Source organism: Bradyrhizobium sp. USDA 4516 (assembly GCF_054055915.1).
The window spans coordinates 1,128,682-1,185,055 of record NZ_JBSRXT010000001.1 but is presented as its reverse complement, the minus strand read 5'-3'; the positions used below and the strand labels follow the sequence as shown (position 1 = coordinate 1,185,055).

53 protein-coding genes (2 of these 53 running past the window's edge) are annotated in these 56,374 nt (G+C 65.0%); 38 read left to right on the top strand and 15 right to left on the bottom strand.

The window, feature by feature from the left end:
* Together ACVI1L_RS05595 and ACVI1L_RS05590 are read right to left on the bottom strand one after the other, a co-directional pair.
* Window positions 1–604, bottom strand: partial view of a LysR substrate-binding domain-containing protein gene (locus tag ACVI1L_RS05595; protein WP_141340767.1) — the 5' portion only. It extends 302 nt beyond the left edge of the window; only the first 604 of its 906 coding nucleotides appear in the window; it begins with the start codon at window positions 602–604; its stop codon lies beyond the left edge, outside the window.
* A gap of 174 nt (window positions 605–778) precedes the next feature.
* Window positions 779–2,116, bottom strand: a complete 1,338-nt coding sequence (locus ACVI1L_RS05590) for an MFS transporter (RefSeq protein WP_168857275.1) — start codon at window positions 2,114–2,116, stop codon at window positions 779–781.
* A gap of 214 nt (window positions 2,117–2,330) precedes the next feature.
* Here ACVI1L_RS05590 and ACVI1L_RS05585 point away from each other — a divergent pair, with 214 nt between their 5' ends.
* Both ACVI1L_RS05585 and ACVI1L_RS05580 read left to right on the top strand, forming a co-directional pair.
* Window positions 2,331–3,362 (top strand): alpha/beta fold hydrolase, encoded by a 1,032-nt coding sequence (locus tag ACVI1L_RS05585; RefSeq protein WP_456785513.1) that lies wholly within the window; start codon window positions 2,331–2,333, stop codon window positions 3,360–3,362.
* Between the two features lie 14 nt (window positions 3,363–3,376).
* A complete protein-coding gene (locus ACVI1L_RS05580; RefSeq protein WP_253589255.1) occupies window positions 3,377–4,327 on the top strand; it encodes a fatty acid desaturase in 951 nt (316 codons plus the stop codon).
* Window positions 4,328–4,330: 3 nt separating this feature from the next.
* On the opposite strand, the gene ACVI1L_RS05575 is transcribed toward ACVI1L_RS05580, so the two are convergent.
* On the bottom strand, window positions 4,331–4,942 hold the full coding sequence (locus ACVI1L_RS05575) for a TetR/AcrR family transcriptional regulator (RefSeq protein WP_253589256.1): 612 nt from the start codon (window positions 4,940–4,942) through the stop codon (window positions 4,331–4,333).
* Between the two features lie 178 nt (window positions 4,943–5,120).
* On the opposite strand from ACVI1L_RS05575, the gene ACVI1L_RS05570 reads away from it, so the two are divergent.
* From ACVI1L_RS05570 to ACVI1L_RS05535, 8 genes are all read left to right on the top strand, one after another.
* Complete coding sequence (locus ACVI1L_RS05570; protein ID WP_456782466.1) at window positions 5,121–6,146, top strand: histone deacetylase family protein; 1,026 nt, start codon at window positions 5,121–5,123, stop codon at window positions 6,144–6,146.
* A gap of 237 nt (window positions 6,147–6,383) precedes the next feature.
* Window positions 6,384–7,313 carry a Gfo/Idh/MocA family protein gene (locus tag ACVI1L_RS05565; RefSeq protein ID WP_456782465.1) on the top strand — a complete coding sequence of 310 codons (930 nt, stop codon included), beginning with the start codon at window positions 6,384–6,386 and terminating at the stop codon, window positions 7,311–7,313.
* Between the two features lie 2 nt (window positions 7,314–7,315).
* Complete coding sequence (locus ACVI1L_RS05560; protein WP_456782464.1) at window positions 7,316–8,386, top strand: aldose epimerase family protein; 1,071 nt, start codon at window positions 7,316–7,318, stop codon at window positions 8,384–8,386.
* Between the two features lie 35 nt (window positions 8,387–8,421).
* Entirely contained in the window at window positions 8,422–9,300 is an 879-nt protein-coding gene (locus ACVI1L_RS05555) for an SMP-30/gluconolactonase/LRE family protein (RefSeq protein ID WP_456785512.1), read from the top strand.
* A gap of 59 nt (window positions 9,301–9,359) precedes the next feature.
* A complete protein-coding gene (locus ACVI1L_RS05550; protein WP_456782463.1) occupies window positions 9,360–10,088 on the top strand; it encodes a TetR/AcrR family transcriptional regulator in 729 nt (242 codons plus the stop codon).
* 19 nt (window positions 10,089–10,107) lie between these two features.
* Window positions 10,108–10,977: an ABC transporter substrate-binding protein gene (locus ACVI1L_RS05545; RefSeq protein WP_456782462.1), complete on the top strand. Its 870-nt coding sequence runs from the start codon at window positions 10,108–10,110 to the stop codon at window positions 10,975–10,977.
* 5 nt (window positions 10,978–10,982) lie between these two features.
* Window positions 10,983–11,900 carry a DUF1932 domain-containing protein gene (locus ACVI1L_RS05540; RefSeq protein ID WP_456785511.1) on the top strand — a complete coding sequence of 306 codons (918 nt, stop codon included), beginning with the start codon at window positions 10,983–10,985 and terminating at the stop codon, window positions 11,898–11,900.
* Window positions 11,901–11,985: 85 nt separating this feature from the next.
* Complete coding sequence (locus ACVI1L_RS05535; RefSeq protein WP_028333266.1) at window positions 11,986–12,768, top strand: SDR family NAD(P)-dependent oxidoreductase; 783 nt, start codon at window positions 11,986–11,988, stop codon at window positions 12,766–12,768.
* A gap of 284 nt (window positions 12,769–13,052) precedes the next feature.
* Here ACVI1L_RS05535 and ACVI1L_RS05530 read toward each other — a convergent pair whose 3' ends face one another.
* Window positions 13,053–13,856, bottom strand: coding sequence for an enoyl-CoA hydratase (locus ACVI1L_RS05530; RefSeq protein WP_229189569.1), 804 nt, complete (start codon window positions 13,854–13,856; stop codon window positions 13,053–13,055).
* A 352-nt stretch (window positions 13,857–14,208) separates the two neighbouring features.
* Here ACVI1L_RS05530 and ACVI1L_RS05525 point away from each other — a divergent pair, with 352 nt between their 5' ends.
* Window positions 14,209–14,895: a PilZ domain-containing protein gene (locus ACVI1L_RS05525; protein WP_456782461.1), complete on the top strand. Its 687-nt coding sequence runs from the start codon at window positions 14,209–14,211 to the stop codon at window positions 14,893–14,895.
* A gap of 21 nt (window positions 14,896–14,916) precedes the next feature.
* On the opposite strand, the gene ACVI1L_RS05520 is transcribed toward ACVI1L_RS05525, so the two are convergent.
* On the bottom strand, window positions 14,917–15,621 hold the full coding sequence (locus ACVI1L_RS05520; protein ID WP_076826073.1) for a hypothetical protein: 705 nt from the start codon (window positions 15,619–15,621) through the stop codon (window positions 14,917–14,919).
* A 183-nt stretch (window positions 15,622–15,804) separates the two neighbouring features.
* Here ACVI1L_RS05520 and ACVI1L_RS05515 point away from each other — a divergent pair, with 183 nt between their 5' ends.
* The 7 genes from ACVI1L_RS05515 (at window position 15,805) to ACVI1L_RS05485 (ending at window position 23,729) form a co-directional block, all read left to right on the top strand.
* Window positions 15,805–16,425 carry a class I SAM-dependent methyltransferase gene (locus ACVI1L_RS05515; RefSeq protein WP_456782460.1) on the top strand — a complete coding sequence of 207 codons (621 nt, stop codon included), beginning with the start codon at window positions 15,805–15,807 and terminating at the stop codon, window positions 16,423–16,425.
* 21 nt (window positions 16,426–16,446) lie between these two features.
* Window positions 16,447–16,857 carry a DOPA 4,5-dioxygenase family protein gene (locus ACVI1L_RS05510; protein ID WP_456782459.1) on the top strand — a complete coding sequence of 137 codons (411 nt, stop codon included), beginning with the start codon at window positions 16,447–16,449 and terminating at the stop codon, window positions 16,855–16,857.
* 146 nt (window positions 16,858–17,003) lie between these two features.
* On the top strand, window positions 17,004–19,370 hold the full coding sequence (locus ACVI1L_RS05505; RefSeq protein ID WP_456782458.1) for a putative bifunctional diguanylate cyclase/phosphodiesterase: 2,367 nt from the start codon (window positions 17,004–17,006) through the stop codon (window positions 19,368–19,370).
* Window positions 19,371–19,631: 261 nt separating this feature from the next.
* Window positions 19,632–20,621 carry a DUF2778 domain-containing protein gene (locus tag ACVI1L_RS05500; RefSeq protein WP_057016925.1) on the top strand — a complete coding sequence of 330 codons (990 nt, stop codon included), beginning with the start codon at window positions 19,632–19,634 and terminating at the stop codon, window positions 20,619–20,621.
* Between the two features lie 285 nt (window positions 20,622–20,906).
* Window positions 20,907–21,956, top strand: coding sequence for an aromatic ring-hydroxylating dioxygenase subunit alpha (locus tag ACVI1L_RS05495; RefSeq protein WP_456782457.1), 1,050 nt, complete (start codon window positions 20,907–20,909; stop codon window positions 21,954–21,956).
* A 15-nt stretch (window positions 21,957–21,971) separates the two neighbouring features.
* Window positions 21,972–22,724 carry a GntR family transcriptional regulator gene (locus tag ACVI1L_RS05490; RefSeq protein WP_253589268.1) on the top strand — a complete coding sequence of 251 codons (753 nt, stop codon included), beginning with the start codon at window positions 21,972–21,974 and terminating at the stop codon, window positions 22,722–22,724.
* A 12-nt stretch (window positions 22,725–22,736) separates the two neighbouring features.
* Window positions 22,737–23,729, top strand: coding sequence for a PDR/VanB family oxidoreductase (locus tag ACVI1L_RS05485; RefSeq protein WP_456782456.1), 993 nt, complete (start codon window positions 22,737–22,739; stop codon window positions 23,727–23,729).
* 31 nt (window positions 23,730–23,760) lie between these two features.
* Here ACVI1L_RS05485 and ACVI1L_RS05480 read toward each other — a convergent pair whose 3' ends face one another.
* Window positions 23,761–25,722, bottom strand: coding sequence for a putative bifunctional diguanylate cyclase/phosphodiesterase (locus ACVI1L_RS05480; RefSeq protein WP_456782455.1), 1,962 nt, complete (start codon window positions 25,720–25,722; stop codon window positions 23,761–23,763).
* A gap of 266 nt (window positions 25,723–25,988) precedes the next feature.
* Between ACVI1L_RS05480 and ACVI1L_RS05475 the strand changes: the two genes are divergently transcribed.
* Genes ACVI1L_RS05475 through ACVI1L_RS05465 form a run of 3 tightly spaced genes read left to right on the top strand, consistent with a single transcriptional unit; the run spans window position 25,989 to window position 30,242 of the window.
* Window positions 25,989–26,984 carry a VOC family protein gene (locus tag ACVI1L_RS05475; RefSeq protein WP_456782454.1) on the top strand — a complete coding sequence of 332 codons (996 nt, stop codon included), beginning with the start codon at window positions 25,989–25,991 and terminating at the stop codon, window positions 26,982–26,984.
* A gap of 1 nt (window position 26,985) precedes the next feature.
* Window positions 26,986–28,569 carry a bifunctional 3-(3-hydroxy-phenyl)propionate/3-hydroxycinnamic acid hydroxylase MhpA gene (gene mhpA / locus ACVI1L_RS05470; protein WP_456782453.1) on the top strand — a complete coding sequence of 528 codons (1,584 nt, stop codon included), beginning with the start codon at window positions 26,986–26,988 and terminating at the stop codon, window positions 28,567–28,569.
* A 59-nt stretch (window positions 28,570–28,628) separates the two neighbouring features.
* Window positions 28,629–30,242 carry a GMC family oxidoreductase gene (locus tag ACVI1L_RS05465; RefSeq protein ID WP_057016931.1) on the top strand — a complete coding sequence of 538 codons (1,614 nt, stop codon included), beginning with the start codon at window positions 28,629–28,631 and terminating at the stop codon, window positions 30,240–30,242.
* A gap of 177 nt (window positions 30,243–30,419) precedes the next feature.
* Here the strand turns inward: ACVI1L_RS05465 and hemE are convergent, their stop codons facing one another.
* A complete protein-coding gene (gene hemE, locus ACVI1L_RS05460; RefSeq protein ID WP_057016932.1) occupies window positions 30,420–31,466 on the bottom strand; it encodes a uroporphyrinogen decarboxylase in 1,047 nt (348 codons plus the stop codon).
* 121 nt (window positions 31,467–31,587) lie between these two features.
* Here hemE and ACVI1L_RS05455 point away from each other — a divergent pair, with 121 nt between their 5' ends.
* Entirely contained in the window at window positions 31,588–31,773 is a 186-nt protein-coding gene (locus tag ACVI1L_RS05455; protein ID WP_028333252.1) for a hypothetical protein, read from the top strand.
* A gap of 123 nt (window positions 31,774–31,896) precedes the next feature.
* Here the strand turns inward: ACVI1L_RS05455 and ACVI1L_RS05450 are convergent, their stop codons facing one another.
* From ACVI1L_RS05450 to ACVI1L_RS05440, 3 genes are all read right to left on the bottom strand, one after another.
* The gene (locus ACVI1L_RS05450; protein WP_229189556.1) at window positions 31,897–32,184 is read right to left on the bottom strand and encodes a PilZ domain-containing protein; all 288 of its coding nucleotides are present in this window, start codon (window positions 32,182–32,184) and stop codon (window positions 31,897–31,899) included.
* A 153-nt stretch (window positions 32,185–32,337) separates the two neighbouring features.
* Complete coding sequence (locus ACVI1L_RS05445; RefSeq protein ID WP_076826093.1) at window positions 32,338–34,008, bottom strand: pilus assembly protein TadG-related protein; 1,671 nt, start codon at window positions 34,006–34,008, stop codon at window positions 32,338–32,340.
* Between the two features lies 1 nt (window position 34,009).
* Window positions 34,010–34,423, bottom strand: a complete 414-nt coding sequence (locus ACVI1L_RS05440) for a TadE/TadG family type IV pilus assembly protein (protein WP_057016934.1) — start codon at window positions 34,421–34,423, stop codon at window positions 34,010–34,012.
* A gap of 336 nt (window positions 34,424–34,759) precedes the next feature.
* Between ACVI1L_RS05440 and ACVI1L_RS05435 the strand changes: the two genes are divergently transcribed.
* Entirely contained in the window at window positions 34,760–35,692 is a 933-nt protein-coding gene (locus tag ACVI1L_RS05435; protein WP_456782452.1) for a LysR family transcriptional regulator, read from the top strand.
* 29 nt (window positions 35,693–35,721) lie between these two features.
* On the opposite strand, the gene ACVI1L_RS05430 is transcribed toward ACVI1L_RS05435, so the two are convergent.
* Together ACVI1L_RS05430 and trhO are read right to left on the bottom strand one after the other, a co-directional pair.
* Window positions 35,722–35,937 (bottom strand): SlyX family protein, encoded by a 216-nt coding sequence (locus ACVI1L_RS05430; protein ID WP_057016935.1) that lies wholly within the window; start codon window positions 35,935–35,937, stop codon window positions 35,722–35,724.
* Window positions 35,930–36,721 (bottom strand): oxygen-dependent tRNA uridine(34) hydroxylase TrhO, encoded by a 792-nt coding sequence (trhO, locus tag ACVI1L_RS05425; protein ID WP_456782451.1) that lies wholly within the window; start codon window positions 36,719–36,721, stop codon window positions 35,930–35,932. Before trhO ends, ACVI1L_RS05430 begins: the two co-directional genes overlap by 8 nt.
* Window positions 36,722–36,902: 181 nt before the next feature.
* Here trhO and ggt point away from each other — a divergent pair, with 181 nt between their 5' ends.
* The 3 genes from ggt (at window position 36,903) to ACVI1L_RS05410 (ending at window position 40,265) form a co-directional block, all read left to right on the top strand.
* The gene (gene ggt / locus ACVI1L_RS05420; protein ID WP_076826098.1) at window positions 36,903–38,489 is read left to right on the top strand and encodes a gamma-glutamyltransferase; all 1,587 of its coding nucleotides are present in this window, start codon (window positions 36,903–36,905) and stop codon (window positions 38,487–38,489) included.
* Window positions 38,490–38,752: 263 nt separating this feature from the next.
* Window positions 38,753–39,211 (top strand): FKBP-type peptidyl-prolyl cis-trans isomerase, encoded by a 459-nt coding sequence (locus ACVI1L_RS05415; RefSeq protein ID WP_143270760.1) that lies wholly within the window; start codon window positions 38,753–38,755, stop codon window positions 39,209–39,211.
* Between the two features lie 46 nt (window positions 39,212–39,257).
* Window positions 39,258–40,265 (top strand): D-2-hydroxyacid dehydrogenase family protein, encoded by a 1,008-nt coding sequence (locus ACVI1L_RS05410; protein ID WP_456782450.1) that lies wholly within the window; start codon window positions 39,258–39,260, stop codon window positions 40,263–40,265.
* A 57-nt stretch (window positions 40,266–40,322) separates the two neighbouring features.
* On the opposite strand, the gene ACVI1L_RS05405 is transcribed toward ACVI1L_RS05410, so the two are convergent.
* Complete coding sequence (locus tag ACVI1L_RS05405) at window positions 40,323–40,526, bottom strand: CsbD family protein (RefSeq protein WP_253589280.1); 204 nt, start codon at window positions 40,524–40,526, stop codon at window positions 40,323–40,325.
* Window positions 40,527–40,672: 146 nt separating this feature from the next.
* On the opposite strand from ACVI1L_RS05405, the gene ACVI1L_RS05400 reads away from it, so the two are divergent.
* The gene (locus ACVI1L_RS05400; RefSeq protein WP_028338582.1) at window positions 40,673–41,191 is read left to right on the top strand and encodes a cupin domain-containing protein; all 519 of its coding nucleotides are present in this window, start codon (window positions 40,673–40,675) and stop codon (window positions 41,189–41,191) included.
* A 130-nt stretch (window positions 41,192–41,321) separates the two neighbouring features.
* Window positions 41,322–42,059, top strand: a complete 738-nt coding sequence (locus ACVI1L_RS05395) for an enoyl-CoA hydratase/isomerase family protein (protein WP_456782449.1) — start codon at window positions 41,322–41,324, stop codon at window positions 42,057–42,059.
* Between the two features lie 132 nt (window positions 42,060–42,191).
* Here the strand turns inward: ACVI1L_RS05395 and ACVI1L_RS05390 are convergent, their stop codons facing one another.
* Complete coding sequence (locus ACVI1L_RS05390) at window positions 42,192–43,718, bottom strand: amidohydrolase family protein (protein ID WP_456782448.1); 1,527 nt, start codon at window positions 43,716–43,718, stop codon at window positions 42,192–42,194.
* A gap of 216 nt (window positions 43,719–43,934) precedes the next feature.
* Between ACVI1L_RS05390 and ACVI1L_RS05385 the strand changes: the two genes are divergently transcribed.
* The 4 genes from ACVI1L_RS05385 to ACVI1L_RS05370 all read left to right on the top strand — a co-directional run bounded on the left by ACVI1L_RS05385 (window position 43,935) and on the right by ACVI1L_RS05370 (window position 47,605).
* On the top strand, window positions 43,935–44,951 hold the full coding sequence (locus tag ACVI1L_RS05385; RefSeq protein WP_456782447.1) for an alpha/beta hydrolase: 1,017 nt from the start codon (window positions 43,935–43,937) through the stop codon (window positions 44,949–44,951).
* Between the two features lie 106 nt (window positions 44,952–45,057).
* On the top strand, window positions 45,058–45,495 hold the full coding sequence (locus ACVI1L_RS05380) for a VOC family protein (protein ID WP_168857248.1): 438 nt from the start codon (window positions 45,058–45,060) through the stop codon (window positions 45,493–45,495).
* A gap of 29 nt (window positions 45,496–45,524) precedes the next feature.
* Window positions 45,525–46,013, top strand: a complete 489-nt coding sequence (locus ACVI1L_RS05375; RefSeq protein ID WP_456782446.1) for a VOC family protein — start codon at window positions 45,525–45,527, stop codon at window positions 46,011–46,013.
* A 287-nt stretch (window positions 46,014–46,300) separates the two neighbouring features.
* Window positions 46,301–47,605 (top strand): phospholipid carrier-dependent glycosyltransferase, encoded by a 1,305-nt coding sequence (locus ACVI1L_RS05370; RefSeq protein WP_456782445.1) that lies wholly within the window; start codon window positions 46,301–46,303, stop codon window positions 47,603–47,605.
* A 62-nt stretch (window positions 47,606–47,667) separates the two neighbouring features.
* On the opposite strand, the gene ACVI1L_RS05365 is transcribed toward ACVI1L_RS05370, so the two are convergent.
* Window positions 47,668–48,300 (bottom strand): OmpA family protein, encoded by a 633-nt coding sequence (locus ACVI1L_RS05365; RefSeq protein ID WP_057016944.1) that lies wholly within the window; start codon window positions 48,298–48,300, stop codon window positions 47,668–47,670.
* A 156-nt stretch (window positions 48,301–48,456) separates the two neighbouring features.
* Here ACVI1L_RS05365 and ACVI1L_RS05360 point away from each other — a divergent pair, with 156 nt between their 5' ends.
* The 6 genes from ACVI1L_RS05360 to ACVI1L_RS05335 all read left to right on the top strand — a co-directional run.
* Complete coding sequence (locus ACVI1L_RS05360) at window positions 48,457–48,699, top strand: hypothetical protein (protein WP_057017018.1); 243 nt, start codon at window positions 48,457–48,459, stop codon at window positions 48,697–48,699.
* Window positions 48,700–48,777: 78 nt separating this feature from the next.
* A complete protein-coding gene (locus tag ACVI1L_RS05355) occupies window positions 48,778–49,941 on the top strand; it encodes a winged helix-turn-helix domain-containing protein (protein ID WP_456782444.1) in 1,164 nt (387 codons plus the stop codon).
* A 235-nt stretch (window positions 49,942–50,176) separates the two neighbouring features.
* Entirely contained in the window at window positions 50,177–51,502 is a 1,326-nt protein-coding gene (locus ACVI1L_RS05350; RefSeq protein WP_456782443.1) for an MFS transporter, read from the top strand.
* A 233-nt stretch (window positions 51,503–51,735) separates the two neighbouring features.
* Window positions 51,736–52,842, top strand: a complete 1,107-nt coding sequence (locus tag ACVI1L_RS05345; RefSeq protein ID WP_057016947.1) for an efflux RND transporter periplasmic adaptor subunit — start codon at window positions 51,736–51,738, stop codon at window positions 52,840–52,842.
* A 55-nt stretch (window positions 52,843–52,897) separates the two neighbouring features.
* Window positions 52,898–56,035, top strand: a complete 3,138-nt coding sequence (locus ACVI1L_RS05340) for an efflux RND transporter permease subunit (protein ID WP_456782442.1) — start codon at window positions 52,898–52,900, stop codon at window positions 56,033–56,035.
* A 22-nt stretch (window positions 56,036–56,057) separates the two neighbouring features.
* Window positions 56,058–56,374, top strand: the 5' portion of a protein-coding gene (locus tag ACVI1L_RS05335; RefSeq protein ID WP_456782441.1) for a TetR/AcrR family transcriptional regulator. Its footprint extends 292 nt past the window's final position; 317 of the gene's 609 nt are visible here — the first part of the coding sequence; its start codon is at window positions 56,058–56,060; the stop codon falls past the right edge of the window.

Sequence of the window (56,374 nt, the reverse complement as noted above, 5' to 3'; positions counted from 1 at the left end):
AGCGCGCCTCGTAGGGCGAATACATCACGAAGGGCTGGTCGTCGAAATCCTTAATGCTCACGGTCTCGGCCGCGGCCAGCGGATGCTTCTTCGGGATCGCGGCGAGCAGCGGCTCGGCCACGACGCGCCGGCTGGCGAATTCCGGCCGCGCGATCGGCGGACGCAGCAGGCCGGCATCGATCTGCCCGGTGGTGAGCGCCTCGAACTGATCGCCGGAGACCATCTCCTTCAGCGAAAAATCGACCTCCGGCAGCCGTGAGCGGCAGGCCGCGATCAGGTCGGGCAGGAAGCCGTAGGCGGCCGCCGCGGTGAAGCCGATCTTGAGCGAGCCGGTCTTGCCGAGCGCGATGCGGCGGGCGACCTGCGAGGCGGATTCCGCGAGCTTGAGGATGCGCCGCGCCTCGGGCAGGAAGCTGCGTCCCGCCGGCGTCAGCCGCACCGAGCGGCTGGTGCGTTCCAGCAGCGGCGCGTCGATGATGTGCTCGAGCACCTGGATCTGCCGGCTCAGCGGCGGCTGCGTCATGTTGAGCCGCGTCGCGGCGCGGCCAAAGTGCAATTCTTCGGCCACCGTGACAAAGCAGCGGAGCTGGCTCAGGTCGAACATCGATGCAAGCCCGGAATTGATCGCGCGGGGATTTGTACGTTCTAGCATCGATGCCTCCCACTGGCCAAGAAGACAAACAAGCAGACAAAAAAGCAGACAAAGACGGCGGCCGAAGCCGCTGTTTGGTTTTCTGCTCCCTCTCCCCGCAGAAGGGCGGGGAGAGGTGAAGCGCGTTCACGCAGCCTTCAGCTGCACCCGCTTGATCTCGCCGACGATGAACAGATAGGCGATCGCCGCGACCAGCGCGTTGGCACCGACGAACACCAGCGCGCCGTTGAACGAGCCGGTGGCGGCCAGAATGTAGCCGATGACGATCGGCGTCGTGATCGAGGACAGGTTACCGAAGGTGTTGAACAAGCCGCCGGAGACGCCGCCGGCTTCCTTCGGCGAGGTGTCGGAGACGACCGCCCAGCCGAGCGCGCCGATGCCCTTGCCGAAGAAGGCGAGCGCCATGAAGCCGACCACCAGTGCCTGGCCGTCGACATAGTTGCAGGCGATGATCGACATCGACAGCAGCATGCCGCCGACGATCGGGATCTTGCGCGCTATGGTCAGCGAGCCGGTGCGGCACAGGATATAGTCCGAGATCACGCCGCCGAGCACGCCGCCGATGAAGCCGCACAGCGCCGGCAAGGTCGCGACGAAGCCGGCCTGCAGGATCGAGAGCCCGCGCTCCTTCACCAGATAGACCGGGAACCAGGTCAGGAAGAAATAGGTCAGGGTGTTGATGCAGTATTGGCCAATATAGACGCCGAGCATCATGCGGTTGGCGAGCAATTGGCGGATGTGGTCCCAGCTGGGGCCGCTGTCCTGGGTCTTGCCGGCCTTCGCCGCGTCCATGTCGACCAGCGCGCCGCCCTGCTTGATGTAGTCGAACTCGGCCTCGTTGATCGCGGGGTGCTCCTTCGGCTCGTAGATGGTCTTGATCCAGGCAATGCCCATGACGATGCCGAGCGCACCCATCACGTAGAACACATGGCGCCAGCCATACTCATGGGCGATCCAGCCCATCAGCGGCGCGAAGATCACGGTGGCGAAATACTGCCCCGAATTGAAGAAGGCCGAGGCGGTACCGCGTTCATTGCCGGGGAACCAGGAGGCGACGATGCGGGCATTGGCCGGGAATGACGGCGCCTCGGCGATGCCGACCAGGAAGCGCAGGGCGAACAACAGGACCACGGCCGCGCCCGCGGACAGGAATCCGACCAGGCCCTGCATCGCGGTGAAGATCGACCAGACGATGATGCTGAGCGCATAGACCCATTTGGAGCCGAAGCGGTCGAGCAGCCAGCCGCACGGCACCTGGGCGACCACATAGGACCAGCCGAACGCCGAGAACACGTAGCCCATCGCGACGGGATCGAGATGCAGTTCCTTGGAAAGGGCGGGGCCGGCGATCGAGAGCGTGGCGCGATCGGCATAGTTCACGGTGGTGACGAGAAACAACATCGTCACGATCAAGAGCCGGACGCGGGATCGCCGCGTGTCTGCGGCGGACACAATTGCGCTCATTAGCGCCTCCTCGAAAATTTCCTCAGGGTCTGTCCTAGAGAGATGACGACAATGGGTCCAAGCCGAAACGGGTATTGATCCATACCGATTTTGAATGGATCGGCCCGGTGTCATTCCACCTTCGCCGCTATTGCCAGGGTTTCGCATTTAGTGTACCAATAGTACAGTTATTAAGGGCGCAGCGTTGCGCCCGGCTGCTCGAGGTCGAATGCTGATGACCACGCCGCGCGACTATGAGGTGTTCGAGGCAGGCGATGTGACGCTGCAGGGCGGTGCCGTGTTTCCGCAACTGAGGCTCGCCTACAAGACCTATGGCACGCTGAATGCGGCGCGGGACAACGTCATCCTCTATCCGACGTCGTTCGCCGCACAGCACACCGACATCGAATGGCTGGTACAGCCGGGCGGCGCGCTCGATCCCGAGCGCTACTTCATCGTCATCGCGAATCTGTTCGGCAATGGCCTGTCTTCCTCGCCGTCGAATTCGGTCGAGGTGCTCGGCGGCGCGCCGTTTCCTGCCTTCACCTATCATGACGCGGTCGCGATCCAGCGGCGGCTGCTGGTCGAGCGGTTCGGCGTGACCAGGCTCGCGCTGGTCTATGGTTGGTCGATGGGCGGCATGCAGGCCTATCACTGGGCCGCGCGGTATCCCGACATGGTCGAGCGCGCGGCCGTGGTCTGCGGCAGCGCGCGGTGCTCGCCGTATAATCATTTGTTCCTCGAAGGTGTGAAGGCCGCGCTGACCGCCGACCCGGCCTACCGGGACGGCCGCTTCGTCAGCAAGCCCGCGGCGGGCCTTCGTGCGATGGGGCGCGTCTACGCCGGCTGGGCGATGTCGCATGAGTTCTATCGCGAGGAAGTCTGGCGCGCGGCCGGCTTCAACTCGCTGGAAGACTACCTCGCGGGATCCTGGGACGGTGCCTTCGCGCGGCGCGATGCGAATGATCTGATGGCGCAGATCGCGATCTGGCAGGCCGGCGATATCAGCCGTTGCGATCAATTCGGCGGCGACTTCGACCGGGCGCTGGCCGCGATCAAGGCGCATGTCCTGCTGATGCCGGGGCGTACCGATCGCTATTTCGACCCGCGCGACAACGAGGCTGAACTCGGCCGCCTGGTCAACGCGCGCTCGGCCGCGCTGCATGCGATTCCGTCGATCCACGGGCACCGGGCCGGCAATCCCGCCAACAACGCCGAAGACCGCGCCTTCATCAACGCCGAAATCTCGGCGCTGCTGCAACGCTGACAGGTGAGACGACTATGAGCACCGCAGAGACCAGTGACGCCGGACCCCGCCTGAAGCCGCTCAGCCCGCTGACCTTGCGCGATTTGTCGACCAAGTCGAACCTTGCCGGCGCGGTGCGCGCGGCAAGCCATTACGGGATGATCGTCATCGTCGGCGCGCTGATCTCCCTGGTCTCATCGCGCTACGGTCTGCCATGGGCGCTGCCGCTGATTGTCGTGCAGGGCTACTTCGTCGCATTCCTGTTCATGGTGGTGCATGAGACCGCGCACAAGACGGCGTTCCGCAGTCCAGCGCTCAATCTTGTCGTAGGCAATCTGTCCGCCTTCATGATCGGACTGCCCTACCAGTATTACTGCCTGTTCCACTGGGACCATCATCGCTACACGCAGGATCCGGAGAAAGACCCGGAGCTGATCGTCGGCCCCAAGCCCGCGTCGGACACCCAGCTCGCGATCGCCTATTCGGGACTGCTGCAGGTGTTGGTTCGCATCCGCCTGATGTTTTGGCATGCACTCACCGGAAAGGTGGTCGTGCCGTGGATTCCGGAGCACAAGCGCGCCTCGATCGTGCTGGAGGCGCGGCTCTATCTCGCGGGCTATCTGCTGTTGCTCGCGGCCTCGTTCGCGCTGCACAGTGCGATCCTGCTGTGGGTGTGGATCGTGCCGCTCCTGGCCGGTCAGCTCATCCTGCGCCCCTATCTCTATGCCGAGCACACCGGCTGCGAGCGGACGCGGAGCGCGTTCGAGAACACGCGCACAACGATGACCAGCAGGATCATGAAATGGTTCGCCTGGAACATGCCTTACCATGTCGAGCACCACGCCTATCCCACGGTGCCGTTCCATGCGCTGCCGAAGCTGAACGCTATCGTCGATGGCCACATCGTGTATCGCGGCAGCAGTTACCGGGCCGTCACGCGCGAGACCTGGGTCTGGTTCCGCCGTCAGCGCCAACGCTCTGCTTGATAGTCAAGCGTCCGTGCGCGGCCGCAGCACCAGATTGACGAGATTGCGGGCGTAGGCCGGCGTCAGCGGCTTGATGCCGAAGACGTAGCGGTAGAACAGGCTGCCGTAGATTGCGTCATAAATATCGCCGGGTACGCCCGGTGCGCCGATGCTGCCGTCCTTCTGGCCGGCGGCGATGATCTCCAGCATCCTGCCGCGGCGCAGGCCGAGGTAACGCTCGTAGAACAGCTCCGCTGTGCCGGTCTTCGAGATGCATTCCGAGATCACGGCGAGCTGCACGCGGCCGAACTCGCCCTGCAACGCCTCGACATAGGTTACGACATGGCGGCGGACACGGGCCACCGGATTGCCCGCCTCAGGCAGCGGCACGGCCCGCGAGGCCTGGTCGAGGAAGGCATCGATCAACAACGCTTCGCGCGACGGCCACCATTTGTAGATCGTCATCTTCGAGACGTTGGAATGTTTGGCGATCGCGTCGATGGTGGTCGCGGCGAGGCCGGTCGTCGCCATCAGCTGATAGGCGCCTTCCAGGATCGCGGCCGTGGTCGCGGCGGAGCGCGGCCGCCCGCGCCGCCCCGTTGCCGCTTCCTCTGTCTCCGTCTTGCCGCTGGCCATGGCCGGACTTCGCGTCCTGCTTCTTTCAATCATTGCGCTGCATGCGGGCATAGCATGAAATCGCGCTCGGTTTCAGATCGTCGCCGACGCTGATAGTGTACAACGCGCAAGCCAGAGCTTGTGTGCGGCACATTGCCCTCGCTCTGTCCAGCTCAGCCGATCGAACAGGAGTGTCCCCGTGAAGGCCGTCTACAATGATCTGCACCGCAGCCATGATCCGCAGTTCTTCCTTGTCCGCGGTGTGGTCCAGCGTACCACCGAACAGCCCGAACGCGCCGACCGCCTGCTGGCGGGCCTGAAGGCCGGCAAGCACACGCTGATCGAGCCGACCAGGTTCGGGCAGGGGCCACGGGCGCGCGTGCACAGTCCGGAATATCTGAGCTTTCTCGCGGACGCCTGGGACGAATGGTCGGCGCTCGGCAATGCCGGACCGGAGATGATCGCGAACATCCACCCGGTGCGCAATGCCGGCACGTACCCTGCTCATATCGTCGGCAAGCTCGGCTGGCACACGATGGACACCGCAGCCCCGATCGGTCCCGGCACCTGGGCCGGCGCCTGCGCCGCGAGCGACGTGGCGGTCACCGCCGCGCAGATGGTGCTCGACGGCGAGGACGCCGTCTACGCGCTTTGCCGCCCGCCCGGTCACCACGCCTATCGCGACCTCGCCGGCGGCTTCTGCTTCCTCAACAACAGCGCGATCGCGGCCGAGCATCTGCGCCAGAAGCATGAGCGCGTCGCGATCCTCGACGTCGACGTGCATCACGGCAACGGCACGCAGGGCATCTTCTACGAGCGGCCGGATGTCTTCACCGTCTCGATCCACGCCGATCCGTCGTTCTTCTACCCCTTCGTCTGGGGCTATGCGCATGAGCGCGGCGCCGCAGGTGGCCTCGGCACCAATCTCAACATTCCCCTCGCCAAGGGCACCGGTGACGACGACTACATGAAGGCGCTCGCGGTGGCGGAGAAGGCGATCCGCTCCTTCGCCCCGACCGCGCTCGTGGTCGCGCTCGGTCTCGACGCCTCCGAGAAGGACCCGCTCGCCGGTCTCGCCGTCACCACCGACGGCTTCCGTCGTATCGGCGAGGGACTGGCCCGATTCGGACTGCCGACGGTGCTGGTGCAGGAGGGCGGCTATCTCTCCGACATCCTCGGCGCCAATCTGACGGCAGTGCTCGGCGGGTTTGAGGCCGCGCGCTAGCGCGGCTTCGGGCGAGGTGGCGACCGGTCCGCGCGAAGAAGGCCCGTCAAGGCCGGAATCCGGAGCATCGGCCTTGATTGGTCAAAGCCGATACCCCGGCCGCGAGGCGCGCAACAGAACGTCGTGGACTTGCGTGTCCGCAACCAAAATCACATCATGCCGTTGGTATTCGGCGCTGGCTTATGATTCTGCCTGGCGACTTCAGCCGGCCAGGTGGACAGCAACGCGAGGACGGCCATGAGTGACCTGCTTCGCATCGCCATCGTCGGCTATGGCGAGATCGCGTGCCGGCAGCACGTGCCTGCGATCGCGAAGACGTCAGGCGTGGCTCTCGTTGCGGTGGCCGATCCCGTCAAGACCCCGCCCGGCCTGCCGCATTTCCGTGATTTGCAGGAGTTGTTGCGCGACGGGCCGGAGATCGACGCGGTCGCGCTGTGTACGCCACCGCAGATGCGCCACGTGCAGGCCGCCGCCGCGCTCGCCTCGGGCAAGCACGTGCTGCTGGAGAAGCCGCCGGGCACGACGTTAAGCGAACTCAAGCCGCTGATCGCGGCCGCGCAGGAGGCGGGTCGGACATTGTTTGCCACATGGCATTCACGCTATGCGGCCGCGGTCGGTCCTGCGCGGCAATTGCTCGCGAGACGCACCATCAACAAGGTCACCATCATCTGGAAGGAAGACGTGCGCGTCTGGCATCCGGGTCAGGCCTGGATCTTCGAGGCGGGTGGCTTCGGCGTGTTCGATCCCGGCATCAACGCGCTGTCGATCCTGACCGAGATCCTGCCGCGTGCGGTCTTTGTCAGGAGTGCGGCGTTGGACTTTCCGTCCAATCGGGAGGCGCCGATTGCGGCAGAGATCGAACTCTCCGACGCGAGCGGCTTGCCAATCCACGCCGAATTCGATTTCCGCCAGACCGGATCGCCGAGCTGGGACATCCTGTGCGAAACCGAGGCTGGGCCTGTGACGCTGTCGAAAGGTGGAAGGCAGCTGCGCGATGGCGGCAGGCTGGTGGTCGATGCGCCAGATGAGGAATATCCCGCGCTGTACCGCCGTTTCGTCGCGCTGACCTCGGAAGGAAAATCCGATGTCGACCTCGCGCCCTTGCAGCTTGTCGCCGATAGCTTCATGTTCGGACGACGGCGCCTCGTCGAGGCGTTCGAGGACTGACAATGACATCAGCCAGCATCGGTCGCGCTCCCTTCGGCAAATTGCACGACGGCACCGTGGTCGAGCGCGTGATCTTGCGCGGCGAACACGGTTTTGAGGCCGCCATCCTTCCGTTCGGCGCCACGCTGCAGGCGCTGCTTGCGCCGGATCGTGACGGGCATTGCGACGACATCGTGCTTGGCCACGATAGGCTCGACGGCTATCTCGCACAGCGCAAATTCTTCGGCGCGACGATCGGGCGCTATGCCAACCGGATCGCCGGCGCGCGTTTCGTGCTCGATGGCGAGACCGTGCAGCTCGACGCCAACAACGGTCCCAACGCGCTGCACGGCGGGGTGCAGGGCTTTGATCGCAAGCTGTGGCGGATCGTCGAACTATCGGATGATCCGGCGCCGACGCTGGTGTTGGAGCGCGAGAGCCCGCATGGCGAGGAGGGCTATCCGGGCAATCTCGCGGCGCGCGTGACCTATCGCGTGCGCAGTCCGATGGAGCTCTCGGTCACCTACGAGGCGACGACCGACCGGCCGACATGCCTCAATCTCACCAATCATAGTTTCTTCAATCTCGAGGGCGCGCGCTCGGGCATGCAGATCCTCGATCACCGGCTGACGATCGTCTCCGACCATTTCCTCGCGGTGGATGCCACGGCGATCCCGCTCCACGAACCGCCGCGGCCGGTCGACGGCACGCCGTTCGACTTCCGCAAGCCTACAGCCATCGGCGCGCGGATCAGGATGAATGACGAGCAGCTGCGGCTCGGGCGCGGCTATGACCACAATTTCTGTCTGGCCAAGGGGGCGGGCCTTTGCCTTGCTGCGCGCCTCGAGGCGCCGCACAGCGGCCGCGTGATGGAGCTGTTCACCGATCAGCCGGGACTGCAGTTCTATTCCGGCAATTTCCTCGACGGCTCGACCGCCGGCAAGGGCGATCGTCTGTACCGGCAATCCGACGCGCTCTGTCTCGAGCCGCATGCCTGGCCGGATACGCCGAACCGGCCCGACTTCCCCTCGGCGCGGCTCGATCCAGGACAGCTCTATCGGCGCAGCATCGTCTACCGCTTCTCAACCGCGTGAGTGACGCCATGACCGACCGTGCCGCCGAGCCGCTGATGGAAGAGGTGCCGACATCGGTGCTGTCGGCGGAGCGTTGCCATCTCGGCGAAGGCCCGACCTATGATGCGGCGACCGACACCGCCTGGTGGTTCGATATCCGCGAGCGCCGCCTGTTCGAGCATCGATTTGCAGGTGGCCGCACCGTCATCCACGGATTGCCGAAAATGGCGAGTGCATTGGCGCGGATCGACGGCGAGCGGCAGCTGATCCTTGCCGAAGATGGACTTTATGTACGGCACGTTGCAGACGGCCGCCTGGAGCTGTTCGCTGCGCTGGAGGCCGACAATCCGCTGACGCGCTCCAACGACGCGCGTGTGCATCCGTCGGGCACGTTCTGGCTCGGCACCATGGGGCGCCATGCCGAGCAGGGTGCCGGCGCGATCTATGCGCTGCACCGGGGCCGCATCGTGCGACTCTATCCCGGGATCACCATCCCGAATGCGATCTGCTTTTCGCCCGCGGGCGACATCGGCTATTTCGCCGATACCGCAACCAACGTGCTGCATCGCGTGCCGCTCGATCCATCAACAGGACTGCCGACTGGTGAACCCATCGAATTGATCAGGCATCAAGGCAGCGGCGGCCTCGACGGCGCGATCGTCGATGCCGACGGCCTGATCTGGAACGCGCGCTGGGGTGGCGGTCGCGTCGACGTTTACGATCCCGCCGGTCGGCATCTGCGTTCGCTGCGCGTACCAGCGAGGCAATCGAGTTGCCCGGCATTCGTCGGCCGCGACTTCTCGCGCGTGCTGGTCACCTCGGCCTGGCAGGACATGGATGAGGCGCAGCGTGCGGCCGATCCCGAGCATGGCAGGACGTTCCTGCTCGAGGCCGCCGCGCGCGGTCAGGCCGAGCCTGACGTCAAACTATCCTGACGGATGGGTGCCGCGCGGCGTTGTTGACGCGACCGGATTATTTGGACGATAGTACAAATATGGTCCGCAAACCTGCCAGGTCTGACGTGAAGGCCGCCAGCGCCCGCAAGCCGAACATGCGCGAGGCGATCCTCGCCGCGGCGGAGGAATTGTTCTCGACCTACGGCTTCAACGCCGTCTCGGTACGCGACATCGCGCAGGCCGCCGGCGCCAATCCGGGCAGCGTGACCTATCATTTCAGGACCAAGGACGGCCTGCTGCTGGAAATCTATCGGCGCCATTGCGGCCCGATGAACCGCCGGCGCTCCGAGCTTTTGGCGGCGGCGCGGCGGGTGCGCGATCTGCAGGACCGGCTGGAGGCGATCGTGCGCGCCTATGTGTTGCCGGCCTTTACGTCCGGCAGCGATCTTGCCGGCGGCGGAACGCGGTTCACGCGATTGCGCGCGATCATGTCGGCCGAGGGCAATGAGGTCGTGCGCAAGATCATCGCGCAGACCTTCGACGACACCAGTCACGCCTTCATCGACACGATTCATGAAAGCCTGCCGCATATTCCGCGTACCGATCTGGTCTGGCGCAGCCACTTCCTGCTCGGCGCGCTCTACTACACGCTGGTGACGCCGGAGCGCGTCTCGCGCCTGTCGCGCGGCAGCGCCGACGGCTCCGATGCCGGCCACGCCATCGAGGAACTGGTGCGCGCCACCGTTGCCGCGTTGCAGGCCGCGCCGCTCGACGAAGGGGCGCCCCGCAAGATCCCGGGCGCGAATCCGGGCCGAGTGGTGACCTGAACGTCCGGAGCTTGTCGCGATGGAGAAACTTCGGCTGCGCGCCGTGCTCGGCAATCATCCGCACATCCGGGCGGTGAAGAACGGTGAGCTTCGCTCCGACCTGTTCGATCTCGACTTCACCGAATTCACGCCGACCAACGCCGCGTTCAAGCCGATGGTGCGCGAGCAGGCCTTCGACGTCTGCGAGATGGCGATCGTGACCTATCTGATGGCAAGGGCGCACGGCAAGCCGTTGGTGCTGCTGCCGGCGGCGATGGTCGGCCGCTTCCAGCACGGCCATGCGCTCTATCGCGCCGACCTCGGTACGCTTGAGCCGGCCGATCTCGAAGGCAAGCGGGTCGGCATCCGCTCGTTCACGACCACGACCGGGGCATGGATGCGCGGCATCCTTGCCAATGACCATGGCGTGAACCTCGACAGGATCAACTGGGTCACGTTCGAGGATCCACATGTTGCGGAATATGTCGACAGCACCGAGCGCGCGCCGAAAGGCAAGACAATCGTCCAGATGCTGGGGGACGGCGAGGTCGACGCCGTGCTGGGCGAGACCTCCAGCGATCCGGAGCTCAAGCCGCTGTTCGCCGATCCAGCCCGAGAGGCGTCCCTGTGGTATCAGCGGCACGGCGTGGTGCCGGTCAATCATCTGGTGGTGGTGACATCGCGGCTTGCGGCGTCGCGGCCGGACGTGGTGCGGAGCCTGTACGAGCTGCTCAAGCGCGGCAAGGCAGCGGCCGGCCCGCCCAGCATGCCGGACCTGCTGCCGTTCGGCGTTGCGGCGAACCGCAAGCCGCTCGAATTGATGATCGACTATTGCGTCCAGCAGGCGTTGATCCCCCGGCGCGTCACGGTCGATGAGCTGTTCGACGACACAACACGGGACTTGAACTGATGACAATCTCCGGCGATCCGCGGCAATGGCAAATCGGCATGCTCGGCTATGGCGAGGTCGGCCGCATCCTTGCCGAGGATCTGCGCCGGCAGGGCGTGAGGGTTTCGGCCTACGACATCAAGCTTGACCGCGGGCAGGGCGCGGCGCTGCGCGCACACGCGGTGGAGATCGGCGTCGAGCTCGCGCAATCCCATGCCGATCTCGCGGGGCGGGCCGATTTCATCATCTCGGCGGTGACGGCGAGCCAGGCGGTGCCGGTGGCCGCGGCCTGCGCACCCGCAATCCGGAACGGGGTCTGGTTTCTCGATTTCAACTCGGCCTCGCCCGGCGCCAAGCAGCGCGCGGCGGCGCACATCGACGGCGCCGGTGGCCGCTATGTCGAAGGCGCGGTGATGACTTCGCTGCCGCCGTACCGGATCAGGGTGCCGCTGCTGCTCGGCGGCCAAGGCGCGCGGGAGCTGGCGCCGCTGCTGGTCGCGCTCGGTTTTGCGGCGAAGGTCGCAAGCGACGAGCTTGGGGTCTCCTCTGCAGTCAAGATGTGTCGCAGCATCATGATCAAGGGGCTGGAGGCCATGGTGATCGAGAGCTTCACCACCGCGCGCGCCTATGGCGTCGAGGATGCGGTGCTCGCCTCGCTCAAGGAGACCTTTCCGTCGATCGACTGGGAGAAGCAGGGCGCCTATTTCTTTCAGCGGGTGATCGAGCACGGCCGGCGGCGCGCCGAGGAGGTGCGCGAGGTGGCGGAGACCGTGCGCGAGGCCGGGCTGACGCCATGGTCTGCCTCCGGCACCGCCGAGCGGCAGGGCTGGATCGCCGACCTTGCCGATGAGGGCGTGTTCGGACCCAGGGGAACGCCGGACTTCGCCCGCAGCGCCGACTGGCGTACCGAGGCCGACCGGATTCTCGCGCGCATCAAGTCGTAAGGTCTCGCCCGGAGAATCCGCCGCGTTCCCTGCCGACGCGCAATGCGCTATTGCTCCATGAACAGTTTGTTCTGGAGGCACTCCCATGAAGAATTCCGGCAAGGTCGTCGCCATCACGGGGGCGGCACGCGGCATCGGCAAGGCCTGCGCGGCGCGCTTCCTGTCCGACGGCGCCAGGGTCGTCATCTCGGATGTCGACGCTGCAGGGCTGGTCCACACCGCCCAGGAACTCGGACATATCGATCAGTTGCGGGCTGTCGAGGCCGACGTCAGCAAGCGCGCCGATGTCGATCGCATTGTCGCGACCGCCGTGAAGGAGTTCGGCCGGCTCGACGTCATGGTCAACAATGCCGGCGTCGCGCGCAACCGCGACTTCCTCGACATCAGCGAGGCCGAATTTGACGACGTGATGGGCATCAACCTCAAGGGCGCGTTCTTCGGCGTCCAGGCTGCGGCGCGCCAGATGATCGCGCAGGGCGGTGGCGGCGTCGTCGTCAACATGTCCTCGGTCAACGCGCTGCTCGCGATCCCCTCGCTCGCGACCTATGCGATGTCCAAGGGCGCGATGAAGCAGCTCACCTCGGTCGCCGCCGTGGCGCTGGCGCCGCACGGCATTCGCGTCGTGGCGGTCGGACCCGGCACGATCCTGACCGAGATGGTGGCAACGGCGATCTTCTCGTCGGAGGATGCGCGGCGCAGCGTGCTGTCGCGGACGCCGGCCGGCCGCTGCGGCGAGCCGAGCGAGGTCGCCTCCGTCGTGGCATTCCTTGCCAGCGACGATGCCTCCTACATCACCGGCCAGACCATCTATCCCGATGGCGGGCGGTTGATCCTGAACTACACGGTCCCGGTCAGCGAGAAGAAGTAGCGGGCAGGTTCAATCGCGAGCACACTGCCAAAATATCGAAAACAACCCCATGCAAAGGAGCCGGCCGGCGGCCGGCCTTCGACCAGGCGACTTGACGCGTCGGGCAAATCGGGGCTATTATTCCGTTATTCAGAAATCGTGCGATCGTCATCCGGCGTCATCACCCGCGCATGCGCATGCGGGTGATTCAGTATTCCAGAGGCGGTCGTGCTTGAGCCGATGGGCCGCGGCGTACTGGTTCGCCCGGTTGAACCGGGCGATGACCGGTGAGGATGAGGACGCCGCTACCGGCCCTTGAACTGCGGCTTGCGCTTCTCCATGAAAGCATTGCGGCCTTCGCGGAAATCCGCGCTGTCCATGCATTCGATGCCGACCTGCTTGATCGCCGCCATGTCGCGGTCGGCTGGATCCTTCAGCACCTGCGCGATGGTGATCTTGGCGGCTTTGATCGCCAGCGGCGCGTTGCCCGAAATGGTGCGCGCGATCTCCATGGTCGCGTCCCAGAGCTCGTTGTCCGGCAGCACGCGATCGACGAGGCCGATCCGCAGCGCCTCGGCGGAATCGATCCGCATGCCCGTATACATGATCAGCCGCGCCCAGGACGGGCCGACCAGCGACACCAGATGGCGCAGCCCGTCATAGCCATAGGCGATGCCGAGCTTGGCCGCGGGAATGCCGAACTGGCCGCTGGCGCCGGAGATACGGATATCGGTCAGCATCGCGACCTGCATGCCGCCGCCGAGGCAGAAGCCGCGGATGCAGGCGATGGTCGGCTTCGGATAGTCGGCGAGCAGGGTGCGCTGGGCGGCGCTGCGCCGTGAATATTCCTCGGAGGCCTCGGCGTTGTGCCTTGTCTTCTCGAACTGGCTGATATCGGCGCCCGATACGAACGCCTTGTCGCCGGCGCCGACCAGGATCACGACGCGGACAGCCGGATCGTCGCGCAACGCCGTCAGCGCCTCGCCGAGCCCCTCCCACATCTCCAGCGACATCGCATTGCGCTTGTCGGGATTGTTGAAGGTGATGACGCCGACACCGTCGACGACGTCCTGCAGGATCTTGCCGTCGGCAAGCGATTTGTTTGACATGTTGAGCCTATGAGGGTCCGGACCGATCGAGCGAAGGCTAGCACCCGGCCGACAGCCGGGGCAGGCGGTTTGGAGCACGGCGCGATTGCATTGCCGGGCGACAACTCTCCCGGCAGTTGTACGGTTCGCAAAATAAACCGCCGCGAAACGGTTGCGCCATGGAGTGCGCCGCCGACGCTCCGTCCCGGTTTAACTTTTTCCTAGTTTTTCGACGGTATGGCTGTACGCACCTGCGCGCCAGGACCATTCCGCCACGCGCTGGGATGCGTGCCGCAGCTGCCCGCTACCATCGCGTCGGTAGCGGACTTCCCCACCACCGGACCGGCAGTGAAGCCGGTCAATCCCGACCTCCGTGCACTCACATCGCCTCGGGCGAGGTTCAGTCGTTTCCGTCGAAAAGTTTCTCAAGCAACGCGCGGTCAAGATCACCGTCAATGGCAGCTACACGTTGCCGAACTGGTACGATGCCCAGGGCAAATTGCGCACCTTCGCCTGCCGCACGACGCGCGTCTCGCCGTTCCGGATGATCGTGGACGTGCCCGTCGTCGGCAAGGTCGGCGACCGGCTGACTTCGTATTTCGAGGAGTTCGGCAAATTCGAGGGCTGCATCACCGACACGATGAGCGGCAGCTTCCTGCTCGAGCTCGAGATGACGCATGCCATGCGTGAGAAGTTCGCCGACAAGCTGACCTGGATCGAGAAGAAGCAAAAGGATCCGAGCATCCGCGAGGCGCGCAACAACCCGCGTTTCGTTCCCGTCGCGCCGCATGCCATGTTGACGCTGGCGGACGGCACAATGCAGAGCTGCTTCATCATCGACATGTCGCTGTCCGGCGCGGCGGTCTCCTCCGAGGCGCAGCCGCCGGTCGGCATGCCGCTTGCGATCGGCGCCTGCGTCGGGCGGGTGGTCCGGCATCTGCCGAACGGCTTCGCCATCAAGTTCGTCGAGACCTACAAGCAGAGCGAGCTGGCCCGCCTGATCTCGCGCAAATCCAAGGAATTGCAGCAAGCGTCGGCCGACGGGGACCCTGTCGCCTGACGGCCGGGATCCGCCGGCTCCCTAGGTCAGCTGTTCCGGGTCTTCGGCCGCGCGCATCCGCGAGATAGTGTGCTCGGTTGCATTTGGACCGGCCGCCGCGATCGCGATCTCCCGCGCCAAATTGGTGCATTCGGCCCACATCAGGAAGAACACCAGCGGTGGCCGTTCGCGCGCTTCCAGCAGTTGCCGGCAACGCTCGGCCGCGCCGTCGATCGCCCACCACTGTTGGGCGACCACCATGACCCTGCGGAAGCTCCGCAACGTGCCGGAAAATTTTTGCGGATCGGCGCCCACGAGCGCGCCGCAATGGTTCAGCCAGTTCAGGCCAGCGTAGATCGCAATCCCGTAGTCTTCGATCGCGGTGCCGGTGAAATCGACGACGGTCTTGTCGTGCGCGCGCTGGCGCAGGAAAGCATCGATCATCTCCGCCTGGCGGGCCGGATCGACCAGCAGCGAGATGTCCTGCCGCGGCACCATCGGGACATAGCGCATCGCTTCAAGCCGCGTGTGCTCCCAGATCGCACTGATGTCGCCGAGCAGATCGCCGGACTTGCGTTTGCAGGCCGGATAGACCAGCACGCCATTGTCGGCGAGATCGAGATAGCGCGGGACCACCTTGTCGAGCGCGGCGACAAACGCCAATGGATCGGTAAGGCCGCGCAAGTCGCTGGCGGCGTCCTCCGCTTGTGCAGGCTTGTTGCCGCGTGTCCAGCCGAAATTGGCCATCCCCGGACGCCCTGATCTCAACCCGGCTATCAGGTTAGTTGGAAAATGCGGCGAAGCAAATGCGGCATTTGCTGCTACGCCGCCGTGCGTGCCCGCCGCTGCCGGTTGACGCGAGAGACCGCCGCGCCTAGCTGATGGTTAATGGCGCAACGCAGGTTGTTGCCGCTTTCGGGACCTATCGCCATGACCGCTTCTGATCGGCAATCGCATTGGCAGACTGTCTATCTGACCAAGGGAGAGCAGCAGGTGAGCTGGTCGCAGGCCGATCCGCAGCCATCGCTGCACCTGATCGAATCGGTTGCGCCCGGCCGCGACGCCTCGATCGTCGACGTCGGCAGCGGAGCTTCGCGACTTGTCGATGCGCTGCTGGCGAGCGGCTTTCATGATGTGACCTTGCTCGATCTCTCTGAAGCGGCACTGGCGAACGCGCGGGAGCGGATCGGCGCAGCAGGTGACGCGGTGCACTGGATCGTAGGTGACGCAACGGTCTTGCAGCCGCAGCAGACCTTCGACATCTGGCACGATCGCGCGGCGTTTCACTTCCTGGTCGAGGAACCAGACCGCGCAGCTTATCTCGACCGGCTGCATCGCGGCGTCAAAGCAGGCGGGCACGCCGTGATCGGCACCTTCGCACTGGATGGCCCGGAGAAGTGCAGCGGCCTGCCGGTGCAGCGCTATGACCCCGCGACGCTCAGCAGGACCATTGGTCCGGCATTCGAGTTGATCGCGCATGAGGCGCACCGGCACGTCACGCCCTGGGGCGCGACGCAGTCGTTCCAGTTCAGTGTGCTGCGGCGCAAGTGACCGGCCAGAAGGAGAGCTGAGATGACGGACGCGCCACGGACGATCGGCGAGATCGCGAGCTATCACGCTCATGTCTATTACGACCCCGCGACCAGCCGGGACGAGGCGGAGCGGCTGCGCAACTGGATCGGCGAGCGCTTCCTGGTCATGCTCGGACGCTGGCACGACGTCAAGGTCGGCCCGCACGATCAGGCGATGTATCAGGTGGCGTTTGCGGCCGAGCTGTTTCCGACCCTGGTGCCGTGGCTGATGCTGAACCACGGCAGCCTGAGCATCCTGGTCCATCCCAACACCACCAATCCGCGCCGCGACCACCGCGACGATCCGCTCTGGATCGGCACGCCGCTCGCCGTCCATGCCGACAAGCTGCCCGAAGAGGCCGAGATGGAGCAGGCGCCGGCGCCGAACACGTCGCCGACATTGCACCCGTGAGCGTCATCGCCGGTCGCCGGGGTGCGTAAAGTTTGACGCAATTGTGCTGCTGCCAAGTCGTTTCAAACTCATCGCGTTTTGCAACGTGAGGTTAAATCACCATTCCTAGGCTTCCCGATAAATTTCAGGGTCGGGGCGCATTGGGCATGTTCTTTTCGTTTCGAAGCTGGTCGTTGTGGCGGGTGGTGGGACCGCTGCTGGCCATCGTGTTGCTGCTGGGCGGCCTGTCGGCGGGCAGCCTGCAGGTGATGTCCGCGGTCAGGGCCTATGTGGCCGGCGAAAGCATGTGGTCGAAGGGGCAGAAGGACGCCATCCACTACCTGCAGACCTATGTCAGCACCGGTGCGCCGCTTTATCTGCAGAAGTTCGATGCCGCGATCGCGGTGCCGCTGGCCGATCGCACGGCGCGCCGCGCGCTGGAAGCGCCGGGCAACAATGACGCCGTGGCGAGGGCCGGCTTCGCCAGGGCAGGCAATCATGATGACGACATCGGCGGCCTGATCTGGCTGTTCAAATATTTCCGCACGATGCACCACGTGGCCGGCGCGGTGACGGCATGGCGCAATTCGGATGCGCTGCTCGATCAGCTGATTGAAATCCGGAACGAGGCGGCGAGCGACGTCGCGCTGTACGATCCGTCGGCTGCGACCATCAGGCATTGGGCCGAACGGATCGGTACGGTTGATGCGGCGCTGAGCACGCTCGCCGTCGATTTCTCCGATCATCTGGGCAAGGCGTCGCGTCAGGTCTCCGCGCTGCTGCTGCTGGTCAACCTCGTGATCGCGGCCTGCCTTGCCGGCATCGTGCTGGTCCATACGCGGCGGATGCTGTGGCGGCGCTGGCTTGCCGAGGCCGCGCTCGCGGTCGAGAAGGAGCGCGCCCAGCTCACGCTGGCGTCGATCGGCGATGCCGTCATCGTGACGACGCAGGACGATCGGGTCGACTACATGAACGCCGCCGCGCAGCGGCTCATCGCGGCAGGGCAGGAGGTGACGGGACGGCCGCTGTCGTCGCTGTTCAACATTGCCGAACAGCCGGTGCGCGGATCGTTCGACGCCGACGACGAAAGCCGGCCGCAGCTCCTGGTGCGGCCGGACCACTCCAGCGTGCCGGTCTCGGTGGTCGAGACCCCGATCGTGCATGCCGGAGAACCGGCCGGTCGCGTCATGATCATTCACGACATGACCGCCGAGCGGCGGCTGGTCGAGGAATTGGCGCGGGCTGCCTCGCATGACGCGCTCACCGGCCTTGCCAACCGCCGGCAGTTCGAGTTCGAACTGCACAAAGCGATGTCGGGCTCGCCGGCCGTCGGCGCCGACCTGATGCTGATTGATCTTGATCAGTTCAAGATCGTCAACGACACCTGCGGCCACATGGCGGGCGACCGGTTGCTGAAGCAGGTGGCGAGGCTGCTGGCGACCGAAGTCGGCAGCAGCGGCCTCGTCGCGCGTCTTGGCGGCGACGAGTTCGGCATTCTCCTGCGTGACGACGGCTCCGCGACGCACGACGTCGCTGCCGACGTTGCGGAGCGGGTCAGGGCGGTGATCGAGCAGTCGAACTTCATTTATGAGGGATCGAGCTTCCGGATCAGCGCGAGCATCGGCCTGGTCGGGCTGGCCGACAGCGCCGGCGTGCAGGACGCGTTGCGGCTTGCCGACGTTGCCTGTTTCCTTGCCAAGGACAAGGGACGCAATCGCGTCCAGGAGCACCGCCCGTCCGACACCGGCATGGCCGTGCGCGTTGCCGAGATGAGCTGGGTCAATCGCATTCGCAAGGGACTGGATGAGGGGCGCTTCTGCCTCTACGAGCAGGAGATCCGCCCGGTGAACGGCGTGCTGAAGGGCAACGACCGGCGCGAGCTCTTGCTGCGCCTGCGCGACGAGAGCGGCGCGCTGGTGCCGCCCGGCAGTTTCCTGCCCGCCGCCGAACGCTACGGGCTGATGCCGCTGATCGACCGCTGGGTGGTTCGCCGCGCCTTCGAGATCATCGCCGAGCGCAAGCAACAGCCGCGCAAGATTGCGAGCTACGCCATCAACCTGTCCGGCGCCACCATCGGCGACAGCGACTTCGTCGACTTCGTCGCCGGGCTGTTCGCGCAGCTTGACGTTTCGCCGGCATCGGTGTGTTTCGAGATCACCGAAACCAGCGCAATCTCGAACCTCGACGAGGCGCAGAAGTTCATCGCGCGGCTGCGCGAGATCGGCTGCAGCTTCTCGCTCGACGATTTCGGCACCGGCATGTCCTCGATCGCCTATCTGAAGCACCTGCCGGTCGACATCATCAAGATCGAAGGTTCGTTCGTGAAGGAGATCCTGAACAGCAAGGTCGATCGGGCGATGGTCGAGATGATCACCAAGACCGCGAAGATCATGCAGAAGCAGGTGGTCGCGGAATTTGTCGAGAACCTCGCGATCCTGGACGAGCTGCGCCAGATCGGGGTCGATTACGCCCAGGGTTACGCCATCGGGAAGCCGGTCCCGGTGCTCACTCTCTGGGAAGAAAAGATCGCCTGAGCCGCCGAAATCGTCCCGAATCGGGACATTTTCGGTCAATTCAGCCCGCCCAAGGCTGATTCTCTGGCACTTTCCATCCGAAAAACGTTTAAAAAACCTCTCGTTGTGCGCTTTGTCTCGATTATGCCTTACTCTAATTCCCTGATATGATGAGTGATCGGTGAATCCCGGTGGGCCGGGTAACAGGCCCCAGAGCACCGAACTTGGGGATTGATGGGTCAACGAACGACGAAACCTGCCCGGCGCAAGTCGAGCCGCGGCATGTCTCTGGTGGGCAGCACGGCGTTTGCCGTGAGCGCGCTTGCCCTGTCGTCTGGCCTTGCCGCCTGGATGGTCGGCATCGATCCCACCGCATGGCTTCACGGTCCGGCGCTCGCCAACACCACCGCCTCGCTGAACTTCGACGATCGCTTCGGCTCTCGCTCCACGATCAATTCGGCCTCACTCTATTATCCACTGCGCCGCGGGTTCCGTTCGAGCCGCGGCGATTTCAATTCCGAGTTCGGCCAGATCGAGGACGCGCTGTCCGGCCAGCTGCGCGACACGCAGACCGAACTGCCGACCAGCCAGTCGGCGACGGCGTCCGTCGCCGCCACGACCACAGCGACGACGTCCACCGTGCCGATGCCGCGGTCGCGGCCGGCCGAGGCCAATCTGCTTGCGCGTAACGATCAGCCGCCACCGCCACAGGCGCCGGTGCAGCAGGGCGACAACCGGACGTTCCTGCAGAAGATTGCCGACATGATGCCGGGCAAGATGCAGCTGGCCTCGCTCGATCCGAATGACGGATTGTTGTCCGGTCCGAGCCCCGATCTCGGCAAGCTCGGCTATGACAGCACCACGGCGGTCTACGACATCACCGGCCGCATCGTGTACATGCCCGACGGCACCAAGTTCGAGGCGCATTCAGGCCTCGGCAATCTGCTCGACGACCCGGCGCATGTGAATGCCCGCAACGCCGGCGCGACGCCGCCCGGCATCTATGAGATGAAGCCGCGCGAGAAGCTGTTCCACGGCGTGCCCGCGCTGCGCATGACCCCGGTCGATGGCAGCGACACGTTCGGGCGCGTTGGCCTCTTGGTCCACAGCTACATGCTCGGACCGAATGGCGACTCCAACGGCTGCATCTCGGTCAAGCACTACGACAAGTTCCTGCAGGCCTACCGCAGCGGCACGATCAAGCGCATCGCCGTCGTCATCAACATCAAGGATGTTCAGTCGGCCTCGACCCGCGCGGCGTCGAACTCGTAGGCCGCGCGCCGGCGCCTCCGGCAAATTGCGCAGGCTCTTGCAGAGTCCAACCTTCGATCCGCTGACCGCCTCCAGCGCGGCCTGGCTGCTTCTTCCATCGTCTCGGAAAATTGCACCACGTTGTCGCCAGCTCTCCCTGGAGGCGGCGCCGGCTTGATTGTCTTCCCGACACGGTGCAATTATGTATACTGAAAATCGGACATAAATACCCTGATACCTCATATTTGCCTATTTTGCGAATATGATGTATACATAGCGTATTCATAAACGCTGAGAGGCGGACCAGTGCCAAAACCCTTTCCAATGAACGCATGGTACGCGGCCGGCTGGGATGCCGAGATCAAGCGCGCGCTGTTGCCGCGGACGATCTGCGGAAAGCATGTCGTGATGTACCGGAAGGGCGACGGCGAGGTGGTGGCGCTGGAGGATGCCTGCTGGCACCGCCTCGTGCCGCTCTCCAAGGGCCGGCTCGATGGCGATGCCGTGGTCTGCGGCTATCACGGCTTGAAATACAATGCGCAGGGCCGCTGCACCTTCATGCCCTCGCAGGAGACGATCAATCCGTCGGCCTGCGTCCGCGCCTATCCCGTCGTCGAGCGCCACCGCTTCATCTGGCTCTGGATGGGGGATCCCGCGCTTGCCGACCCGGCGCTGGTGCCAGACATGCACTGGAACCACGATCCGGCCTGGGCCGGCGACGGCAAGACCATTCACGTCAAATGCGACTATCGCCTCGTTGTCGACAATCTGATGGACCTGACGCACGAGACCTTCGTGCACGGCTCGAGCATCGGCAATGATGCGGTCGCCGAGGCACCGTTCGACGTCACCCATGGCGAGAAGACGGTCACCGTGACGCGCTGGATGAAGGGCATCGAGGCGCCGCCGTTCTGGGCCAGGCAGCTGCAGAAGCCGGGCCCGGTCGATCGCTGGCAGATCATCCGCTTCGAAGCGCCGTGCACCGTCAACATCGACGTCGGCGTCGCGCCGGCCGGTTCGGGCGCGCCGGAGGGCGATCGTTCGCAGGGCGTCAACGGCTATGTGCTGAACACGATCACGCCCGAGACCGAGAAGACCTGCCATTATTTCTGGGCCTTCGTCCGCAATCACCGCATCACCGAGCAGCGGCTGACTAGCGAAATCCGCGACGGTGTCGCCGGCATCTTCCATGAGGATGAGATCATCCTGGAAGCGCAGCAGCGCGCGATGGACGAGAATCCGGACCGGGTGTTCTACAATCTCAACATCGACGCCGGCGCAATGTGGGCGCGGCGCGTCATCGACCGCATGGTGGCGAAGGAAAATCCGGCGCAGCAGCTGCAGGCTGCCGAGTAGGCGAGGGGCGAGCCCATGGCGGAACGCGAGACCGATCGTTCAGTGTCGCAGACCGTGCGGGCGCAGCTTGCGCTGCGCGACCTCGTTCTCTCCGGCGGCCTGCGGCCCGGCGAGCGGATCTCGGAGCTGCAGGCGGTCGAGTTCACCGGGGTGTCGCGTACGCCGGTGCGGATGGCGCTGGTGCGGCTGGAAGAGGAAGGCCTGCTGGAGGCGATCCCTTCCGGCGGCTTCATGGTCAAGGCATTTTCCGAGCGCGACATTCTCGATTCGATCGAGCTGCGCGGCACGCTGGAGGGACTGGCCGCGCGCTTCGCCGCCGAGCGCGGCGTCTCGTCGCGCGATCTCGAGCCGCTGAAGGAATGCCTCAACGAGATCGACGGCCTGGTGCGGCAGGATCCGATTTCGGTCGAAGCCTTTTCGTCCTATGTCGCGCTCAACGCGCGCTTCCACGCGTTGCTCACCGAGCTGTCGCGCAGCCCGCCGCTGATCCGGCAGATCGACCGCGCCTCGGCGCTGCCATTCGCCTCGCCGAGCGGCTTCGTGATGGCGCAATCGGCGTTGCCTGAGGCGCGCCACATCCTGCTGATCGCGCAGGATCACCATCGCATTGTGGTCGACGCCATCGAGAACCGCGAGGGCGCGCGCGCCGAGGCGATCATGCGCGAGCACGCAAGGCTTGCGGCACGCAATCTGCGGCTGGCGCTGCGCAACCGCAGCCATCTCGATCTGCTGCCGGCGCTGGCGCTGATCAATTCGGCAGCCGGCTGAGCGGAGAACGCCATGCGATTCATCGAGACCTGGACACCCGCCACGCTGCTCGCCGTGCGCGACCTCACGCCCGGCATCCGTGAATTCCTGCTGCGGCCGGATAACTTTACGGGTGCGCCCTATCCGGTCGGCAGCCATATCGATGTCGGCGTCACCATCGAAGGCCAGCCGCAGACCCGCTCCTATTCGCTGGTCGGCGAAGTCGATCCGCAGGGCTACCGGATCGCAGTTCGGCGCGCAGCGGATTCCCGCGGCGGCTCGCGCTACATGTGGTCGCTCGCGCCGGGCGTGCGGCTCAACATCACGCTGCCGACCTCGCTGGTGCAGCTCGACTGGACGCGGCGGCAGTTCTGCCTGATCGCGGGCGGCATCGGCATCACGCCGATCGTCGGTGCGGCACAGGCGCTCGCCCGCCGCGACGCCGGCGTGACGCTGCACTATGCCGTGCGCACGCGCGGCGATGCGGTCTATCTTGAACCGCTTGAGCGTGCGCTCGGCGACCGCCTCACCGTCCACGCCGGCGACGAAGGCAGGCGGCTCGACCTCGAGCGCGTCTTTTCGGCGCTGCCGCAGGACACGATGACACTGTTCTGCGGCCCGATGCGGATGCTGGACGCGGCGCGGCGCGCCTGGGAGGAATCCGGCCGCCCGCTCTCCGACTTGCGCTACGAGACCTTTGGATCGAGCGGGCTGCTGCCGACCGAGCCGTTCCGCGTACGGCTCAGGGGCCCAGGGACTGAGCTGGGGACCGAGTTCGTCATCCCGCGCGACCGGTCGATGCTGGACGTGCTCAACGAAGCCGGTCATGAGGTGATGAGCGACTGCCGGCGCGGTGAATGCGGGGTCTGCGCGCTCGACGTGGTCGATGTCGACGGCGAGATCGACCATCGCGACGTCTTCTTCAGTGACCATCAGAAGCGGGAGAGCCGCAAGATCTGCGCCTGCGTGTCGCGCGCCCGCGGCACCATCACGGTCGACACCCTGCATCGGTCGGACACGCCCTGACGAGCCGATCGGCGCGGACGGTCGATCGGCGTTACGCCGCGTGCACCGAGTGCTGCGGATCGTGATCGAGCAGTGCGGAGATCTCGCTGCCTGACATCGGCCGCCCGATCAGATAGCCCTGGACCTCATCGCAACTGGTCTGGCGCAGATATTCGAGCTGATCCGCGGTTTCGACGCCTTCGGCCACGACGCCGATCTGCAGCTCCTGCGCGAGGCCGATCACCGATTTGACGATCGCGGCGCAGTCCGGCTGGGTCAGCATGTCCCGGATGAAGGATTGATCGATCTTGATGCGGCTGAACGGCAGCTTGCGCAGATAGGTCAGCGACGAGAAGCCGGTGCCGAAATCGTCGAGCGCGACCGTCAGGCCGAGCTCGAGCAGCGCGTGCAGGATCGCGGGCGCCGATCCGTATTTCGAGATCAGCATCGACTCGGTGATCTCGATCTCGAGACGGTTCGGCGCGACGTTCGCCTCGGCCAGCGCGTCGACGATCGTCTGCAGGATGCCGACGTTCTGGAACTGGACCGCGGAGAAATTGACCGCGATCCGGATGTCGTCCGGCCAGCGCGACAGCATCGTGCAGGCGCGGCGGATCACCCACTCGCCCAGCTGGTGGATCAGCCCGCTCTCCTCGGCGATCGGGATGAAGACGGTCGGCGGGATCAGGCCGCGGGTCGGATGCTGCCAGCGCAGCAGGGCCTCGAAGCCGGTGACGCGGCCTTTGCGGATGTCGAGGAACGGCTGGTAGACCAGAAACAGCTCGTCCGCCTCGATCGCATGCTCGAGATCCCGCTGCAAGGCGCGGCGGTCGCGCGCCGACCGGTCGTCGCTGGCCTCGAAGAAGCAGATGGTACCGGGCGCGGATTTCTTCGCCCGGTAAAGCGCGATGTCGACATGCTTGAGCAGGTCGTGGGACGTGCTGCCGTCTCGGGGCGCCAGCACGATGCCGGTGCTGATCGTGCGGTTGACCTCCAGCCCGTCGATCGGGAACGGCTCGGCAAAGGCCGCGACGAACCGTTCGGCGATCGCCAGCGCATCCTCGGGCCTTGCCAGATTCGACATGATCAGGGCGAATTCGTCGCCGCCGATCCGTGCGACATGTTCGGCCGCGCGCGTGCAGCGCTGCAGCCGGGCCGCGACCTGCACCAGGAACTCGTCGCCTGCCGGATGGCCGAACCTGTCGTTGACCTCCTTGAAGCGATCGAGATCGAGCAGCAGCACCGCGAATTCCTCGCCCGACCGCGCCAGCCGGTTCAGTGCGCCGTTGAGCGCTTCATTGAAGGCGACGCGGTTCGGCAGATGCGTCAGCGGATCCTGCCTCACCGTCCGTTCGGCCTCGTGCTGGGCGATGATCCGGCGCCTGAACTCGAACGCGTTGACGAACACGCCGCGCAGCAGCACCGAACCGTAGACCAGCACCAGCACGGCCATCAGGAGGTAGACGAAATCGCCGTCCCGGCCGAGGCAGATCGCGGTGCCGACGAAGATCGGCGCGGTGAACGCAATCGCGGCGATCGGGATGGTGGAGAATGCGAAGGCGCCGCCGGCCAGCATTCCGGCGCACAGGCAGGTGATGATGAGCTGGGCGCCGCTTGATGCGTTCGCGAAGAAGGCGACGGGGACGACGCCCCAGGCCGTCCCGAGCGCCAGCGCATTGCGCACCAGCCGGTACATGGTTCGGCGCGACACGAATTGCGGCTTGGCGATGCGGCGTGATGCCCGCGCCTGCAGGCCGAAGAACAGCGCCGCGCTGCCCACCGCGGCTGCCCACACCAGCGCAAAGGCCCAGTCCGGCGATTGCCACAGCGCAATCGCGAGCACCAGCGCGTTGCAGGCGTTGGCCAGCATGATGCCGAAGGAATAGCCGAGCACCAGCGAGACCTGTTCGGCGCGGATGTGGCCGGCAAGCGCTTCATCCGCCGGTGGTGCACCGAAGGCCGCGAGGTCGCCCGCGAACAGGGTCGCGAAATATGATCTCAGATGGGTACGCATCACTACGTTGCCTGCCCGGTTTGGCCATGGCGCCGTGGCGAAGAATTCTCTGCAAACCTTTGACAAACTATGAACTATTGGAACGGACCGTGCCGCGGCGGGCCGCTCCTTCGGTTCCACCGGCGGGCATTGCTAACAAATCGATACAAATGCGTGAGGCGAGGTCACGGAGCGGCAGAGCTTGCCGCGCGCCGCGCTGCTTGATCCCCCGCGGGTTTTTCGCAATGAGTCGGGTTCGCGCGAACGGCAAAAACCAGAAGGTGCGCATGAGCCTCCCGATCACGAACCACGATCCCGGGTTCCGTATCACGCGGGCCAGCCATGTCGTCCTGACCGTTCGTGATCTCGCGGCGAGCCGGCAGTTCTACGAAAAGGTGATCGGGCTGATCCTGACCGCGGAGGAGGGCGGCGCACTCTATTTCCGCGGCGTCGAGGAGGCCTGTCATCACAGCCTTGTGTTGCGCAAAGGCGAGAGCGCCGCCTGCGCGCGGCTCGGCCTGCGGGTCTTTCAGGACGGTGACCTCGACCGGCTCAAGGCCTTCTTCGAAGCGCAGGGATGCCGGGCCGCCTGGGCCGAAGTGCCGCATCAGGGCCGCACCCTGCATGCGACCGATCCGGCCGGCACGCCGCTGGAGTTCTGCGCGACCATGCCGGTCGAGTCGCGCATGATCACCAAATTCACCCGCCATGCCGGCGGCTCGGCGCTGCGGCTCGATCACTACCAGGTGCTGACGCCGGAGCTGCGCAAGGCGTGCGAGTTCTACACCGCGGCAGGCTTCCGGCTCAGCGAATACATCGCGCCCGCTGATACCTTCGACCTGCGCGGCGTGTTCCTGCAGCGCAAGGGCAATCCGCACGACATCGTGTTCTTCAACGGCGCCGGACCGCGGCTGCATCATTTCGCGTTTCTCGCGCCCGAGGTTCATCATCTGCTCAACGCCTGCGATGTCGCCGGCGAGCTCGGCTATGGCGCGGCCGTTGAACGCGGCCCCGGGCGTCATGGGCCGGGACACGCGATGTATGTCTACATGCGCGATCCCGACGGGCATCGCGTCGAGCTGTTCAACACCCACTACCAGATCATAGACATCGAGAACGAGCCGGTCGGCTGGGATCCGTCCGACCACACGATCTCGTTCCCGTGGGGGCTGCCGGCGCGGCAGGCCTGGTTCGAGGAGGCGACGCCGTTCGAAGGTGTCGCGATCCGCGAACCCGAGGTGAAGCCGAAGCCGCTGACGCTCGAGAGCTACCTCGCGAAGTAGCATGTCATTGTCAGCCGATAATCCCATCCATGACGCGGCCATCGTCGGCCTCGGGCCGGTCGGTGCCATCTTCGCCAATCTACTCGCGAAATCCGGCTTGCGCGTTGCGGTCGTCGAGCGCATTGCCGACATCTACGACAAGCCGCGCGCGATCACGCTCGACCACGAGGCGCTGCGCGTGCTGCAGGCGATCGGGCTCGGCGATTTCATGGAGCAGGCGATCGCCCCGCATAACGGCTCGCACTATCTCGGCGTCGACGGCGAGATCATCAAGATCTTCGACCCGATGCCGCCGCCGTTCCCGCTCGGCTGGAACGTGACCTTCGTGCAGCCGGACGTCGAGCAGGCGCTGCGCGACAAGCTCGCCGACTATCCGCATGCCGACATTTTCCTTGCGGCCACGGGCGTGGCGCTGCAGCAGGACGACGGCGCGGTGATGCTGACGGCGCGCCGCGAGTCCGGCGAGGAGTTCCTGATCCGCGCGCGCTATCTGGTCGGCTGCGACGGCGCCAACAGCTTCGTCCGCAAGCAGCTCGGCATCGGCCTCGACGACCTCGCCTTCGATGAATGGTGGATGGTGGTCGACACGCTGACCAGCGATCCCGCCAAGCGGCCGGCCAGGAGCTTTCAGTGTTGCTGGCCGTCGCGGCCCGGCACCTTCGTGCCGGGCCCGCGCAATTTGCGGCGCTGGGAGATCAAGTTGCTGCCCGGCGAGGACCCCGAGGCGGCCGGCGCGCCCGACAACGTCGTGACGCTGCTCAAGGGTTTCACCGATATCTCGGACCTCACGATCTGGCGCTCGGCGGTCTATCGCTTTCACGCGCTGCTCGGCCGGCGCTGGCGCGACCGCCGCGTGCTGCTGATGGGCGATGCCGTACACCAGACGCCGCCGTTCCTCGGGCAAGGGCTGTGCGCCGGTATCCGCGATGCGGTGAACCTGGCCTGGAAGTTGCGGCTGGTTCTTCGTGGCGACGCCGGCAATGCGCTGCTCGACAGTTACGAGATCGAGCGCAAGCCGCATGTTCGCGCCGTCGTCGCCAGCGCCAAGGAATTCGGCAAGATCATCGGCAAGCTCGATCCGGTGGCCGCCGTCGAACGCGACATGCGGCTGCGCGCCGACCTGAAGGCCGGCAAGGCCGAAACCATCAGGCAGAAATTCATCCCCGATCTCGTCTCCGGCCTGATCGCGCGCGATGCCGCGCTTGCCGGGCGGCTGTTCGTGCAGCCGCATGTGCGCGCGCCGGATGGGCGGACGTGCCGGCTCGACGATCTGCTGCAGCCGGAATTCGCGATCGTGACGACCGCGGCGGAGCGGATGGCGTGGCTGTCGGACGCGTCCGCTGCCGCCTGGCAGCGTCTGTCAGGCGAGCGCGTCGTCATCGCCACATCAGGCGAAAGCGCCGATCGAGGCGGTATCCTGACCGTGATCGAACGCGACAGTTTGTTCGCGGACTGGATGCGGCAGCATGACTCCGCGGCCGTCATCGTGCGGCCGGACCGCTACGTCTTCGGCGCCGCGCGCAATGCCGGCGAGCTCAGTATGCTTGTCGGGCAACTGCTCCAGAACCTCAGCGCAGGGCACTAGTCTTTTCAAGGCTGCGCTTTGTCTGTACCACCGGAAGAAAGAAATTCCGGGGGAAACCAGTGAACAACAATAACGATGCGGCGGAGTATGATTACGTCATCGTCGGCGCCGGCTCGGCCGGCTGCGTGCTCGCCAACCGCCTGAGCGCTGACGGCAAGCACTCGGTGCTGCTGCTCGAGGCCGGCCCGAAGGACAGCAACATCTGGATCCATGTGCCGCTCGGCTACGGCAAGCTGTTCAAGGAAAAATCCGTCAACTGGATGTACCAAACCGAGCCCGAGCCGGGCCTGAACGGGCGGCAGGTGTTCCAGCCGCGCGGCAAGGTGCTTGGCGGCTCCAGCTCGATCAACGGCCTGCTCTATGTGCGCGGCCAGCATGAGGACTATGACCGCTGGCGCCAGCGCGGCAATGCCGGCTGGGGCTATGACGACGTCCTGCCCTATTTCCGGAAGGCGGAAGATCAGCAGCGTGGCTCCAACACCTATCACGGCGCCGGCGGCCCGCTGCCGGTGTCGGATTGGCGGCATCATGATCCGCTGTCGGAGGCCTTCGTGCATGCCGCAGCCGAGGTCGGGATTCCCACCAATCCGGATTTCAACGGCGCGACCCAGGAGGGCGCGGGCTTCTTCCAGACCACGACGCGGCGCGGCCGGCGCGCCTCGACGGCGCGGTCCTATCTGCGGCCGGCGTTGACGCGCGGCAATCTTCATGTCGAGACCTCGGCGCTGGCGCAGCGCATCCTGTTCGACGGCAAGCGCGCGAGCGGCGTCGCCTACAAGCAGAACGGGCAATTGCGCAAGGCCAAGGCGCGCAGGGAGGTGCTGGTATCGAGCGGTGCGTACAACTCGCCGCAATTGTTGCAGCTCTCCGGCGTCGGCCCTGCCGATCTGTTGAAGCAGCACGGCATCGACATCGTGCTCGATGCGCCCGGCGTCGGCAACGACCTGCAGGACCACATGCAGGTCCGCATCGTCACGCGCTGCGCGCAGACCGTCACGCTGAACGACGTCATCAATCATCCCGTGCGCCGCGTCATGGCGGGCCTCCGCTACGCCGCGCTGCGCAAGGGGCCGCTGACGATCGCCGCCGGCACCTCGGGCGCGTTCTTCAAGACCAGCCCGCGGCTTGCCTCGCCCGACATCCAGATCCACTTCCTGCCGTTCTCGACCGACAAGATGGGCGAGCAGCTGCATCCGTTCTCGGGCTTCACGGCCTCGGTCTGCCAGCTGCGTCCGGAGAGCCGCGGTTCGCTGAAGATCAGGAGCGCGGACCCGGGCGTGCCGCCGGAAATCCGCATCAACTATCTGGCGACCGAGACCGATCGCCGCGCCTTCATCGACGGCATCCGTATCCTGCGCAAGATCCTGGCGGCACCGGCGCTGAAATCCTATTCAGTGGGCGAGGTCGATCCCGGCGCCAAGGTGGTCAGCGACGACGACCTGCTCGATTTCTGCCGGCGCACCGGAAGCACGGTCTATCATCCGACCTCGACCTGCCGGATGGGCAACGATCCGCTCGCGGTGGTCGACCAGCGGCTCAAGGTGCGCGGCATCGAAGGTCTGCGCGTGGTCGATGCGTCCGTCATGCCGGACCTGATGTCGGGCAACACCAATGCGCCGACGATCATGATCGCGGAGAAAGCGTCGGACATGATCCTGGAGGATGCGAGGTAGGACGCCATCCGTCATCCTGAGGAGCGCGTAGCGCGTCTCGAAGGATGCACGGCCCCGGTCTGACGGCTCGGAAAGCTCCGGGCCGTCGACCCTTCGAGACGCGCGCAAGAGCGCGCTCCTCCAGCGACAAAGGCGAAGCCTTTGCGCGGTGACGGTGATAGAGTGGGCGACTGGACGTCAGCCCTTATACGCGCGCACCCGTGCGACCATCTGCTCGACATGGGCGATCGGCGTCTCGGGGAGGATGCCGTGCCCGAGATTGAAGATCATCCGCCCCTTGCCGAAGTTCTCCAGCACATCGTCCACCGCGCGGTCGAGCGCGGCGCCGCCGGCGATCAGGGCCAGCGGATCGAGATTGCCCTGCACCGCGACGCGGCTTTGCACGCGCTCGCGGATCATCGACGGCTCGGTGGCCCAATCGATCGAGACCGCATCGACGCCGGTTTGCTCGATATAGGCCGGCAGCATGCCTGCCGCGCCGCGCGGGAAGCCGATGATCCTGGCATCGGGGACTTGCTTGCGCACCCCGGCCACGATGCGCCGGGTCGGCTCGATCGCCCAGCGGGCGAACTCGCGCGGCGGCAGCACGCCGGCCCAAGTGTCGAAGATCTGCAGGCAGTCGGCACCGGCCTTCAACTGGCCGACGAGATAGTGGATCGAGTTCTCGACCAGCACGTCGATGATCTTGGCGAACGCATCCGGATGGCGGTAGGCAAGCATCCGCGCGGGTGCCTGGTCCGGCGTGCCCTGTCCGGCCACCATGTAGGTCGCAACCGTCCACGGTGCGCCGCAGAAGCCGATCAGTGCGATCTCGGGGGCGAGTTCGCGACGGACGCGGCGCAGTGCTTCAAAAACCGGCTCGAGCGTGTCGAAGTTGGCATCGGTTGCCAACGTCGCGATTTCGCCGGGCGTTGCCAGCGGATCGAGCCGCGGTCCTTCGCCGGCCTCGAAGCGCACCGAGCGGCCGAGCGCGTAGGGGATTACCAGGATGTCGGAGAAGATGATCGCGGCGTCGAAGTTGAACCGGCGGATCGGCTGCAGCGTGACCTCGGCGGCGAATTCGGGCGTGAAGCAGAGATCGAGGAAGCCGCCGGCCTTGGCGCGCAGCTCGCGATATTCCGGCAGATAGCGGCCGGCCTGCCGCATCATCCAGAGCGGCGGCACGGCCTGGCGGTGGCCCGATAGCACGTCGATGAGCGGCTTCTTGGTGGGATCCTGGGGCACGCGGATAGTTCCTGATCACGGTCAAATTTGCGCCCCTGATACACGCTGCAGCGCAATGGGCCAAGGCGGTTCTGGAACCCCCCTTTGCGCGGCCGCGTTGTCCCCCGAATGGAGGGACGACATGGCCGACAAATTCGATCCTGCCCCGCACGACAAGCATGCCGAGAAGCCGCACGAGGCGCAGGCTGCCGACCGCAAGGCCCGCACCCGGCTGAAGGAGGGGCTCGAGGATACCTTCCCGGCCTCCGATCCGGTCAGCGCCACGCAGCCCGCGCCGTCAAAGCACGACGGCAATCGGGACAATTAGCTGGTGTATGCCAGCGCCTGCTAACCACGATGCCAAGAGAGTTCCACATGCGGCGAACTATTCGCCGCGGAGCGATGGCCCGGAGCACCGGGCCCGTCCGCATACCGTGATCGCCGGGATAGTCTAGACGGGGCCGCTTGCGGGGCGCTGCATCCGGTCAGATTCGAAGGTCACGCCGAGCCGGCGCTCCAGGCGCCAGGCCACAATGCAGTGCCGCCGGATCGGTTCGCTCTCGATCTCGAGGTCGAACGCGAGCGGGATTGCGACGTCGCTTTCCACGGCGAGCCCCGCACCGCCGGTCGAGAGGTTGAGCACAAGACATCCGACACTGCTGTTGCGGAAGAAGATCGTCCCGCGCTTCAGCAGGATCGTTCGTTGGCTGTCGGTCTTGTATCTTATCGTTGTGCTCACGGCAGTCTCCTACCCCCGATGTGATGCCCGTCGCGATCGGTCCCCTCAAGCGCGATGGTCGCGCTTTCGCTTCTTTGTTCGAGCATGATCTCCGCGCAAACGCTTTGCGTTTGTCGCGAGGGAAAACCGCTTCGTACTCTTCCGGATCATGCTCTAGTTCACCAGCACGGCGCCATCGCAGCGGATGCCCAGCACCCAAACGTCGACCTGGCCGAGCCCTATGCCGAGCGTCGCGAGCAGCGACGCGAGCACCTGATCGACTGAACTCGTCACGCCGTTCAGGATGCTCATGACGAGCGCCCCCAATCCCGGGATCGGCAGCCCGAGCGGGCCGAGATTGATGGTCAGCGAGAGGTCGCCGAGCAGACTTCCTGTCAGCGATGAAAGGAAGTTGGTCGTCGTCACCGTCTTCTTGGTGCCCGACTGGATGTCGCTGTAGCTGAAATTGACATTGGTCGGCGTGGTGTTGCCCATGCCGGCATGGGCGAGGCCGGTGACGGTGGCGAGACCAAGGTTGACCAGTGTCGCCGGCGGCGGATTGGGCTTGGTCGTGAAGTTGGTCATGTCGGCGATCGTGACGTTGCCGATCCATGCATCCACGATCCCAGGCGTCACGCCGATCGTGACCTGCGAGGTGTTGATGTTGGGGTGGCCGCAGGACACCGCGTTGAGTGTCGCGGTACCCGAGGCGACCTCGACATAGACCGGGAGATTGATCGCAGACACGGTGCCGGAGCCGAGCACATTGATCGTCGCCAGGATCCTGGTCTGCGCGGTGTGGACGCTCACACCCTGGGTGCCGATCGCGATCCAACTCGAGCCGACCGGTCGCTCGCCGATCGTTGCGATCACGGAGACGTTGGCGATGCCGGGCAGGCCGAGATTGATCGAAGTCGCGATCTGATGGTTGCCGTTGGCGATCTGGGCCACCGTGGAAATCAGGTCGAACACCGAAACGCTGGCGCCGACCTTGGGTTTCTGCCCCACCGTGAGATTGGCGAAGGGACCGAGGTCGACCAGCGTGCCCGGCGAAATCTTGGTGGTGGAGCCGGTGACGGCCTGGGAGATCGTCGACAGCGCGGTGGTCGCCGCGTTGGCGCCGTTGGTGATCTGCTGGGTGGTCAGCGCCGACGCGACGATGTCGCCGACCTTGATGTTGCTGCTCAGCAGGTCGCTATAGGTGACGCCGGTCAGGTTGACCCGGGTCGCCAGTGCCGACAGGAAATCCAGTGCGTCGATCTTGGCGCTGATCAGCGCGTTGTAGTCCATCACCGAGAGCGACAGCGTGGTGCCGAGCATCGAGCCGAGCAGCGCATTGAGCGCGCCGCCGTTGACCGAGAGCAGCCTCGACCCGATCGCGAACGAGGCCATTTCGGTCGATGTCGCGGTGGCGGTCGTCTTGATGGTGAAGCTGTTCGCGCCGGTGAGGTACCGCGCGAAGTAGAGCGGGGTCTGGGTGTTCAGCGTGACCCGCGCGGCGTTGGGAGTGCCGACCGCCGGGGTCACGAAACGGGCCTGCGGCGCGATGGCGCTGTTTGCGGTGTAGGTTCCTGTCTCGACCTTGACCAGCGCACTGGCCGGGTACTTGTTCTGCGTAACCGTCGCGGTGGCGGCGTTGACCGGATTGTTCAGGTTGGCGGCGGCGACGATCGCGGCGAGATCGGCGGTGCTCTGCGTCTTGCGCCGGTCGGCGAAGATCGTGCCGAGATCGATGGCGAGCCCGGCGCACCCGATCAGGAGCGTCATCAGGCCGGCGCTGATCATCGCGAAGTTTCCTCGTTCGTCGGCGCCGAAGCGCCGCATCAGCATGAGGACGCCTCTCATCCTAGAATCCCCCGTACTGAATCGCCGCGGAGCGGACGATGGTGCTCGCCGGGGCGGGGACGAAGGGCAGCTTGTAGATGAAGTTGCCGGCCGCGTTGTAGTTGACCGTCACGACGTAGACGTTGGCATTCGATGGAGACGGCGCGGCATTGACCGTGAGATTGCCGGGAACGAGCAATGGATAGGTCGACGCGTTGGCGGTGACATAGCTCGTCGCGAGGCTGTTGCGTTCGGTGTCGGTCATTCCCGCGATGGATGACCGCGCCGCTTCGGCGGCGAGTTGCTGAACGCCATGCACCATGGCGAGATACGAGCCGAAGACGATGATGCCGAAAATGAAGGCAAGAAACAGCGGCAGCATCAGCGCGAATTCGACGGCGGACGCACCGCTTCGGCAGCGAAAAAAACTGGTCATTGCAACACACCTCGAAACGCCAACGACGACGTCACGTTGCGAGGCTTTGATTAAGGAAAACTATGAAAACGCTTTCACGAATCAGCGGCCGCAATTCAGACTTATCGGGTCAGTGAAGCATTATGGGGCGATCAGAATATTTGATGCGATACCCGCAAAAACCCGGGGTGTGGTGCGGTTGAGGTGCTGCAGCGTGTGGAGATGTAGTTGTTGGATACCGTGATATGCGGAGCAATGCACGTAACAATACATATGACCTGCAATATCAGTGCCTTGGCGGGTAATTGTGGCTAAACGAAAGTGCAACCAAATGTTAGTATAGCCTGATGGCATACTGTGGAGATTGGAATTGCGTCCCGTGCTGAGACTGGAGGGCTCGCGATGCATAGACCGCGTCAGCATTTGAATATTCCTACTGAAATCGTTCGTACCGTCGTTGCGATCGCGGAGACAGGCAGCCTGTCGAAAGCCGGGGAGCGTCTCGGCCTCAGCCAGCCGGCGATCAGTTCGCAGGTCAAGCGCCTGCAAAGCCTGATTGGTGGCGCACTCTTCGTCAGAACCGCAAACGGCACCACGACCACCGAGCTCGGCAAGGTCGCCGTGCAGCAGGCGAGGCGCATCCTCGAAGCCAACGATCAACTGCTTCGGCTCGGCGGCAATCATGAAGGACCCCAGCCGTTGCGGCTGGGAATCAGCACGATGCTCGCGGAGGAATTCCTGAAGCTGCATCCCTCCGATGCACTCGCCGACGTTCTGCTGCACGCCGACATGTCACCGGCCGTCATCAGGGGGGTGATCGACGGCTACATCGACATCGCGTTCGTCTACAGCAACCCTTCGCAGGAGAACGAAGACGAGGTGACGATCGCCGCCGAAGCCGAGGAGCGGTCGGTGTGGGTGCGATCGCGCGATTTTGTGCTGCGGCCGGGCGCCCCGATCCCGATCCTGGCCTGGCCAGGTGACGACTGGATGATCCGGACGCTCACCAAGCACAACATCACGTACAAGATCGTGTTCAGGAGCCCGAACCACCAGCTGCGACTGGAAGCCGCCCGGGCCGGGTACGGCCTGACGGCGTGCCCCGAGCGGATGATCCCGTCCTCGCTGATCTCGGCGAAGGACTATTATCTTCCGGAGCTTCCGTTGCAGAAGCGCCTGCTGTGCGTTCGCCCTGGTCTCGAAGGCAGCCGCGCCACGGCGATGGTGCAGCGGTTGTCCAGCCTGTTCTTCAGCGGCGCGAAGCCGATGCGTCAGGTGAGCAACATGTAGCTGGTGCTGCCGCGGTCCGGCGGCACCGATCAATAGTGCGGTGGGCGTTCGTTGGCGGGGCCGGGCGCCTGGCGTTCGGCCTCCTGAAGCCGGTCGCGCAACTCGGCGATCTGGCGCGTCAGCGCGTCGATCTGCTTCCATTGTGCCGTGATGGTCTGGTTCAGCGTCTCGATGGTTTCGTCCTGATAGGTCAGGCGAACCTCCAGCGCATCGATCCGCTCGCTCAGCTTGGCCGTGTCATTCATGGACGGCAGCCTCGCAGGGGGTACTCTCGCGCTCCGCGTCGCTCGAACGCGCACCCGCACGCTCGCGCAGGCCGTGGCCGAGCGCGACACGCTCGTCGAACACAAAACAGTCGCCGCGCCAGCGGCTGTCCAGCTGCGGGGTTTCCTCGAGATATTTCAGAATGCCGCCCTTGAGGTGATAGACCTCGGCAAAACCTTGCGCGAGCAGATAGGCGCTGGCCTTCTCGCAGCGGATGCCGCCGGTGCAGAACATCGCAATCCTGCGGTGCTTGGCCGGATCGAGGTTTCGCGCCGCAAATTCCTTGAATTGTCCAAAGCTCGCGATCCTGGGATCCACCGCGCCTTCGAACGTGCCCATCGCGACCTCGAACGCGTTGCGGGTATCGAGCACCATGATGTCAGGCGCGGCGATCAGCTCGTTCCAGTCGGCGGCATCGACATAGGTGCCGACCTGCCGCGTCGGATCGACCGTGGTGTCGCCGAGCGTGACGATCTCCTTTTTCAGCCGCACCTTGAGCCGCTGGAATGGCATCTGCGCCGCTTCGGAGAACTTCAGCTCGAGATTGTCGAGGCGGCCGCCGAACAGCGCTCCGTGCCTGAGCTCCGCAACGAAGTCATCGATGCCTTGGTCGGTGCCGGCAATGGTGCCGTTGATGCCCTCATGGGCGAGCAGCACGCTGCCCCTGAGATCGAGCGCGGCGCAGAACGCGCGCAGCGGCTCGCGCAGCGCGCGGAAGTCCGGCAGCGCGGCGAACTGGTAGAAGGCGGCGACCTTGAAGGGCATCGCCGGGGTTTATCAGGCCGGCCAGGCCGGCGAAACCCGCAAAGCCATGCATTGTCGGGATAATTCCCCTGGCATGCCAGGCATTGCTCAGCCGGGGATGAGTGTGCCATGTACTTTGTACTCCCTTGGCATCATCCGCCGCAGCCGCATCAGACCATCACGATCAAGCGAGCACTCCGTTATGAGGAATTTCCATTTCGCCGGCCGTTCCACGGTCCACGCCCAGAACGCGATGGTGGCGACGTCGCATCCGGAAGCGGCGCTCGCGGCCATCGAGGTGATGCGCGAGGGCGGCACGGCCGCCGACGCGGCGGTTGCAGCCTGCGCGCTGCTCGGCGTCATCGAGCCGCAATCGACCGGCATCGGCGGCGACTGCTTCGCGCTGATCCAGCCGCGGGGAGAAGGCAAGATCACCGCCTATAACGGCAGCGGCCGGGCGCCGATGGCGGCGACCGCCGACTGGTATCTCGAGCGCAAGATCCATTCGGTGCCGCTGACCTCGGCACATGCGGTCAGCATTCCCGGCGCGGTCGATGCTTGGGACGTGATCCTGAAGGACCACGGCAAGTTCGGCTTCGACCGGCTGCTGCAGCCCGCGATCAAGGCCGCCGAAGAGGGCTACGTGGTCGCGCCGCGCATCGCCTTCGACTGGAAGAACGGCTTCGAGAAGCTGAAGAACGGCACCAACACCGAGCGCTATCTGTTGCCGCACGGCAGGCCCGCGGTTGCCGGCGACGTGATCCGCCAGCCCGAGCTCGGCAAGACGCTGCGCGCGATCGCGCAAAAGGGCCGCGACGCCTTCTATAGCGGCGAGATCGCCGCCGACATGGTCGACACGCTGCGCGGCATCGGCGGCCTGCACACGCTCGAGGACTTCGCCGCGCACTCGACCGAGGCGACCTCGCCGATCGGCACGATGTACAAGGGCTACGACGTCTGGCAGTGCCCGCCGAACGGCCCCGGCATCACCATGCTGGTCATGCTCAACATCCTGTCGCGCTTCGACCTGACCAAGTTCAAGCCGCTCAGCATCGAGCGCTTCCATCTCGAGGCCGAGGCGGCACGCATCGCCTACATGATGCGCGAGCAGCATATCGGCGATCCCCAGCACGTGCATGTCGACGTTGCCGGCATCCTCGCCAGGGAATTCGCCGAAGAGCACATCAAGAACATCCGGATGGACCGGCTGCTCGAACTGCCGAACGTCGCGCCGCCGATGAATCCGTCGACGGTCTACATCACGGTGGTCGACAAGGATCGCAACGTCTGCTCGTTCATCAATTCGATCGCGCATTCGTTCGGCTCGGCGATCGTCTCCAACAAGACCGGCGTCCTGCTGCAGAACCGCGCCGGCGGCTTCCGCATCCAGCCCGGACATCCGAATTGCATCGCACCGGGCAAGCGTCCGCTGCACACCATCATCCCGGCGCTGGTCACCAGGAACGGCCGTGCGCTGATGCCGTACGGCGTGATGGGCGGGCAGTACCAGCCGGTCGGCCAGACCCGTGTGCTGACCAACATGCTCGACTATGGCTGCGACATTCAGGAAGCCATCGATATGCCGCGCGGCCTGCACTACGAAGGCGTCTACCAGCTCGAGGACTCTGTGCCGGCGGAGATCGTCGAAGGCCTGAAGAAGATCGGTCACAAGACCACCAGCGTGGTCGCGCCGCTCGGCGGCGGGCAGGGCATCTGGATCGATTGGGACAAGGGGACGCTGACCGGCGGCTCCGATCCGCGCAAGGACGGCTGCGCGCTCGGCTACTGATTGTCGCGGCCGATCAGGGGCCGGCGGAAACAAGGTGTTGTCGCGGGGATGGTGCTAGTCCTGCCCCGCGGAAGCCCGTCACCGGCATCACCTACTCATATCTGGCGGCGCAACTGATCGGTGATCTCATCGCGGGCGCGTCGTCGCCATTGATCGGCGATTTTGCGCTGGACCGCGACGGCGGCATGGCCGGTCACTGAAAAATGGCTAGGGATTCGACCCGCACTGGGCTAGAGACGGCCGTCCTTCACGAGAGGTGCAAGATGCGATCTTCCCGACGCACGATCATCAAGACTGCATTCGCCGGCCTCGCGGCGGCAGTCTCCACGTCCGTTGTCAGCGGGACGGCAACGGCCCAAACTGCAGGAAAGCCCATGACCACAGCTTCAGGCCTCCAGATCATCGACAGCAAGGTCGGCACCGGCGCCTCGCCGAAGACCGGCCAGACCTGCGTCATGCACTACACCGGCTGGCTCTACGAGAACGGCCAGAAGGGCAAGAAATTCGACTCCTCCGTCGATCGCAACGAGCCGTTCGAGTTTCCGATCGGCCAGGGTCACGTGATCAAGGGCTGGGACGAGGGCGTCGCCACCATGAAGGTCGGCGGCAAGCGCACCCTGATCATCCCGCCGAACCTCGGCTACGGCGCGCGCGGCGCCGGCGGCGTGATCCCGCCGAACGCCACGCTGTTGTTCGACGTCGAACTGCTTGGCGTCAAATAAGCCGATGGGCGTCAAGTAACCGGCCCACAGCAACAGGGGCGCAGCGATGAAGATTTCGATCCTCGACGATTATTTCGACACGCTGCGCACCCTCGATTGCTACCGCAAGCTCGACGGGTATGACGTCAAGATCTGGAACGATCATGTCCAGGACGTCGATGCGCTCGCCGAACGGCTGCGCGATACCGAAGCGCTGGTCCTGATCCGCGAGCGAACCCAGATCCGCACGCCGCTGCTCGAACGTCTGCCGAAGCTGAAGCTGATCAGCCAGCGCAGCGTCTATCCGCATATCGACATCGACACCTGCACGCGGCTTGGCATCATCGTGTCGTCGAGCCAGCATGCCGATACGCCGTCCTACGCCACCGCCGAGTTCACCTGGGGCATGATCCTTGCGGCGATGCGCGCGATCCCGCAACAGATGGCGGCGCTCAAGGCCGGCAAGTGGCAGATCGGCGTTGGCCATACGCTGCGCGGCAAGACGCTCGGCATCTATGGCTATGGTCGCATCGGCGCCGTGGTCGCGGGCTATGGCAAGGCGTTCGGCATGAACGTGCTGGTCTGGGCGCGCGAGCCGGCGATGGCGAAGGCGCGTGCCGACGGCTATGAGACATCAGCCAGCAAGGCGGATTTCTTCGCCCGCTGCGACGTGCTGTCGCTGCATATGCGGCTGGTCGACGCGACGCGCGGCATCGTCAAGGCGGAAGACCTCGCGCGGATGAAGCAGACCGCGCTGATCGTCAACACCAGCCGCGCGCCGCTGATCGAGCCCGGCGCGCTGGTCAACGCGCTGCGTGCCGGCCGGCCAGGCATGGCCGCGATCGACGTCTACGAGAAGGAGCCGCTGCGCGACACGGCGGACCCGCTGCTCAACATGGACAATGTGGTCTGCACGCCGCATCTCGGCTACGTCTCGCGCGACGAGTACGAAATCCAGTTCACCGACATCTTCGACCAGATATTGGCCTACGCGGCCGGCACGCCGACCAATGTCGTGAACCCGGATGTGCTGGCACATCCGGATGTGCTGGCACGTCCGCGCCCGCGCGGCTGAGCAGCGTCGTTCATGCTCGATCGGCCGGCTCGATGGGGCGGCCGTGTCATCTCTCGTTCAGCGAGGCCAGTGAGCCGCTGAGGTCACCCTGCCGACGATGCTCTTGATGCCGCCGAGTGCCTTCTGTCCCTTGCCCTTGGCTTCCAGGATCGCGCCTCTGCCCTGCATCGCCGGAGAGCTGGTGACCTTGCCAAGACGCCGCTTGAACCTGCCGATCGCCTCGTTGGCCGTGCCCTTGATCCTATCGGTCGTGCTACCCATGAAATTACTCCTTCGGAATACGCTGAGGTAACGCGCCGGAACATGGCGATGTTCCGATTCGGCGAGGTTCCGATTTTCCGCTCGCCTGCGCGGCTGCTTTTCGCTAGCGTTCCACGCACGAAATCAGGCCAACGAAAGCAAGAATGATGAGCGGTTCCCACGATCACACCCATTCCCACGACCATCACCATCACGACGACGAGCGCTGGAAGCACGACGGCGTCCGCGTGATTCCCGGCAACCAGCTCGATCCGAACGTGCCGTCGACCGCCGGCATGGACCGCAAGGCCGCGATCAATTTTGCCCGGGTCGGGGCGCAGAAATTGTGGGCAGGCACCGTCAGCATCAAGCCGGATGCCAAGACCGGCGCGCATCATCACGGCCATCTCGAAAGCATCATCTATGTCGTGAAGGGCAAGGCGCGGATGCGCTGGGGCGAGAAGCTGCAGTTCACCGCCGAGGCCGGCCCCGGCGACTTCATCTTCGTGCCGCCCTACGTGCCGCATCAGGAGATCAACGCCAGCCGCGACGAGGTGCTGGAATGCGTGCTGGTGCGCTCCGACGGCGAGGCGGTCGCGATCAATCTCGACATCGAGCCGATCGAGAAGCCGGAGACCGTGCTGTGGGTCGACCCGGTGCACCGCCATCCCGACGAGAAGAAATAGCGCGCGGCGCCGCTATGCTGTCATTCCGGGGCTCGCGAAGCGAGAACCCGGAATCTCGAGGTTCCGGGTTCGCGCTATGCGCGCCCCGGAACGACATCCCAGGAAGGGCTGAGATACCAGGGAGGCCAGCATGACGCTCGTGCGTTACGAGAGCGCCGACCACGTCGCGACCATCACGATGGACCGCGTCTCCTCGCACAACGCGCTCAACAATGCGCTGTGCGACGAGCTGCAAAATGCCTGGCGGCGCTTTCGCGACAGCGATGACCGCGTCGCGGTGCTGGCTTCGGCCGAGGAGAAGTACTTCTGTGTCGGCGCCGACGTCCGGGATTTCCCCGCCAATATGTGGCAGGCGGTGCCCGGGCTCGGTGTCGAGCTGGACAAGCCGGTGATCGCGGCGACCTCGGGCTGGGTGGTGGGCGGCGGCTTCGTTCTGGTGCAGATGGCCGACATCTGCGTCGCCTCGGAGACGACGCGGTTCGTCTATCCGGAAGCCAAGATCGGCACCACCGGCGGCGGTGTCTCCTCGGTGCTGGCCCGCATGCCGCACAAGATCGCGATGGAGTTCCTGCTCGTCGGCGAGGAGCTGTCGGCCGAGCGGGCCTACCAGATCGGCTTCGTCAACCGCATCACGCCACCGGGGCAGCACCTTGCGGCGGCGCAGGAGCTGGCGGCCAAGATCGCGGGCAACGCGCCGCTGGTGGTGCAGGCGCTCAAGAATCTCGCCCGTGACGCGATGCCGAAGGGGCCGCTGGAGACGGTCGCCGAGGTGCGCCGGCAGCTCGACGCCATCAAGGACAGCGACGACCTCAAGGAAGGCGCCAGGGCGTTCAGCGAGAAGCGCAAGCCCAGGTTTACGGGGAAGTGACCTTTTCCGTCATTGCGAGGGGCTCGCGACAAAATTGCAGGCAATCTTGCGCTGAAGCGACGAAGCAATCCATCTGTCCCTGAGCGGAGATATGGATTGCTTCGCTGCGCTCGCAATGACGGGGCCTAACCCCTACGCAAACACCCGGTGATCGATCACACCGTTCGGTACGACATAGCCGTAACGCGTGTTCGACGGTTCGGGGCCGGCCTTCTCATACTGCGCCTTCATCATCGCAAAGCGGTCGCCCTTGAGGTCGAGCATCGCGCGCTTCGGCTGGATGTTGTAGAGCCGGGCGTTGTTGTCGCCGAAGATCGCCGTCTTGACCGGCCCGTCGGCGGGGCCGAGCGGCGCGTAACCGAACTTCTTTTGCATCATCTCGGGGATCTCCAGCCGCCGCAGGCCCTCGATCTGCCATTGCGGCGCGCCGGTCCACAGCGCATCGGTACCCCAGCAGACGTGGTCGGCGCCGAGCCCCTTGATCAAGGTACCCATCAGCGCGGCGCAGACATTGGGCTCGGCGACCAGCGTGGTCGCGAACAATTGTCCGACGTCGCCATAGACATTGTTGACGCCGTACTGCGCCGGGATGTCGGCGAGATCCGAGGTCCAGGCGATGCGGCCGGTGCGCTCGAACTCGGCGAGCGCGACCTTCGGATCGCCGCCGACATGGCGATAGGCCGAGTGGTAGATGATGAAGTTGAGCTGCGGCCAGTCCTTGGCGGCCTTTCCGACATCGGCAACGTCGGCGAAGCCGCGCAGATTCGGATACTGTTTCTCGATCCCGGGCGGAAACAGTCCCTTGTGGACGCAGACGTTCTTGATGCCCGCCTTCACCATCTTCTCATAACCCTTGTAGGCGACCTTCTCGTCGTCCAGCCGCCAGGGGTAGCGGCTGATCTCCTTGTGGGTGTTGTCGCCGATCGTGTAGCCCTTGCAGGATTCCGGCTTCAGCGCCAATGCGGCGTCGAGCTTGTCGAGCCAGCCGGGCTGCCCGGGCGTGAAGATGGCGTGGCAGAACACGCGCCGCGAGCCGGCCTCGTCGTTCATTTTCTTGCGCGCGTCGGCCATCTGCTCGTTGGTCAGGAACCAGTCCTGCTCGATATCCGACGGCGCCGAGGAGATCAGCGCGATCTTGGTGTCGGAATCGAGAAACATCTCCTTCTTGTAGTTGTCGAACTTGAGATCCTCGATGGTCTGCTCGTGATCGTTGAGCTCCTTGTTCCAGCCGGCCTTGCCGACCGCCTTGCGCATTTCCACAAAACCCATGATGCGGGTGTCGTCGCGCAGGAAATGCGTGTGCATGTCCATGATGAACTGGTCTTTCAGGGAGTTGGCGCGCTCCTGCGCCATTGCGGGTGTCGCGGCCTCCGCCGGCGTCACGACGAACAGCTCCCCGTAAACCTGGTTCATCGCGACGAAGGAGGCGGCCATGCCGGCCGCGGTCTGGAAGAATCTGCGGCGGTCGAGGCCCTGCTTGCCGCCGAGATCGTCGGCCATCGCGAGCAGCCGCGCCTCGACCTCGCGCTGACGTTCGTTCTGCGGGTCGGGATAGAATTCGTCGCTGGAGACGATCTGGGTCGGGATCGGCGTCTGGTGCTGGCACAGTTCGGAGGGCATCAAGGCGGCAAGTTCATCGTCGGTGAGATTGCTGCTCATTCTTCGCTCCCACTTCTCGCCGGATTTTTCCGGTCGGATCGCCGCGGAGACTAGGACCAAGTCCGCCCGTCGTCCGCGCCGTTTGCCGGAAAACGCATTCACAAAATCGTGCATCGGATTGGCGGAGGCGAGATGCGCCCGTCGCGCAACCGGACATGGGCGCTGCTATGCTCGATCGCGCCGTATCGGACGAAGAAATCCGGAAGGGAGCGAACCATGATGTCATCTGACCATTCGCGGCGCAGCATGATCAAAGGCATCGGCATTGCAACGGCCGCCGGCGTGTTCGGCGCAGCGTCGGCACAGGCCGCCACCGCGGTTCCTGCCGAAGGAGAAATATGGAGCAACGAATACTGGGCGAAGAAGGATGACATCCCCTTGTGGATGTTCCGCAAGCGGATCGGTGCGCCGAAGCCGGGCGAGCCGGCGCGGCCGGTGGTGTTCTTCGTCCACGGCTCGTCGGTGACATCACGGGTGTTCGACCTCACGGTGCCGGGCAAGGGCGAGTATTCGCTGCTGAACACATTTGCCCGCTACGGCTTCGATTGCTGGACCATGGACCACGAGAACTACGGCAAGTCCGGCCGCACGTCGGGCAATGCGGATATTGCAAGCGGCGTCGAGGATCTGAAGGCCGCGGTCGAGGTGATCGCGCGCGAGACCGGGCAGGGGCGATATCACTTCGTCGGCGAATCCTCGGGCGCGCTGCGGGCCGGCGCATTCGCGATGGCCGCGCCCGAGCGCATCGACCGGCTGGTGTTCGCCGCCTTCACCTACAAGGGCGAGGGCTCGCCGACGCTGGCAAAGCGCGCCGAGCAACTCGCCTATTACCGCAGTCACAACATGCGCAAGCGCGACCGCGACATGATCCGCTCGATCGCGACCCGCGACAGGCCCGGCACGTCGGACCCCGCCGTGGTCGAGCTGCTGGCCGATGTCGAAATGCAGTTCGGCGACCAGATCCCGACCGGCACCTATCTCGACATGACCGCCAATTTGCCGGTGGTGCATCCGGAGAAGGTGCTGGCGCCGGTGCTGCTGGTCCGCGGCGAATATGACGGCATCGCCGCGGTTCCGGACCTCGAGGAGTTCTTCAACAAGCTGCCGAACGGCGATCGGCAGTTCATCATCCTGCCCGGCACCGCCCATTCGGTGGCGCTTGCCACCAATCGGGAGCTGTTCTGGCATGTGACGCGGGCATTCCTGACCATGCCGACACCGATTGTGACCTGACGTCACCCTGCGGCAGGACGCCGCAAGAAAAATCGGCGCGGTGATGTCGGGACGCGGCGAGGCGGTTCGTCCTCGGGGCACAACCCCGCAAAAAGGAGCGCCTTTCATGGCCAAGCCGACAATGATCTTCGTCAACCTGCCGGTCAGCAATCTCGCCCACGCGACCGCCTTCTATGAGGCGATCGGCGCGACCAAGAACGCGCAATTTTCCGACCACACCGCCTCCTGCATGGTGATCTCCGACACGATTCACGTCATGCTGCTGACGCACGACAAGTTCCGCGAATTCACCCCGAAGAAAATTGCCGACACCAAAACCACGAGCGAAGTGCTGATCTGCCTGTCCGCCGACAGCCGCGACGCGGTCGACGGCTACGTTGCCAAGGCAACGGGCGCGGGCGGCAGCGCCGATCCGTCGCCGCAGCAGGATTACGGCTTCATGTACGGCCGCAGCTTCGAGGATCCCGATGGTCACATCTGGGAAGTGATGTGGATGGACGTCGAGGCGGCGATGAAGGCGCAGTCCGCCGCGGCGATCGCCTGATCGCATCCCGCCATCACGAGGAGCTCAGCATGTCGAAGGTATCGCCCTGCCTGTGGTTCAACGGCGAGGCCGAGGAGGCCGCGAACTTGTACGTCTCGCTGCTGCCCGGTTCGCGGATCGAGACCGTCCAGAAGAATGTCATCGACAGCCCCGGCGGAAAGGCCGGCACGGTGCTGCTGGTCGAATTCACGCTCGCCGGTCAGCGCTTCATGGCGCTGAACGGCGGGATGAGGATGGAGCATACCCACGCGGTCTCGTTCGCGATCGACTGTGTCGACCAGGCCGAGGTCGATCGTCTGTGGGACGCGTTGCTCGCGGCCGGCGGCACCGCCGAGCAGTGTGGCTGGCTGCGCGATCGCTATGGCGTCGCATGGCAGATCGTGCCGGCGGCGGTCCGCCAATATCTCGGCGGGTCCGACGCCGCCGGCGCTGCGCGCGTGATGCAGGCCGTGCTCGGGATGATCAAGCTCGATATCGAAGGCCTGCGCCGGGCCTATCAGGGTGAGGCGGCGGCGTGAGGTAGGGCTTCGCTGGCATCGCCCGGCTCGCCGCCTTCGCTAACGCTTCGGCGAGCCAGGGATTCGTGGCCTCGTCGACGCCTTGGCGTAGACGGACCGGGCGATCCAGCATTCCAGAGATTTCGGTGCTCGGCCGACAGGCCGCGGCGTACTCGATGCCCCGCATGAAGCGGGCATGACAGTATGGGCACGATGGTTCCGTCACATGACCGTGGCGACGGATCGCGGATGCGGCTGATATCGTATATTTGTCACAAGCTGTGTTCCCCTCGCACCATGCTTGCCCTTTGAACATCGTATCCAAATCTCCTTCTGTTCCGCGACGTCCCGCCGCGCGCACGGCGATCGTCGCGGCAATCGTCTTCATCGTCGCCCATGTCGTGCTGCTGCTCGGGATCACGGCGCCGGACAAGCTCTATTTCGACGAGGTGCATTACGTGCCGGCGGCGCGGCAGATGCTGCTGCCGGTGCGCGAGGGCCCGATCCTCAATCCGATGCATCCGCCGCTTGCCAAGGAGATCATCGCCCTCTCGATCAAGGCATTCGGCGATGGGCCGCTGGGATGGCGCTATCCCGCGGCGCTGTTCGGTGCGCTGGCGCTGGTCGGCGTCTATCTCGGCGGGCTTGCGCTGTTCGCGTCGCAGCAACGCGCGATCGCTGCCGCGCTGCTCGCCTTCTTCAACCAGATGCTGTTCGTGCAGTCGCGGATCGCGATGCTGGATATTTTCGCGCTCGCTTTCGGCCTGTTCGCGATCGCGGCGTTCGTCCACGGCTTCAGGCAACAGCAGCCGCAATTCGCCTTTGCGCTGGCGGGGCTGTTCGCGGGGCTTGCCAGTGCCTGCAAATGGAGCGGGCTGTTCGTGCTCGCGACCTGCATCGCGATCGTCGCTGCGATCCGCTTGATGCAGGGCTGGCGCACGCGCTTTGCCGACGCCAATGCGGAGGATTGGTACCGGCCGGAGCTGTGGCCGGATTTTCGCGTTCCGCACTTCATGGTCTGCTTCGTGCTGATCCCGGCGGCCGTCTATCTCGCGACCTTCGTGCCGCTCTACGGCCTCTCGTTCACGGATATCATGGAGGCGCAGCATCGCATCTTTGCCGACAACACCACGGCCGCCATCGCGGGCCACACCTATATGAGCTCATGGCCGTCCTGGCCGTTCCTGGTGCGCCCGGTCTGGTACCTGTTCGAGAAGGTCGACGATGACAGGTTCGCCGCGATCGTGCTCCTCGGCAACCCGTTGGTGCTGTGGCCGGCATTGATCGCGCTGATCATTGCGCTGCGCGACTGGATCGTCGGGCGCGGCCGTGATGCATTTCTCGTGCTGGCGTTCTACCTCGGCCCGTATCTCGCCTGGGCCCTGCTGCCGCGCACGCTCGGTTTCATCTATTACTATCTCCCCGCGGCGACCACCGCGAGTTTCGTGCTGGTCTACGCCTTGACGCGCAAGGGTGCGCCGCGCTGGCTGCTGTGGGCGTTCGTTGCGGTTGGATGCGCAGGGTTTGTTGCGATGCTGCCGGTCACGGCCGCTGTCATCGAGACGTCGATGGCGACGTTCAACCGCCTGATGCTGTTTCAGGGCTGGATATGACGGTCTTTAAAGCAAAGTGATCCGCCTGCCGGGCATGGCAGGCGGATCGAGGCTGCGGGAGATTACTGCGAGGCGGTCTTGGTATCCATGTTGACGACCTGCACGCGGCGATTGGTCGGGTCCATCGGCGCGCTCGGGTCCTTCGGCCGGGTCTTGCCGTAGCCGACCGTCACGAGATCCGAGCCGTTCAGGCCGTAATGCTCGACCAGAAATTTCTTGATGGTGTCGGCGCGGCGCTCCGACAGGTCCTGGTTATAGGCCTCGCCGCCGATCGCGTCGGTGTGGCCGGCGACGACGAAGGTCGAGCCCTTCATGCTGGCATCGGACAGTGCCTTGCCGAGCTCCTGCACCGCCTGGGTCGAACCCTTGCTGATGTCGGCGGAGTTGTAGTCGAAGTGGATCTCCAGATCGATCTTCGGCTTGTTCGCCGCGATGTCGGCGATCTCCTGGCGTTCAACGCGCGACAACGAACGGGTCTGCCGGTTGCGGACGGTGTTGAGGAAGCTTGCCTCCTTGGCGGAAGCCGCGAGGTCGACCTGCGTGCCGGCGGAAAGGCCGCGGGTGGCCGACTTCGGCTTCAGCGCATTGAGAATCTGTGCGGCCGGAACGGCCTCGCTGCCGGCCAGTGCGACGCCCGCCGTCATCGACAGCGCGGCGCCGATTGTCAGAAAAGACAAGGAAAAAGAGCGGGTCATGGTTTTCGTCCTCAAATGTCGGGCTAGCCAATCCGGCTTGCTGTCGTTTTGATGCTGGGAGGATAGGACCGGTTCAAAGCTCGGAATGTGATCTGGGTCACGGTTGGGTGTGCCGCCCCGCTTGCGCCAGGCAGGCAGACGGGAAGCGAGGACATCATGGCCAACGTCAATCGTGTCCTCCGCTCGATCAATGACGAAGCTGCCTCGCGCTGCGTCGACATCTTCCTTCGCCCGGACGGCAGCATCGGCTTCGAGGAATATCGGCGGGACGTCGAAGATGGCCGTGGCTGGTTTCCGGTCGGCGGTCATTCGTCCCGCATCTTCCATGGAGAAAGCGCCGCGCTCGCGGCGGCGATCGGGGACGTTCCGTGGTTGCGGCGGGTCGTCGGATCGACGTAGCCGTTCCGAATGATGCGGAGCTGATTTCCGCCGCGCGGCTCTCCACAGCTGCGCGAATCTCACTACATTGCTGGGGCAATGTCCCGCGCCGCCGAACCCCTTTCGTTGAACAATGCTGCCGCCCGCCATATCTGGCTGCGCGCGCAGCGGCTCGATACCCAGGTGCCGTTCGGCGAAGGGGCATCAGCGGTGGCGGCCGCCGTCGATCATCTCGGCTATGTGCAGATCGACACCATCAACGTGATCGAGCGCTGCCATCACCACATCCTGTTCAGCCGCATTCCGGACTACCGCCGCGCCGACCTCAAGCAGGCGCAGAGCCGGGACAAGAGCGTGTTCGAGTACTGGACGCACGCGCTGTCCTACATTCCGTCCAAGGACATCGGCTTCTTCCTGCCGGCGATGAAGGCGCACAAGCGCGAGGGCCACAAATGGTTCTCGTCGGTGACCCCGGCGGATACGCGCAAGGTGCTGCGGCTGCTTCGTGCCGGTCCGCTGACGATCCGCGACATCGATGACGACGTGCTGACCGAGAAGGAGCATCTCTGGCAGAGCCGCAAGCCCTCCAAGCGCGCGCTGCAGCTCGCCTTCTACGGCGGCGTGGTCACGATCAGCGAGCGCGCCGGCATGCTGAAGACCTATGAGTTGATGACCCGGCACTTCGGCTGGGACAAGCCGCCGAAGCCGGCCCCGGCCTCGGCCCGGACGGCCTATCTGCTCGACCGCGCGCTGCGCTCACAGGGCATCGTCAGCCTGGATTCGATCTGCCATCTCGACGCGCCGAGCAAGAAGGCGGTGCGCAGCCTGATCGAGGCGAGGGTGCGCCGCAATGAGCTGGTGCGGATCGCGCTCGATGGCGCCGGCAAGCAGGAGCATTGGGCGCGGCCCGAGGTGCTGGACGCGACCGGCGAGGGTGATCCCACCCTGGTCCACATCCTCTCGCCGTTCGATCCGCTGATCATCCAGCGCAAGCGCACCGAGCTGTTCTTCGGCTATGGCCACCGTTTCGAGGCCTATGTGCCGAAGGAGAAGCGCCTGTTCGGCTATTTCGCGCTGCCGGTGCTGGTCGGCGACGACATCGTCGCCGCCCTCGACCTCAAGACCGACCGGCAGAACAAGAAGCTCCTGATGCAGAAATGGAGCTGGGTCGGCAACGGCAAGAAGCAGGCGGCACGCAAGGAGCTGAAGCGGCGCATCGAGGAAGAGCTCGACCGCTTCGAGCGCTTCCAGCTGGCTGAATAGGGGTGGCTCCGTCATTGCGAGCCAACGGGTCGCGCGAACGCGCGCCCGATGACAGGCTCCGCGAAGCAATCCATCGCGCCACAAGCGGATAAGTGATTGCTTCGCTTCGCTCGCAATGACGCCGTGCACAAAACGCACAGGTTTCCCGTTTGCGCTGTGAGCTATGAGTTTTTGCTATTGCTCAATGTGGGGCCAGCCAATAATCCTCACGGCAAGCAACACCCGGGGAAAGCTCATGAGCCAGACAGCTACCATCGCGCCCGATCGCGGCGCCCGCAGCGAGATCGAGACGTCGACGATCCGCGCGATCTCCTGGCGGCTGATCCCGTTCCTGATCCTGGCCTACTTCTTCTCCTATCTCGACCGCGTCAATCTCGGTTTCGCTGCGCTCACCATGAACAGCGAGTTGAAGTTCTCGCCGGTGGTGTTCTCGTTCGGCGCCGGCATCTTCTTCATCGGCTATTTCATCTTCGAGGTGCCGAGCAATCTGGCGCTGGAGCGGTTCGGCGCCAGCAAGTGGATCGCCCGCATCATGGTGAGTTGGGGCATCCTCTCGGCGTTGATGGCGGCGGTCTATGACGAGCACAGCTTCTACGCGCTGCGCTTCTTCCTCGGCGTCGCCGAGGCCGGCTTCTTCCCCGGCATCATCCTCTATCTGACCTACTGGTATCCGGCCGAGTATCGTGCGCGCTTCCTCGCCGCCTTCGCGCTCGCGGTGCCGATTTCGACCGTGATCGGCGCGCCGATCTCCGGCCTGTTGCTCGGCCTCGACGGCGTGATGGGCTTGAAGGGCTGGCAGTGGCTGTTCGTCATCGAGGGCATTCCATCGGTGCTGCTCGGCATCGTCACCTGGTTCTATCTGACCGACCGGCCGGAGAAGGCCGAGTGGCTCTCGGCCGAGCAGAAGGCGTGGCTCAAGGCAAAGCTCGACGCCGAGGTCGCGGCCAAGCAGGCGGCGAAGCATTTCACCTTGGGCGAGGCGCTGTCCTCGCCCAAGGTGCTGGCGCTCAGCGCGATCTATTTCGGTTTCGTCGCCTCGCTCTACGGCATGCAGTTCTGGCTGCCGCAGATCGTCAAGGCGTTCGGTCTGACCAACGCGCAGACCGGCTTCGTCACCGCGATCCCGTACGCATTCGGCACCGTCGCGATGATCCTGTGGGCGCGCCGTTCCGATGCCACCCGCGAGCGCGTGTTCCATGTCGGCGCGCCGCTGCTGCTGACCGCGCTGGCGCTCGCGGTCTCCAGCTACATCACCGATCCGGTCATGACGATGGTGGTGCTGACGGTCGCCGCGATCGGCGTGTTCTGCACCTTCGCGGTGTTCTGGACGCTGCCGATCGCCTGGCTCTCCGGCACCGCCGCGGCCGGCGCGATCGCGCTGATCAACTCGATCGGCAACCTCGCCGGTTTCGGCGGGCCCTATCTGATCGGCTGGGTCAAGGAAGCCACCGGCAGCACGTCGACCGGCCTGTTGGTGCTGTCGCTGTTGCCGCTCGCCGCGGGCCTGCTGGTTTTCCTCGGCAGCCATGAGACCAAGACCGAGTTCGCCGGCGCGAGGTAGCTCGCCCTCAAATCACGTGTTCCCGTAGCCCGGATGGAGCGCAGCGCAATCCGGGGAGCCGCCACCGGTGATGTCCCGGATTTCGCTCCGCTTCATCCGGGCTACGCATTTTCCGATCTCTGCACCCGCCAAATCCGACCCCGCTCACGAATTGGTTATCAATGACGAATATTGACATTTATCAGTGATAAATCGATACTCTTCATCAGTCGTCAGCCCGATGGAGATTTCAGATGTTCGTTCGTTCCGTTTTCTTGAGCTATTACAGGCTCTTAACCGGAGCGTCGCTGGCTTTCGCGGTGTTCGCGCTGACCGGCTGCAATGAAAAGGCGGCTGAAAACGCCGATCCGGGGCGCCCCGTTCTGGTGGCGACCGTCCATTATGAAGCTGAAACCCCTGAGCGCAGCTTTGTCGGCACCATCAAGCCCCGTATCGAAGCCGATATGGGCTTTCGGGTCGCCGGCAAGGTGGCCAAGCGGCTGGTCGAGGTCGGACAGACAGTCGACGTCGACCAGCCCTTGGCCACCCTCGACGAGGTCGACCTGAAGCTGCAGGCCGAGCAGGCGGAGGCGGAATTCCGCGCCGCCACCGGCGTGCTGGCGCAGGCCGCCGCCGCCGAGCAGCGCGCCAAGGATCTGAAGGCCAAGGGCTGGACCACCGACGCGGCACTCGATTCCGCCAAGGCCGCCGGCGACGAGGCCCGCGCGCGGCTGAACCGTGCCGAGCGCTCGGTCGAGCTGACCAGGAATTCCCTCTCTTATGCAACGCTGGTGGCCGACACCCGGGGTGTCGTCACAGCGACCATGATCGAGCCCGGCCAGGTGGTTGCCGCGGGCCAGGCTTCGATCCGTGTCGCCCGACTTGGCGAGAAGGAAGCTGTCGTCGCGATCCCCGAGACGCTTCTTGCTCGTGCCAGGTCGGGCGTAGCCACGGTGACGCTGTGGTCGGACGCCAAGAAGAGCTATGCCGCCAGGCTGCGCGAGGTCGCGCCGCAGGCCGATCCCGCCACCCGCACCTATCTCGCAAAATTCTCGCTGCCGGACGCGGACGAGGCGGTCTCGCTCGGCATGACCGCGACGCTGACGCTGGCCGACAAGGCGAGTGAGCGCGTCGCCAAGTTGCCGCTGTCGGCGCTGTACAGCCAGGGCGGCGATCCCTCGCTCTACATCGTCGACGACAAGGGCGACATCGCGCTGAAGCCGGTCAAGGTGAAGGCCTATGAGAGCAACAACGTCGTCATCTCCGGCGGCGTCGACGATGGCGCCAAGGTGGTCGCCCTCGGTGTGCAGAAACTCGATCCGAGCCAGAAGGTGCGGGTCGTGTCGTCGCTGTCGTTCTAACCCTCGCATAGCAGCGGAAACGGTTCTGGGACTGGTCTAGAACTTGGAGAGTTCGATGAAGCGCTTCAACCTTTCGGCCTGGGCGGTCAGCCATCCGACGCTGGTGCTGTTCCTGATGATCATCCTCGCCGCCGCCGGCTTCTTCTCCTATGAGAAGCTCGGCCGCGCCGAGGATCCGTTCTTCACCGTCAAGGTGGTGAACGTCTCGGTGATGTGGCCGGGCGCGACCTCGCAGGAAATGCAGATGCAGGTCGCCGATCCGATCGAGAAGAAACTGCAGGAGCTGCCGTTCTTCGACAAGGTGCAGACCTATTCCAAGCCGGGCTTCACGGCGATGCAGGTCTCCTTCAAGGATTCGACCTCGCCGAAGGACGTGCCCTATCTCTTCTATCTGTTGCGCAAGAAGCTGGTCGATGTGCAGGGCGAGCTGCCCTCCGGCATCCTCGGTCCCGTCGTCAACGACGAATTCTCCGACGTCGATTCGATCCTCTATATGATGACCGGCGACGGCGCCAATTATGCGCAGCTCAAGAAGGTCGCGGAGGGTTTTCGCCAGCGCCTGCTGAAGGTGCCGGGCGTCACCAAGATCGATCTCTACGGCACCCAGGACGAGCGTATTTTCGTCGAGTTCTCGCATGCCAAGCTGGCGACGCTCGGCATCACGCCGCAGGCGCTGTTCGACTCGCTCGCCAAGCAGAATAACGTCACCCCGGCCGGTACCGTCGAGAGCTCGTCGCAGCGCGTGCCGCTGCGCGTCACCGGCGCGCTTGACGGCGTCAAGGCGGTTGCCGAGACGCCGGTCGAGAGCAACGGCCGCGTGTTCCGGCTCGGTGATATCGCGACCGTCAGCCACGGCTATGTCGATCCGCCAAGCTTCAAGGTGCGTCAGGAAGGCAAGCCGGCGCTCGGCATCGGCGTCGTCACCGCCAAGGGCGCCAACATCCTCGAGCTCGGCAAAGAGGTCCAGAAGGCGACCGCCGAGTTCCTGAAGGCGGTGCCGCAGGGCGTCGATATCGAGCAGATCGCCGACCAGCCCAAGGTGGTCGAGCACGCCGTCGGTGAGTTCGTGCACTCCTTCGTCGAGGCGCTCGCGATCGTGCTGTTCGTCTCCTTTGTCGCGCTCGGCTGGCGCACCGGCATCGTGGTCGCGCTGTCGGTGCCGCTGGTGCTCGGCATCGTCTTCATCGTGATGAACGCAATGTCGCTCGACCTGCACCGCATCACGCTCGGCGCGCTGATCATTGCGCTCGGCCTTCTGGTCGACGACGCCATTATCGCGGTCGAGATGATGGTGGTGAAGATGGAGCAGGGCTGGGACCGCATGAAGGCGGCGTCCTTTGCCTGGGAATCCACCGCGTTTCCGATGCTCACGGGGACGCTGGTCACGGCCGCTGGCTTCCTCCCCATCGGCTTTGCCAATTCTGCGGTCGGCGAATATGCCGGCGGCATCTTCTGGATCGTGGCGATCTCGCTGGTCGCCTCCTGGTTCGTCGCGGTGATCTTCACGCCCTATATCGGCGTCAAGCTGTTGCCCAACATCAAGGTGCACCAGAACCACGATCCGCACGCGATCTACGAGACGCGGATGTATCGCGGCCTGCGCAGCGTCGTGCAGTGGTGCGTCGATCACCGCATCAAGGTGGTGGCGGCGACCGTCGGCGTCTTCGTTGCCTCCATCGTTGCGTTCGGCCACGTCCAGCAGCAGTTCTTCCCGCTGTCGGAGCGGCCCGAGCTGTTCCTGCAGCTGCGTCTGCCCGAGGGCACCGCCTTCAACGTCACCGAGAAGGCGGTGAAGCAGGCCGAAGGGCTGCTGAAGGGCGATGACGACATCCAGACCTACACCGCCTATGTCGGCCAGGGCTCGCCGCGCTTCTGGCTCGGCCTCAATCCGCAGCTGCCGAACGAGGCCTTTGCCGAGATCGTGATCCTCGCCAAGAACGTCGAGGCGCGCGAGCGCGTCAAGGCCAAGATCGAGCAGGCCGCCGCCGATGGCGCTTTGAACGAGGCGCGGGTCCGGGTCGATCGCTTCAATTTTGGTCCGCCGGTCGGCTTCCCGGTCCAGTTCCGCGTGATCGGCCCCGATGCCAACAAGGTGCGCGACATCGCCTACCAGGTGCGCGACGTCATGCGCCAGAACAAGAACGTCAAGGACGTCCAGCTCGACTGGAACGAGCAGTCGCCCTATCTGAAGCTCGCCGTCGACCAGGATCGGGCGCGTGCGCTCGGCCTGACCCCGCAGGACGTCTCGCAGGCGCTGGCGATGCTGATCTCGGGCGCGCCGGTCACCACGATCCGCGACGGCATCGAGAAGGTCGGCGTGGTCGCCCGCGCGGTGCCGTCCGAGCGGCTCGATCTCGGCCGCGTCGGCGATCTCACCATCACCACGCGCAACGGCGTCGCCGTCCCGCTGCAGCAGATTGCCAAGATCGAATATGCGCATGAGGAGCCGATCCTGTGGCGGCGCAACCGCGACATGGCGATCACCGTGCGCTCCGACGTCGTCGACGGCGTGCAGGCGCCCGACGTCACCAACCAGATCTCGCCGAAGCTGAAGGACATCCAGGCCCATCTCGAGCCAGCCTACCGGATCGAGCCGGGCGGGGCGTTCGAGGAATCCGCCAAGGGCAATGCGTCGATCTTCATCCTCTTCCCCGTGATGGTGATGGTGATGCTGACGCTGCTGATGATCCAGCTGCAGAGCTTCTCGCGCCTGTTCCTGGTGTTCCTGACCGCGCCGCTCGGCATCGTCGGCGCCTCGCTGGGGCTCAACGTCGCCAACCAGCCGTTCGGCTTCGTGGCGCTGCTCGGCCTGATCGCGCTCGCCGGCATGATCATGCGCAACGCCGTGATCCTGGTCGACCAGATCGAGAGCGACGTGGCGTCCGGCCTGACCCGGCGCGAGGCGATCGTCGAAGCCACCGTCCGGCGCGCCCGGCCGGTGGTGCTGACGGCCCTGGCCGCCATCCTCGCTATGATCCCGCTGTCGCGCTCGGCGTTCTGGGGCCCGATGGCGATCACCATCATGGGCGGTTTGTTTGTTGCGACTTTCCTGACCTTGCTGTATCTGCCGGGCCTTTACGCCCTCTGGTTCCGCAAGACCCTCGAGGAAAGCGGCTCCGAGCAAACCGATACTGCGCCGCAGCATGCCGGCGATGCGCAACGCGCATTTTCGCTTGCTGAAGCGGCCGAATAATTGAAGATTGAGCAGGCCCAACATGACACTGATCTCGGAGCATAGCGAAACCGACACCCGCGAGCGGATTCTCGTGGTGGCGGAGCGCTTGTTCCGGCAGATCGGGTATCAGAAGACGACGGTCGCCGACATCGCCAAAGAGATGCGGATGAGCCCCGCCAACGTGTACCGCTTCTTCGATTCGAAGAAGTCGATCCACGAGGGCGTGGCCCGCGGCCTGATGGGCGAGGTCGAGATCGAGGCCCGGCGCATCGCGCGCTCGGAAGGGCCGGCGGCGCCACGCTTGCGCCAGATGATGACGACCATCAATCGCATGAACACCGAGCGCTATGTCGGCGA

Bases quoted from the DNA above. Each gene is read 5' to 3' on its own strand.
- ACVI1L_RS05455 (WP_028333252.1), top strand. From the start codon at position 31,588: ATGGCCGACAAATTCGATCCTGCCCCGCACGACAAGCATGCCGAGAAG.
- ACVI1L_RS05550 (WP_456782463.1), top strand. From the start codon at position 9,360: ATGGTCCGCAAACCTGCCAGGTCTGACGTGAAGGCCGCCAGCGCCCGC.
- ACVI1L_RS05395 (WP_456782449.1), top strand. From the start codon at position 41,322: ATGACGCTCGTGCGTTACGAGAGCGCCGACCACGTCGCGACCATCACG.
- ACVI1L_RS05590 (WP_168857275.1), bottom strand. From the start codon at position 2,116: ATGAGCGCAATTGTGTCCGCCGCAGACACGCGGCGATCCCGCGTCCGG.
- ACVI1L_RS05405 (WP_253589280.1), bottom strand. From the start codon at position 40,526: ATGGGTAGCACGACCGATAGGATCAAGGGCACGGCCAACGAGGCGATC.
- mhpA (WP_456782453.1), top strand. From the start codon at position 26,986: ATGTCATTGTCAGCCGATAATCCCATCCATGACGCGGCCATCGTCGGC.
- ACVI1L_RS05365 (WP_057016944.1), bottom strand. From the start codon at position 48,300: ATGACCCGCTCTTTTTCCTTGTCTTTTCTGACAATCGGCGCCGCGCTG.
- ACVI1L_RS05430 (WP_057016935.1), bottom strand. From the start codon at position 35,937: ATGAATGACACGGCCAAGCTGAGCGAGCGGATCGATGCGCTGGAGGTT.
- ACVI1L_RS05475 (WP_456782454.1), top strand. From the start codon at position 25,989: ATGAGCCTCCCGATCACGAACCACGATCCCGGGTTCCGTATCACGCGG.
- ACVI1L_RS05545 (WP_456782462.1), top strand. From the start codon at position 10,108: ATGGAGAAACTTCGGCTGCGCGCCGTGCTCGGCAATCATCCGCACATC.
- ACVI1L_RS05520 (WP_076826073.1), bottom strand. From the start codon at position 15,621: ATGGCCAATTTCGGCTGGACACGCGGCAACAAGCCTGCACAAGCGGAG.
- ACVI1L_RS05580 (WP_253589255.1), top strand. From the start codon at position 3,377: ATGAGCACCGCAGAGACCAGTGACGCCGGACCCCGCCTGAAGCCGCTC.
- ACVI1L_RS05510 (WP_456782459.1), top strand. From the start codon at position 16,447: ATGACGGACGCGCCACGGACGATCGGCGAGATCGCGAGCTATCACGCT.
- ACVI1L_RS05500 (WP_057016925.1), top strand. From the start codon at position 19,632: ATGTCTCTGGTGGGCAGCACGGCGTTTGCCGTGAGCGCGCTTGCCCTG.
- ACVI1L_RS05410 (WP_456782450.1), top strand. From the start codon at position 39,258: ATGAAGATTTCGATCCTCGACGATTATTTCGACACGCTGCGCACCCTC.
- ACVI1L_RS05555 (WP_456785512.1), top strand. From the start codon at position 8,422: ATGGAAGAGGTGCCGACATCGGTGCTGTCGGCGGAGCGTTGCCATCTC.
- ACVI1L_RS05345 (WP_057016947.1), top strand. From the start codon at position 51,736: ATGTTCGTTCGTTCCGTTTTCTTGAGCTATTACAGGCTCTTAACCGGA.
- ACVI1L_RS05350 (WP_456782443.1), top strand. From the start codon at position 50,177: ATGAGCCAGACAGCTACCATCGCGCCCGATCGCGGCGCCCGCAGCGAG.
- ACVI1L_RS05515 (WP_456782460.1), top strand. From the start codon at position 15,805: ATGACCGCTTCTGATCGGCAATCGCATTGGCAGACTGTCTATCTGACC.
- ACVI1L_RS05385 (WP_456782447.1), top strand. From the start codon at position 43,935: ATGATGTCATCTGACCATTCGCGGCGCAGCATGATCAAAGGCATCGGC.
- trhO (WP_456782451.1), bottom strand. From the start codon at position 36,721: ATGCCCTTCAAGGTCGCCGCCTTCTACCAGTTCGCCGCGCTGCCGGAC.
- ACVI1L_RS05565 (WP_456782465.1), top strand. From the start codon at position 6,384: ATGAGTGACCTGCTTCGCATCGCCATCGTCGGCTATGGCGAGATCGCG.
- ACVI1L_RS05440 (WP_057016934.1), bottom strand. From the start codon at position 34,423: ATGACCAGTTTTTTTCGCTGCCGAAGCGGTGCGTCCGCCGTCGAATTC.
- ACVI1L_RS05375 (WP_456782446.1), top strand. From the start codon at position 45,525: ATGTCGAAGGTATCGCCCTGCCTGTGGTTCAACGGCGAGGCCGAGGAG.
- ACVI1L_RS05505 (WP_456782458.1), top strand. From the start codon at position 17,004: ATGTTCTTTTCGTTTCGAAGCTGGTCGTTGTGGCGGGTGGTGGGACCG.
- ACVI1L_RS05400 (WP_028338582.1), top strand. From the start codon at position 40,673: ATGAGCGGTTCCCACGATCACACCCATTCCCACGACCATCACCATCAC.
- ACVI1L_RS05485 (WP_456782456.1), top strand. From the start codon at position 22,737: ATGCGATTCATCGAGACCTGGACACCCGCCACGCTGCTCGCCGTGCGC.
- ACVI1L_RS05380 (WP_168857248.1), top strand. From the start codon at position 45,058: ATGGCCAAGCCGACAATGATCTTCGTCAACCTGCCGGTCAGCAATCTC.
- ACVI1L_RS05360 (WP_057017018.1), top strand. From the start codon at position 48,457: ATGGCCAACGTCAATCGTGTCCTCCGCTCGATCAATGACGAAGCTGCC.
- ACVI1L_RS05415 (WP_143270760.1), top strand. From the start codon at position 38,753: ATGCGATCTTCCCGACGCACGATCATCAAGACTGCATTCGCCGGCCTC.
- ACVI1L_RS05530 (WP_229189569.1), bottom strand. From the start codon at position 13,856: ATGTCAAACAAATCGCTTGCCGACGGCAAGATCCTGCAGGACGTCGTC.
- ACVI1L_RS05340 (WP_456782442.1), top strand. From the start codon at position 52,898: ATGAAGCGCTTCAACCTTTCGGCCTGGGCGGTCAGCCATCCGACGCTG.
- ggt (WP_076826098.1), top strand. From the start codon at position 36,903: ATGAGGAATTTCCATTTCGCCGGCCGTTCCACGGTCCACGCCCAGAAC.
- ACVI1L_RS05535 (WP_028333266.1), top strand. From the start codon at position 11,986: ATGAAGAATTCCGGCAAGGTCGTCGCCATCACGGGGGCGGCACGCGGC.
- ACVI1L_RS05490 (WP_253589268.1), top strand. From the start codon at position 21,972: ATGGCGGAACGCGAGACCGATCGTTCAGTGTCGCAGACCGTGCGGGCG.
- ACVI1L_RS05445 (WP_076826093.1), bottom strand. From the start codon at position 34,008: ATGAGAGGCGTCCTCATGCTGATGCGGCGCTTCGGCGCCGACGAACGA.
- ACVI1L_RS05480 (WP_456782455.1), bottom strand. From the start codon at position 25,722: ATGCGTACCCATCTGAGATCATATTTCGCGACCCTGTTCGCGGGCGAC.
- ACVI1L_RS05575 (WP_253589256.1), bottom strand. From the start codon at position 4,942: ATGGCCAGCGGCAAGACGGAGACAGAGGAAGCGGCAACGGGGCGGCGC.
- ACVI1L_RS05355 (WP_456782444.1), top strand. From the start codon at position 48,778: ATGTCCCGCGCCGCCGAACCCCTTTCGTTGAACAATGCTGCCGCCCGC.
- ACVI1L_RS05390 (WP_456782448.1), bottom strand. From the start codon at position 43,718: ATGAGCAGCAATCTCACCGACGATGAACTTGCCGCCTTGATGCCCTCC.
- ACVI1L_RS05585 (WP_456785513.1), top strand. From the start codon at position 2,331: ATGACCACGCCGCGCGACTATGAGGTGTTCGAGGCAGGCGATGTGACG.
- ACVI1L_RS05560 (WP_456782464.1), top strand. From the start codon at position 7,316: ATGACATCAGCCAGCATCGGTCGCGCTCCCTTCGGCAAATTGCACGAC.